A 57,671-nucleotide genomic window follows, 5' to 3' on the forward strand; every position below is an offset into this window, starting at 1 on the left:
GGTTCTGGGGAATCGCTGTCTTGAGATTGGGGAGTTTCTAAATGACCCTGAATCTCAGCAGGTACTCCAGTGAGTTCCAGCAGGGTTTTTAACCACTGCTGACCTCGCTGCATCGAAATATTGCTCATGATCCCCCTGTAGCCTTTTTCTTAGAACTTTTCGGTTCAAATGGCAATGCTTTTTGTTCGATGACTGTTGCTTCTTTCTCTTGGGTTTCTACAATTTTTTGCAGTTCTTCTGGTAGAGGTTCGCGGGAGAGAAGATAAGTTTGTGCAGTTTGGAAAATGTTACCAATCACCATATACATCAACACCCCGGCTGGTAGGGGGAAGAACAAAAACATCCCAGAAAATATAACTGGAGTAATTTTGTTAACTGTATCTTGCTGCGGATTACCACCACTGGAATTTTGCCCAGAAAGCATTTGGCTAACATAAAGGCTGATTCCAAAGAAGACGATCATAGCGACAATATCCCAGTGGATTGTTCCATCTGGATCTTGTGCGCCAACCCTTCCTAAAGCATCAATGAATAAAAAACCTTTTTCTGCTGCTAGTCCAGGAATTGTTCCTTGAATACTAACTTCTCCAGGTTGCAAGGCTTCTACATTGCCATCAGCATCAATTTTTATCCGATCTTCGCCTTTGGTTATTTTCCAATCAGGAGTTAGCTTATTTTCTGGGTGTTCTGCTAAAAGTACCTGAAATGGTTTGCCCTCAACAGTCTGATATTGGATCTTAGTTTGTTCTCCCACAGCTAGTTTGTTACCACTGGGAAGGATTGCAGCTACTTTAACGTGTTCCCCATCTGCAATATAAATATTTTGAGGAGCAGTAGCAAAGGCTTGCGGTTGAATCTGCTCGATTTGTTCTGCGGGAACGATTTGCAGGTTAACGCTGTAGTTTGCACTTGCAAAAGGCGAACCCCGCAAAGTGGCAAACAGCGCTAATAAAACCGGCATTTGCACTAATAACGGAAAACAGCCTGCTAAGGGATTGCCAAATTCTTTTTGAACATTGACCATTTCCTCTTGCTGTTTTTGCGGTTCATCCTTATAGCGCTCTTTAATTTCTGCCATCCGCTTCTGCATCAGAGGTTGTACAATTCGCATCTTCCGCATGTTGCGAATTGAGCCAGCACTCAGGGGATAGAGCGCGAAGCGGACTATCAATGTCAAAGCAACGATCGCCAATCCGTAGCTCGGAAATATACCATAGAAGAAATCTATGATTGGCAACATCACGTTGTTCGAGAGAAAGCCGATACCAAAATCCATTATTCTGAATTCAACCTGAGGTACTGTAAACTGACTGAATCTAATTTATCTAAATCATAAATTATGTGCGACTACCCTTCGCTACGGATAGCCGCACAATTAAATGGGAAATGGGAAATGGGAAATAGGAATTGGGAATTAACCAATCGTTTTTCTTCCCCTGCTCCCTGCCCTCTGCTTCCCCTGCTCATCACTTATTAGCAGTAACGCTATATTCGGGATTTTTCGCAGCAATTCTTTCGTTAATGTAGTCATAGACTTCCCGAAATTTGGGAATTGCACGCAATTCGAGACGACTGCCGTTTTTTAAGGTTAGTACCATATCTCCCCACAAGCCAATGCCACGGGGGATTGTGACAACTTTGACAATTTCTGAGTAAATTATGTCAGTGCGATCGCGCCCCTGCCAACCTCCGCTTACTGTAACTCGGCGATCGGTGATGCGGAAACGCAGCCACAATGCCCTGACAATTGCCCCAACTGTTAACGGTATCCCGACAATGGTTAACCCAATCAGCACGTTGACAATTAAATCCCCAATATGGGGGCCACCTTCATAATAAACATCTTCACGAATTCCCATCGAACACCTCAGCTTGTGCCAACAACTGCTCTAATTCTTGCAGAAATTGTGGGCTTACGCACTTAGATTCTGCCACTGTGGGTTTGACAATGAACACTAATCGCCATCCTGGTGATAATTTGGGCAGCAAACTATATAAAACAGAAGTAATTTGCCGTTTGATTCGGTTGCGAACCACTGCCCTTTTGCTAACTTTTGTGCTTATAGAAATACCAATGCGTATGCTGGAAATATGCAGTGAGTCAATTGGTTGTGTAGTCTGAGTGGCAGTGTCCAAAGAAGGTTTTCTTGAAGACAACGGCTTTAAGGCTCTCAATGTTAAATAAGAGCCATTACGCCGAATTCCTTCCCGGAAAACTGCCTGAAAATCCTTGCGGGATTTTAGCCGATTTGCTTTAGGCAAAGCCACAGATACTCTTTTAGCTTAAATATGCCCTAAACGCTCAAACGGTGACGGCCCTTTTTTCTCCTAGCTCTAATTACGTTTCTACCATCTGGTGTCCGCATTCTGGCGCGAAAACCAGAGGTTCTTTTTCTCTTACGGCTAGTACCGCCTAGTGTTCTTTTCATACTGCTCTCCTCTTAGGTGATTTTTATAAAAACTCACAATCTCTAATTGTATCACTTTTTTAGTGAATTGGGAATTGCTGTGGTTACACCCAATCAGCACTTTTAATTGATGCTCAAAATCCATGTTCCCATGTAGCGCAATAGTGGCACATCACCAGGGGAAAGCACTTGACAGTTGAAGTAGTAAACACCGCCGAAGGATGGATTTTTCACGTTAGATAAGACTACCTCAACTGCGCTACCTGCTGGTACAGGCTCTTGAGGAAAAATATTAATCAGCTTACCTTCTTTGTCCCACTTCACCTCAGAAAGCGGAACTGCTTTGCCTTTGACTCGAACTTCAATTTTGTTCTGGTCAAAAGTTCCTTTGTAATATTCAGGGTAGGTAATGGCAAATTGACCAACAGCCAATTTCATTCTTTGGGCTGGAATCCTTAATATATATCGATCCCAACCATTGGCTTGTCCACCAAAATCTAATCGGAAAGGCAGTTGATTTTCGGATTTAATGCCACTAAACAGCGTAAATCCAGGTAAACTTTGTGCCCAAGTCAGGGCTGGAAATCCAGTCACTAAACAGCTAGTCACGGCTAAAGCGGAAAGTAAACGTCGCATAATTGAGCTTCCTCTACCAAAAAATAAATCTGTTATCTAAAATAACCGTGTGTTAGTATTCGTTACTAAAGTTTACTACTCACTTCCTGACAATTGACGTTCAGTAACAACAAAAAGTGCCATCTTCCCTGATGTTTAGACGGCAGTAAAATTACTTAGCAACAAATTTTACATGCAAATAATTTACTTTATTACCCTTATAGAGTACTGATTTGATGACTAGGTTGGTCAAATTTTGAACTCAATAGAAACACCGTTGGGATTGGATTGTGTTTCTAAATATGTATAAGTGTATCTAAATTTGAGAATTTTGTTATAAAAATTGAGGCGTGCCATCAGCGATCGCCAGTTAAGTTGGGCTAAATTGATTAAAATAAGTTGGATTGGAATCAAAGTCGTAATCATTAAAATTTGATTTGGAAATTATAAAGCCTTCAAAATTGGGTCAATATTACTCTATAAGACAGGAATACCAAAATTTCTCAATCCCGAAAATAAGCTGAAGATAAAGATGCAAAATTTGGGAATCAATTTAGGATGTGCAATACGTAACCCTGTTTGCAACTATCTGAAAATATGACATCTGCGAGCGGCAAAGTCAGGCATTGCCTGGACAGCTAAGAGTGGGAGAGGAAAGTTTCAAGGTTCAATCTACAAGTAAAAATCATAGCTGATGTTCCTGCCTAAGTACTATGAATACGGGATATCCCTCATCTAGACAATCACTTACTAGGCAGAGATTAGGTATTTATCTTCAGGAGATTTCATGAGAATAGCAGTTGCTAAAGAAATTGAAGTTTGTGAACGTCGTGTGGCATTAATTCCTGACACCGTTGCTCGATTGGTAAAACAAGGTTTGGAAGTCTGGGTAGAAACAGGTGCAGGAGAGCGATCTTTCTTCAGCGATACTGACTATGAAGCCGCAGGAGCCACAATAATTGGCGATACTGCCAAATTATGGGGCGAAACAGATATTCTTTTGAAAGTCAGCCCACCACAAGAACGAGAAGATGGACGTTCAGAAGTTGATTTGTTAAAGGAAGGGGCTGTATTAGTCAGTTTCCTCAATCCTTTAGGAAATCCTGTTGTAGCAGAGCAACTGGCAAATCGGAAAATCACAGCCTTGAGTATGGAAATGATCCCCCGTACTACCAGGGCGCAAAGTATGGATGCTTTGTCCTCGCAAGCTTCATTAGCAGGTTACAAGGCAGTATTAATTGCGGCAGCTGCGTTACCAAAATATTTCCCAATGTTAACCACAGCCGCAGGAACGATCGCTCCAGCGAAAGTATTTATTATGGGCGCTGGTGTAGCGGGATTGCAAGCGATCGCCACCGCCAGACGTTTGGGAGCAGTTGTAGAAGCCTTTGATATCCGTCCCGCCGTCAAAGAAGAAGTGCAAAGCTTAGGGGCAAAATTCGTTGAAGTCAAATTAGACGAAGAAACCGTCGCTGCTGGTGGTTACGCCAAGGAAATCTCTGAAGCTAGCAAACAACGTACCCAAGAAGTTGTCGCCGAACACATTAAGAATTCTGATGTGGTGATTACCACCGCCCAAGTTCCTGGGAGACAAGCACCACGGCTAGTTACAGAAGAAATGGTGGCACAAATGAAACCAGGTTCAGTAATTGTGGATTTAGCCGCCGAACAGGGTGGTAACTGCGCCTGCACAGAACCAGGTAAAGATATTGTGTGGAACGGTGTGACAATTATCGGCCCCATCAATCTCCCATCATCGATGCCAATTCACGCCAGCCAACTGTATGCCAAGAACGTCACATCGTTGATGCAATTGCTAATTAAAGACAAAGCTTTGCAGGTAGACTTTAGCGACGACATCGTTGATGCAGCTTGCGTTACCCACGCAGGTGAAATTCGCAATCAACGAGTGCGGGATGCGCTACAAGCTTTGAGCGGCGTTGGAGCAGGTTAATAGCCAAATATATCATAAGGAGTTTTTCAAGCATGACAGAGGCATTACTTGCTGCTTTGTTTGTATTTGTATTGGCATCTTTTATCGGCTTTGAAGTCATCAACAAAATCCCACCGACTCTACACACACCGTTAATGTCAGGCTCAAACGCGATTTCTGGAATTGCGGTACTGGGAGCAATAGTTGCTGCTGGTGCAAAAGACACAAGTGTATCTGTAATTCTCGGCTTGATTGCTGTGGTACTGGCAACAATCAACGTTGTGGGTGGTTTTTTAGTGACAGACAGAATGTTGCAAATGTTCAAGAAGAAGGAGATTAAGGCGTGAGCGACTTTTTACCAACTGGCATTCAGCTGACGTACTTAGTCGCTGCATCGTTATTCATTCTGGGCTTGAAAAAGCTGGGATCACCTGCTACAGCGAGAAACGGTAATATTGTAGCGGCTGTGGGGATGCTGCTGGCGATCGCAGCGACAATGCTCGATCAACATGTGTTGAACTACGAGATGATATTGTTGGGCTTGGCGATTGGATCGGGAATTGGTGCGATCGTAGCTTACAAAGTCCAAATGACCGAAATGCCCCAAATGGTGGGTTTACTCAACGGTTTGGGTGGTGCGGCTTCGGCACTAGTAGCCGTTGCAGAATTCTGGCGGTTATTAGATAGTTCTCAGCCGATACCGCTAGATGTCAACATTTCCATGCTATTGGACGTGTTAATCGGTGGTGTTACCTTCACAGGTAGTTTTTTAGCCTTTGCCAAATTGCAAGGTTTAATTAGCGGTTCCCCGATTACATTTCCATTCCAGCAACCATTTAACCTCTTACTTCTGGGTGCTTATATAGTAGGTAGTGCTTACTTAATCATCACACCAGATAGCTTACCCATATTCTTGGGGGTGGTTGGCGTTTCCTTAGTGCTGGGCGTGATGTTCGTCATCCCCATTGGTGGCGGCGATATGCCAGTAGTAATCTCGCTGTTGAACTCGTTGTCAGGTGTGGCGGCGGCGGCGGCTGGGTTCGTGGTGATGAACAATATGTTAATCATCGCGGGTGCTTTGGTAGGGGCATCTGGCTTAATCCTCACCGAGATTATGTGTAAGGCGATGAACCGCTCCTTATTTAGTGTGCTGTTCAGCGCTTTTGGTACTGGTTCTAGTTCTGGTGGTGGTGGTGCTAGTGGTGGTGCAACTGATCAAAGCGTCCGCAGCATCGATCCTGAAGAAGGGGCGATGATGTTGGGTTATGCCCGTTCTGTGGTAATTGTGCCTGGTTATGGTATGGCGGTTGCTCAAGCGCAACATAGCGTCCGGGAATTGTCAGATCAGTTAGAAAAAATGGGCGTTGATGTCAAGTATGCCATTCACCCCGTTGCTGGGAGAATGCCGGGGCACATGAATGTGTTGCTGGCGGAGGCAAATGTGCCTTATACGCAGTTGTATGACATGGATGATATTAATCCCCAGTTCGATCAAGCGGATGTGGCTTTAGTAATTGGGGCAAATGATGTGGTAAATCCGGCGGCGCGGAGTGATACAAATAGCCCAATTTATGGTATGCCGATTTTGGAGGTAGATCGGGCGAAGCAGACGATTGTAATTAAGCGCGGGATGAGTACGGGTTTTGCCGGTGTAGATAATGAGTTGTTCTACAAGGATAAAACTACGATGCTTTTTGGTAGTGCTAAGGATATGGTGGCGAAGTTGGTTTCGGAAGTGAAGCAACTTTAAGAGAAACGAACCGCGAAGGGCGCAAAGGGCGCGAAGTAAAGAAAGAATGTAGAGAGTTGGCTTGCTTTGGGGGTGTGATGCTTCTGAGGCAAGTTTTTTTAAGATTGTCTCACACAAAGGCGGCGCAAAGAAGAGAAAGAATTTAAGAGAGTTGACTTATTTTTATTTTGGAATTTAAAAATTTTAAGGTAAGCTTTTTAATTAAACTTTCAATTTTAATTATCTTCGTTAAGACGGTTTAAAAATTGCTTCCATCTAGATTCAAGTGCTGACTGGCTTGGTTTATATTTAGAGCATTTAAGTTTTCTGCCTTCTAATTTTTGATAACCAGTTCCCATAACTTTTGGATGAAATCTCACTTCTAGAGATTCTGGGTTTATCCCCAACAAATTAAGATCAAATAAAGTATGAAAATCTGCACGTAACAAAAGTCCATTATCTGGATGATTATCATCAATACCACGATAGGGTGAGATATGAGCGCCTTCTAAAACATCAAGTAATTTAAGCCCACTAATCATACATTGATCGCCATAGCGTTGACGCAACAAGTTTCTAAATGTGGACTGTCCACGACGTTCTTTGATTTGCCGAAATACAGTTTCGCGGCTATCTTCTTCTGTAATAAAATATTCATTTGTATTTTCATTATCATCAGCATCATCAGCTTTTATATACTTAAAACTATTATTTTTATTAATTAATTTAGTAACTGTAGGTGCATTTTTAAATAACATTGATTCGATTTGCTGCAAATTAATTAACTGCATTGAAAACTGTCCGTTATATTTTGGGCAAGCTTGTCTTAGCTCCTTAATTTTAATAGTTCCCTCTGCTTTGACAAACGTATTACCAAAATCAGCAATAAATTTTTCGCAAGGCTTATACTCAATAATAGGTGTATCGAATTCATTATGACACAAGGTGCAACGGAAAACAGGCTTCTTTTTTAATCGTCCTTTGATTTTTGTAGTATTGCATGAAGCACAACGCGATAAAGGTTTTGGTTCTTGATAGCTGCTAATTACTTCTATCCTGGCAACACCAAGGAGTTGATCTTTATCCTGCAATAAAACTAAATCACCTTCAGCTAATTGACGACAATTTGGTACAAAGCTGTCATAGTAATATACCTTAGAAATTTCGTCAGCATAACCAAGATTACCAGCATGTTGTCGGTTATCACCATAACTTAGTAGTAACCATGCTCTAGGTGTTATAGGCTCAAAAATTAATTTTACCATTGAAAAAATTGTTATTATTAGCAACCCTTATTATTAGAGTTCCCAAAATAAAACTAAAGTTATCATTAGCTGCATACTAATGCGATAATTAAAGATCGCCTATTAAATTGTTGCAAAATCTCCCAGAATGGAATCGCCCTCTTCTGTTCCTCTGTTTTTTCTGCGCCTCTGTGGTTCGTTAAAAAGTGCGATCGCCTGCAAAATCTCTATTGTGCGATCGCACAATTCCACAAAATAACTAATTTGACTTACTTAGGAAAATATCGATAAATATCTTTACGATGTAACACACGCTGAAAGATTAGTGTTTCACCGTCAAATATAATCCCGATCCGATAATCACCTATACGAATACGATAAATATCTTCATATCATTGAAGCTTTTTGATATTAGTAATTTCTTCAAAGTTAGCTATTTTTGGTATTTCTTCAAAAGCAAGTACTTTAATCGCCTCATAGTAAGGTGTACTTTTGATCGCTTTTAAATCTTTAATAAAACTGGATATATACTGGGTATTCACTCTCTTTCTAATTCGGCTAATGCTTCATTAATATTTAATGGGGTTTCTTGCTGTACTTCATTGATTGCTAATATCAATCCTTCATCTTCAATCGCTTCTAATAAGCGTAGATAGTCTTGAAAATCTATAATTACTTTACGAATATTACCTTGAGTATCTGTGATTAATTCTTGAGCAAATCGGTATTGATTGGTTTTCATTTGGGTATTAGTGTTTGTAATCATAGAGAATTTGATTACCTTTACATAGTACAAGTATAGAAGATTTGGAGTAGGCGATCGCTTCGCCGCGATTTTGGGCGAAGGAAAAAAGCGATATATAAAACTCCCAAAGATCGCTATCTTCTTCCCTCTGTATCCTCTGCATCTCTGCGGTTTGTTAAAAAGAGCGATCGATCGCCTGCAAAAATCTCTACAGTGCGATCGCCTTTTTTCTCCTTCCTGTGTGTCTTCTGACGTAGCCTCTCATAAAGAATACATCGCCTATTTTTTCCTTAACTAACTATCCCTTTAATCGGAATTTCTATCCAGAACTCACAGCCATTACCAGGTTCAGAAACACATTTGATATTACCGCCGTGTTTTTCTACAATAATTTGGTAGCTAATAGATAATCCCAAACCGATCCCTTGTCCAGGTTGTTTGGTGGTAAAGAAAGGTTCAAAAATGCGCGATCGCATCATCTCTGGAATCCCACAACCATTGTCGGCAATCCAAATCAGAATACTATTCCCTTCGATTATTTCTGTACGAATCCAAATTTTAAGATTGTCAATTTTTTTTCCACAAGTTGCTGAGTTTTCTAGTGCATCGATCGCATTGTTGAGAATATTCATAAACACCTGATTCATCTGCGCTGCATAACAGACTACTGGGGGCAATTCACCATATTCCTTAACTACCTCAATAGCAAAAGAATTATTCTGTGGTTGCAGTCGATGTTGTAAAATTAGCAAAGTACTGTCGATACCTTCATGAAGGTTAACGGGCTTGATTCCTGCTTCGTCAAGCCGAGAAAAAATTCGTAATGACAAGACGAGTTGAGAGATTCGCTCTGCCCCCATCTTCATGGAAGTCAATATTTTGGGCAAGTCATCACTAATAAAATTTAAATCTATTGCTGCTGCTTGCTTTTGAATTTCTCCTGTTCCCTTTGGATACTGTTTCTGATAAAGACGGAGTAATTTAAATAAATTTTCGGCATGTTCCGTAACATAGATGATATTGCCGTAAATGAAACTAATCGGGTTGTTAATTTCATGTGCTACACCAGCAACTAACTGCCCTAAACCTGCCATTTTTTCACTTTGAATCAATTGGCTCTGAGTGTTTTGTAATTCTTTAAGAGTCTGGGTAAGTTCTTCTTTTTGACGTTGAGTTTGTTCAAGTAATTCCGCTTGCTGAAGTCCTACCCCTAATTGAGTACCAATTTGCATCAGCAAATCTACCTCATCTTCTTGCCAATCACGCTGTTTGAGATTTTGATAAGCTGCTAGTAATCCCCAAAGTTTCTCGCCCTGGAAAATCGGCACAATTATATATGCCCTAGCCTCCATTAGCTCAAGCAGAGTAATATGACAGATAGAATAGTTGGCGCTGTAAATATCTTTAATAGCAATACTTTCACCATTAGCAAAATTTCCACCTTGGGTTTGTTGTAAGTAATCATCTGCAACTACAGGTAAAATTTCCTTTACTGGTTTCCAACCTTGGGCTAAAGACTCAGCAACAAATTCGCCACTCCAATCAGTCTTGAATTGATAGATTGTCACTCGATCAACTTCCAATAGTCGTCGGACTTCTTCTGCACTGGTGGCAAAGATGGTATCAATATCAAGAGACTGGCGAATTTTCTCCACTGTCGCAGCTAGCGCCTTCTCCCTTTCGGCTGCTTTCCGTTCTCGTTCGGCGGCTTTAGCCAGTTTTTGGGCTTGCACCTGCATCTGTTTCAAAGACTCAGCTTGCTGTAATGCTACCCCCAATTGAGCGCCAACTTGTGCCAATAAGTTGATTTCCTCATCTTGCCAATAACGGGGCTGGGAGTTTTGATAAGCTACTAACAATCCCCACAGCTTCTCACCCTGAGAAATTGGGACAAAAACTTCATTGCGTGCATACTTACCTGCTTGCTTTCCTTGCACAAGAACGCCTTCTGTCACAGGCTGTGGCTTAACCATTGGTGTCCAGCCATCAACAATAGAATCAGCGACAAACTCGCCACTCCAGTCAGGATAGAAGCGGTAAATTGCGACTCGTTCCACTTCTAATAAGCGACGAACTTCTTGAGTTGTGGTTTTAAAGATGGCTTCAATATCAAGAGACTGACGAATTTTTTCTACCGTGTTTGCTAATGCCCTTTGCCTTTCAGCAGCTTTGCTGATATCTGCTGCTTGAATCTGCATTTGTTGGATAAATTCCGCTTGCTGCAAAGCTACACCTAGTTGAGTGCCAACTTGAGTAAGCAAGTAAACCTCATCTTTTTGCCAATCACGAGTTCTGGCATTTTGGTATGCTGCTAGCAAGCCCCAGAGCTTCTGACCGTGGTAAATCGCAATAATCACATAAGCTCTTGCTTGATAGATTTCTAAGATTTTAATGTAGCAGTCACTAAAGCCTGAATTGTAAATATCATTACAAATCCGGTATACTTCACAACTGCTAAAGCTACCACCTTCACTATCTTGTAAGTAGGTGTCAGCGACTGGAGGTTTAGCTAAATCTTTGGCGCTACATTCACTGACATTTTCACTCAATTCCGGCCTCTGTAATTGTTCATCAATGAGGGAAATCCAACCCTCTGCCACTGATTCAAACACGAATTCACCACTCCAATCGGGATTGAAGCGATAAATAGCTACGCGATCAGCATTTAGCAGCTGCCTAAGTTCTGCGGTGGTTGTGTGGAAAATACTTTTTAAGTCTAGAGACTGACGAATTTTCTCAATGGTTATGGCGATGGTTCTTTGCCATTGGGCTGCTTTTTCTCTGGCTTTTGCTTGTGCTAGTTCTGCTGATTGTAGTTTTACTTGTTCTAGGTAATCTGCTTGCTGTAAAGCAACTCCCAGATGTTCGGCGATTAATTGCACAAACTCAATTTCTGATGCTTCCCATTGCCGAGGATTACTACACTGATGAATACACAGCAATCCCCATAAATCTTTACCTTTGATCAAGGGGGCAATTATATTAGCACGAACTTGGAATCTTTCTAAAATCTGGATGTAGCAATCACTAGCATTAACTTGATAAATATCAGCTATTGCTCTAATCCGACCTTGCTGATATAAACCTGCAAACTCCTCACTAAAGCAGTGGTCACGCACTTTGGCTGTTAGTGCCGAATCCCATTCTGCTCCCACATCTTCATAGATAAATTCTCCTTCCCATCCCAATTCGGGATAAAAACGAAACACGCCAACTCGATCGCTTTTCAGAAGTTGGCGAACTTCAGTGACTGTAATTTTGAAGATAGTTTCTATGTCTAGAGACTCCCGAATACGGGCAATAACCCCAGATAAGGCTTTTTGTTGCTCATTCTGACGCAAGGAGGATGTCACATCTGAATGAGATTCTTGCCGTTCTGAATTTGGTTCTATGGGTTGAGTAGTAGAGGAGTTTTCCATTCCCAGTGGGACTTTAAATATTGAAAGTCTTCTATCTCATGATTCCCGTTGCGATCGCAAAGGTAACAGTTCTTTTCTGAGAATGCCAAAAAACAATATAGGGACACGATAGTATCGTGTCCCTACAAGAACATTTTTCAACCACGAGAAAATTATCGCCGCTTGGGAGTGGCGCTGCGGCTGGTGCGTTTCTCTTCATCTCGGCGACGGCGATCGCGCCAATCTGCCACGGTTAAATAACCAATACCACCAGTAACTCCTACGAGTAGCACTGCGGCTACTATTGTTAAAATACTCAAAAATGGACTTTCCACAATGCCTCTACAGCCCGTTACGTCCCCAAACTACCATTGCAATTGACCAAGTGAACACAACTAACAGCGATACCCAACCTAGTGTCAAAATCTCCATAGTCCTGCTTTTCAAATAATTACAAAAGGTTTCTAATATTTATCATACAGGGATTGGGCAGGCTGAGATTTTTTTATAAATGGCATTGTAACTTTGGCTGGCGATGTCTACGATGGGCTACGCCTACGCAAAATATACACCATTTTTATTGGTAAGCTAGCACTTCAAGCATTAATAAAGACGAATGTGAAAAAATAGCGATCGCGCTTTCCTACTTCATGGTTTGGGAATACTAGGTTTACGGGTATATATTTCAAATCCAACAACCCTAGTATTATGCCGACATTTTTCAACTATCCTTTCCAATCCAACGGTTTTATTCCCCACGGACATTGTTATCTCTGGCAAAGTGGGTTAGTTTGGCTCCACATTATTTCTGATGCCACGATCGCTCTGGCTTATTATTCTATTCCCTTTCTACTGATTTACTTCATTTCCAAACGCAAAGACGTTCCTTTTAATGGAGTTTTTTTGTTATTTGGTGCTTTTATCATTGCCTGCGGTACTGGACACTTAATGGATATTTGGACGCTTTGGTATCCAGACTATTGGATTGCAGGTGGTTTAAAAGCTTTAACTGCCATTATTTCTATATACACGGCATTTGCGTTATTTTACCTCATGCCTCAAGCTCTGGCACTACCCAGTCCAGCCCAGTTAGAGGCTATTAATCAAGTCCTTTCAACAGAAATTATTGAGCGCAAGCGCATCGAGAAAGAACTACGTCAAGCAGAAGAAGTTGCTCAAAACTCCAGCCAAGCTAAGAGTGAATTTCTGGCTAACATGAGTCATGAACTACGCACACCTCTTAACGGCATCCTGGGCTATACACAAATTCTCCAACGCACAGAATCTTTAAGTGAAAAAGGACGTAAAGGACTCAGCATTATTTATCAATGCGGTTCTCATCTTCTAACCTTAATTAATGATGTCCTGGATCTCTCCAAGATCGAAGCCCGGAAGTTGGAATTGTATCCTGTTGATTTCTACTTGCCTGCCTTTATAGATAGCGTGACTGAAATTTGCCGCATCAGGGCAGAACAAAAAGTCATCGCATTTCACATTGAAATCGATCCTGATTTACCAACGGGTATTCATGCTGATGAAAAACGCTTGCGGCAAGTGTTGATTAACTTGCTTAGTAATGCCATGAAGTTTACTCATCAAGGCAGTGTCACTTTCAAAACTCAGGTCATTAATCAAGAATCAAATACTAATGGAAAAACTAACTATAAAATTCGCTTTGAGGTAGTAGATACTGGCACTGGCATAACTCCTGAACAATCTGAAAAAATCTTCCAGCCCTTTGAGCAAGTGGGGAGTCAGAAACGACAATCTGAAGGTACAGGCTTAGGATTAGCAATCAGCCAAAAAATTGTTTTGTTGATGGGTGGTCAAATTAAAGTGCAAAGTGAATTTGGCAAAGGTAGCACTTTCTGGTTTGAGGCAAATTTGTCAGAATCTAAAGACTGGGCAAAGGTTTCTAGAGTAGTTGAGCAGGGAACTATTATTGGTTATCAAGGACAAAGGCGCACCATTTTGATTGCGGATGATAAATGGGAAAATCGATCGGTAATTGTAAATTTACTAGAGCCAGTTGGGTTTACTGTTGTAGAAGCTACTAATGGTCAGGAAGCATGGGTACAGTCTCTAGCCCACAAACCAGACATGATTATCACTGATTTAGTGATGCCGATATTGAATGGATTTGAGTTAATTAGTCGTTTGCGTCAGTCTGGGGCATTCAAAGAGATTCCGATCATTGCTTCGTCAGCAAGTGTGTTTGCAGTCGACCAGCACAAAAGTATTGATGTAGGTGCAGATGCCTTTTTACCAAAGCCTGTAGAAGCTGAAAATATGCTGGAAATGCTACGACAGTTTTTACAACTGGAATGGATTTTTGACGCTAAGGTAGAGGCTATTAAGAAAATCTCTAAAGATGGTTCTAATCAACAAAATGAGATGATTTGCCCTAGCAAAGATGTTTTGCAAGAGTTACTCGAACTATCACAAGACGGCGACATTCAACATATTTTAGAACTAGCTGAACAACTTTCTGCATCTGATGAAAAGCTAAACATCTTTTCCCAGCAACTCATGCAGCTTGCTAGTAATTTCCAACTCAAACGTTTGGAAACTTTTATTGAAAAACACATCAATTAAGTAAGTTGGCGCAATTAAAGCTAATTGGCAAGGGCTGTCATTTGTCATTGGTCATTAGTAAGAACTTTAAGACTATTTACGTTTCGTAATATAATTTGTTTTTTTTCTACCAACTTACTTAATTTCAGTTAAATTCCAATTTCCAATTCATCATGATCAAACTTCTAAATAACGGATTTATTTTAATTGTGGATGATAATCCCACAAATTTATCTGTCCTGTGTGCAGCGCTAAATAGTGAGGGTTTTCGTTTCCGTGTTGCAGTGGATGGAGAAACTGCGATCGCTCAGGCTGAACGCAATCAGCCAGAGTTGATTTTGCTGGATGTACAAATGCCGGGTATTGATGGATTTGAAACTTGTCGTCGTCTCAAAGCCAATCCTGCCACCCAAAACATTCCAATTATTTTCACCACTGCCTTAGCGGATACAGAAAGCAAAACAAAGGGATTTTCCCTTGGCGCAGTAGATTATATCCCTAAACCGTTTGCCCAAGAGGAAGTCATTGCTAGAGTGCGCGTACATTTGCAACTCAAAAAATTGACTGAATCTTTAGAACAACAAGTTAGCGATCGCACCAAGGCTTTGCAACAAGCTCAAGTCCAACTCGTACAGCAAGAAAAACTATCAACACTCGGAGAGTTAATCGCTGGTATTGGCCATGAAATCAACAACCCTATCAATTTTATTTCCAGCAATATTCCACCCTTGGAAGAATACATTGCAGGAGTAACCGAGTTGCTCCTACTGTATGAACAAGAGTATCCCAACCCAACAGCTAAAATTACCACTGCGATTGAAAAATTGGATCTGAACTTCGTTCTCGAAGATATGGTAAAAATTGTGAACTCACTTCAGCTAGGAAGTGAACGAATTCAAAACCTTTCCAATTCACTCCGCAACTTCTCTCGCTCGGATAGTGATACAAAAATACTTGCTGATTTGCACCAAGGACTAGATAGTACACTAATGATTTTGCAACACCGCCTCAAACCCAACGGCGAGCGTCCGGGTATTGAAGTTATTAAAAGTTATGGAGTATTACCAGAGGTAAACTGCTATTTAGGGCAGATGAATCAAGTATTTATGAACATTCTGGCAAATGCAATTGATGCCCTTGATGAAGCTATAATGCAAGGCAAATTGAGTAATCTAATTCCTGAGATTAAAATTGTAACAGAAATAGATTCTGAACAATTGGTTATAATTCGGGTCGCTGACAATGGGATTGGTATTCCTGAACGGCTTAAACAACGCTTGTTTGAGCCGTTGTTTACCACAAAAACTGTTGGTAAAGGCACTGGACTTGGCTTGTCGATCGCTTATGAAATAGTTGTAGAAAAACACAAAGGTGTATTAGATGTCAATTCTCAACCAGGTAAGGGAACCGAATTTATCATCAAAATTCCCATAAAATAAAAGCATTTAATTAATTACAAAGCTGCTTTAGCATTTATCATACTGGAGACAAGGAAAAATTTTTCCAATACATAATCACTAATTCATATATAGAGTGAATCCAATTTTAGATCCTCAATTAATGGCAGAACGCATAGAATCCCTAAAAGCTGGAATAGTTGGAGGTTTCTCTGTGGGTTTTGCTTTTGTACTTTTCAGTCTTTTAAATACTTTTGTACTAGCAAAGTATTTTCAGAACCTTGCAAGTCTGCACAGTGATATTAACTGGCACTTGTGGGTGAGTGGTGCGTTCGCAAAGCTTGCCGCCAGTTGCGGCATCGCAATTTTTAGTGGCTTACTATTTGGTGTCACTTACCGCTATATCATCCGCTCAGATAAAAATCCCCAACTCAAAGCTGGTGGGGTTCTGTCCTTTGGTTTGGTGCGGGGATTGGCTCAGATAGAGCTTGGGTTGAATTCAAGTATCACAATTTGGTCTTTTTTGGTAATAGCGGCAGAAAGTTTATTGTGGTTTGCGTTTGCTGCGATCGCTCTTGATCTTGCGATTAAACTCCGTTGGGTTAAACCTTTTTCATCCATCTAAATTTCCTTTCTCTAAGTATAGTAGCCCCATATAGATGTGAAATCCTACCAGGGGTTGTGGCGCAAATAGATAAAAAGCTGGAAGCATTGCGACTTTGTAGTATGCTTAATACAATAAACTTACAAGTATGGCTTGTGTAATATATTGTGTTAATTCCAGATGCAAGTATAAATTTTTGCTATTATTGGTTCTCCGTATTTGTTACTTAATATGCAAACTAAAATATCCCACTATTATCTGATAGTCGATTTGGAGGCTACGTGCTGTGACAAGAAGACTATTCCTCGTCACGAAATGGAAATCATTGAAATCGGTGCGGTGATGCTCAATCGAGCAACATGGGAAATTGATTCTGAGTTTCAGCAATTCATCCAACCTGTGAGACATCCACAATTGACAGACTTTTGTATCGAACTGACTAGTATTCGGCAGCAAAATATTGATGAAGCACCAAAATTCATTGAGGCAATTTCTCGATTTAAAGAATGGATTTATTCATTTCCCAATCATATTTTTTGTTCTTGGGGTAATTACGATAAAAAGCAATTTATTCAAGATTGCGCGTTTCATAATTTCCCTTATCCTTTTACTTCAGAACACATAAATATCAAAGAGGAATTTTCAGAATATCTTGCCGTATCTAAAAAATTTGGTATGGCACAAGCTCTCAATGAGCTAGGGATAGAATTGAAAGGTACACATCATCGTGGCATTGATGATGCTCACAATATTGCATCTATCTACAGACAGATTAAAAGCATCAAAATAAACTAAATAATGGAAAATTCGTAATATACCATTTTAAAGTTTTGCGGTAAATTACGAAGATTGTTGCTAGAAAATTATTTCTAGTCAAAAAGATTTTTAGAGGAACCTTTTTTGCTATTGGGTGAGTATTCAGAACAATTCATAGCTTCTCCGGTAAGAACAACAGAAGGATTGACTGCACATTTTAGATAATGATTATTTGAATAAAATCGACAGTTTTTACAGGGAAGTTTGTGTAAACCGTTAATAGAAATAACCATTTTATCATCTAAAAATGCCCGGATTTTTTGCAATATTAGAAAAAAAACTACCCAGCCAATTAGAAAGCCAACAGGAGATAAGGATACCGCTAGATCGGGTATGCTTAATTCATGCGTTTGTGCTTGTTCATTTCTTGCTTCACTCAAGTTTCCTTGATGTAAATTACTATTGGCTAATACAGTTTTTTGCAAAATTAGATCGTGATACATATTATTTACCTTTTCCTATATGTATTTACTAACTTGATTTTTGATAGTCGCCTAACTAGAAATTTAGAACCATAACAAACTTAAAAACTATCCATATTTGTTCATACTAGATATGTAGATATCAAAAGGCTTTGAACAATAAGGGTATTTATGGATTAGATTGTTTCATGTGTATTTTAATTAACTAACAATCACTACACAACTGTCAGTAGCACATATTTTAATGTTTACAATGGTTTAATTATAGGTTTAGCAAAATAAGACTTCGCCTATATCTGCCAAGAGTTTTGCTTGTTATTTTAAGTTATATACCCAAGGGAATAAATTAGAGAATAGATTTATAACTGGATATTTCTATGTTAAGATAAATCTAAAAATATTCTTAAAATTTTCTAGACATTAAAGCTGTGTCACTTCCCAGTTATTTTTTTATAAAAATCTTGAATCCAATGATGGTCGTATTAGAAATTTATTTATTAGATAATTTTCGCTGGCAATGGAAATTTTAGGGTGTGTTAAATAGCCACATACACTTGTAGTTATTAATTCTATCTATTATTTTGATAATTTTTTGCTCTATTTACCTGATAAAGTAATATATATATCTGGGTTAAGTGGGCTATCAAAGAATAGCCTCTCATCAGATTGCAAGCCAATAATATTGATTTTGAGGCTACAATTTATGATAAGATTTTTGCGAAAAAAAATAGTTTTTTTCTTTACAACAATTGTGCTGGCAATTCTGCTAATTTCTCATCAACCAGTACTAATAGCTGAGGCACAATCTTCTAAACCAACACCAACGTCTGCTAGGTCATTTCCCCCTGTAGCTTATCCTAATCGGGCACTAAGCGCTTTCCCTGCACAGCTGCCACCATTGCCTTATGGTTATGGGGCATTAGGAAAAGCTATTGATGCTGAAACGATGAAATTGCATCACGATGCACACCACGCTAGCTACGTCAAGAACTTAAATGATGCATTAAAGCAGTACCCAGATTTGCAAAAAAGAAGTGTTGAAGCTTTATTAGTGGATTTGAACAGCGTACCTGAAGATATTCGGACAAAAGTACGTAATAACGGTGGTGGTCATCTCAACCACACGATTTTTTGGCAACTGATGAGTCCCGACAGTGGTGGACAACCAACGGGAGCGATCGCTCAAGAAATTAACCAAACTTTTGGCAGTTTTGATGCCTTTAAAAAACAGTTTAATGCAGCAGGTGCCGCTCGCTTTGGTAGTGGTTGGGTTTGGCTAGTACGCAATCCTCAAAATCAACTCCAGATTGTTACTACAGCAAATCAGGATAACCCAATTATGGATGGTTTCTATCCGATTATGGGTAACGATCTATGGGAACACGCTTATTACCTTAAATATCGCAACCGTCGGGCTGAGTATTTGAATAATTGGTGGAATGTTGTGAATTGGCCGCAGATTAACAGGCGATCGCAACTTTCATCACAACAACCTCGTTAGCAATACCATCAAGGATATCAAGCCGCTTATAGAAATCTTATAAAGCTACCTCTAGAGGTAGCTTTATTCATAGCACTGCTACCCCTATACATTCTTTTTTACAGATGTCTAATTATGAATTACGGATTTTTAAAGACCGATGTTTAGAACGAACTATGTATAGTAGAACAATTAGCAATACAAGCGCTTTGATCATTGATGGCTCCACTACCTTCTTCACTTCCGTAGGGGGTTTAGGAGTAACATTACACGGAATCTCAATTATCTGTGTGTGATCGGAGCCACCACCACTAGGAGTCAGATCGCATTCGCCTTTGCTGTCGAAAGACAAAGGTGTAGGTGGAGGTGTAGGTATAGGTGTATTTTCTGGAGGAACAGATGATTGACCTGAAGAACTATCGCTATCCATCAATAGAATCATCGCTATAACAAGAGCTCCAATTCCTAGTGGCCAGAGTGGAAAGGAATCAGGACTATCTGCTACGAAGACTTCTCCCTCGGAGCCAGGGATATCAAAGGCTATTGTTTCTCCATCCAACGGTACTGGACTGTCACTAATCAACATATCTCCTGGGATACCTTCTCCCAAAAGCTGATTAAATTCTTCTGGAATCGCGTTGTTGGGTCGTCCGAGTTCCCCACCATCTTCGGAGTATGGGTAGGATAGTAGCTCAAAAACCCTCTTTTCGAGTCGGTTTGAATCTCCAGAATTCAAGGCATCTAAGCCTGTAGAGATTTTATTTATATAAAAATTCGTCATCTCTGGCGACAGACCTAAAGATTGAATTTGCTCCTTAATGTTAGAAATTTTTGAGGCTTCCTCAAACAGCAGTCGTCCGTATGAGAATTTCAAGTCTAGTAGTCCATCACGGAGGCTGACCGAGTTATTGCCTCCTGAATATGGAGACCAGTAGAACTGGTTTGTTACTAGTCCGAGTCCTTCTACGGGATTGCGACCAAAATGTTGTCCAAGAAGGTATTGAGAGCTATCCATGATTGCGGGGGATTCGTTTCTCCAAAAAGAGGCGAAAGGCACCGCAGGGAGATTGGGATTATTACCGTAAAACCTAGCGAAATTCTGGAAATTTTTCTCCCCACCGGCTGCTCGAATCAGGAGGTTTTGATAAGTACTCCCACCGTTTAATTCCACTAATCGTTGGATTACCGATCCAGTTTTATTGCAGGTCAGACCAAATCCCACCTCACATCCAGGAATGACTCGCATCTGCTTCAAATTCTGGTTATTGATTTGGTACTGGAGATACTCAGGCTCCAATCCTTGTTGGATACCATAGCGTCCAATATTGAGTTGTCCAAAAGCAGACTGACACGTAGTGATTCCTACTGCAAGAGATGAGAATGCGATCGTTGCAAAACGAACCGCTTTCGATATTGCAATTTTTTGAAAAATTGATTTAGGCAAGATGCACCTCCAGTAAACGACAGCAATTTGATTGGGCTGGGAATTCGGTATTGGTTTTTCTCCCCAATCTCCAGTCCCCAACCCTCAGTCATCAATCCCCACTCCCGAATTCAACTCTTAGGTAAATAAATGTTGATCGTGATTCCGGTACCTTTGAGATTTCCTGATGAGAGTGTGTGATATAAGACCATTCCCCGATTTGGTTGATCGAAAAGAAACGCACGACGTGTAGGTTTGATCTTCCCTTGCTTTACTAAGGAAACGAAGGCTTCTAAATATCTACGTATACCTTTGCGGTTCTCTTGAGTCGTATTCAGATGATGCTCGATCAGCATCATAAAGAAGTTCAAGCTACGATTTTCTTGCCCCTGAATCAGACTACCTTCATCTAGAAAGGAACTTGCTATGAGCCTGTTATCAACTCGTTTAACCTTAAACAGAGTAAAGTAACGCCCTTCTTTTTTCGGATCGTTCGCATAACAGACCCAAGAACCCTCTTTATTTTGGGTAAAACCTTGTTCAGCAAGGTAAGAAAGCAAAGAATTATTGGTTTTAGTCTGTGGTGGAGGTAATAAATCTTCAATGGGATCTAAAGAGCAAATCCTCTGTGTTGTTTTCCGTTGAGACACAGCAGCAGCCTCTTGGATACGGAGGCGTAGGGGCTTGTCAGCAGACATTGCCATGCTAGACATTGCAGCCAATACAGACGCTTGGAGAGCGATCGCTCCAATCAAACGAACAATGATATTCATGTTTTACCTGTTACTTTTACTTACGTTGTCAATAATCAAGTCGTTACTAAATCAGGATTGATTTAGCAGTCCTAAACCATTTGTTAAATTTAAGTGTTTGCCTCATTTGATCGAGGTCGCTTAAGTTTTCACTAGTCAAATAGGAATTGTATATATAGGTAACTAAGCATAAAGATAATCAGTATCTAAAGAAAAGACACAATCTTAATGTTTTATTGGCAACAAAAAACTTGCTTTCTGTTACTTTTACGTATACAAAAAACCTTTGACATTGCGTCAACACTTTTATATTTACTGTTGTCTAAATTTTTGCCGATGCTAAGAGGTTTTTATGCCTTCTTCGCTGGCTATCACGATTCCTAAAAAAGGGCTTTTTTAGCTCTTTAGTATGTTATATAAGCAGAGTTTCAAAAGCTCTGTGCCTTGCACATTGATGCTTTTGGTGATTTCCTTGCTGGGTTGAATAACTTTTTGTTTTTTGGAGGTAGCACGCCTGACTAGCTGTTTCAGCATGGTCGTAAATTGATGTATAAATAATATCTCCTGACAGTAAAATAATATTACCATGAGCTTGAGACATGCAACTGTATTGTGGACAGTTATCAAAGTTGTACACAGGGAATCGTAACTACCTCTCTATAAAATTTCATGGCAAATAGCTGAGAATCAAAGTTCATTTACTTATATATCGTTAGTATTTTTAAAATATAGTACTCTTGTTCTTAGACTATTCATTTTTTTTGTCTTAAATGTAACTTGCATTTAAAAGACATACGTATATAAAGATATTCTTATTGCTGGAGCAGCTTGATTATCTGAACTTTAAGCTAGAAGCGATGCCTGCGGCTGTAAACTACGCATCATATCAAGTCTGGGTAATTAATTCTGACTCCCACAGCAATTGCACCCCTCACCAGTACATCAAGAGGATAGAAAAAACGTATCTTTGGCTACAATTAAGGTATTAACTTGGTATTTTTACAAGCCTTGACAGTATGAATGTGGAATTTTTTAACAGGATTCCTTTTATACCTTTAGTATTACTATGGCTAGCTTACACTCTCCTGGGATGGTATCTTGCTGCTAATCATATTGTTTGGTTAGTAGGAGCTTTTGTGGCTGCTATGGTTATAGTTATTGTGCGAAAGAGTACTTCTTGGTTAGAGCGTTTAGTTGAATTTGGATCTCAAACTTTAGCTGTCATATTATTTTTAAGTATATCAATTGCTTTTGTAGCAACTTGGTCGCTATTATTAAGGCTTTTTCTCATACCTTTAGCAACTACGATTTTAGCTGATTTGGAAATGCGCTTTTCTGGCTTTAATAAACTAGATTCATTCTGGATTTTAACAGTTATAGCAGTATTAGGTTTGGTTGTGGGTGAATTAATCGATATTCTACTTTTTCCCAGTAGTAGATACTAAAAAATTAAGAGTAAAAAGAAATTTTTATGATTTATTACTCGCTAACCCCTACTAATCTCAAATTTTAGGTGATTGCTAGATCATCTAGCTGCTTATCCAAGCGATGCACGATTACCCTCTATTAGTCAATCATTCTCTAGATTAATTTGACATTCTCCCCACCTTGCTCTGAAAAGCATAATTGAAGCGATCGCTGAATGTGGCGAGATGGATATTACCGCTTGAAGAAATCTCACTGATGATTGTCATTTTTGAGTCACATTTGTTTTTAACCATAGAAACATAGGTAAAACAGTGCAAAAAAAGATGAAACAAAGCGGAAAGTCCCCACTCAACACTAGTAAGGAAGTGACGTGAGTAGACGTAAAGACTACAGTTTGCTTCAGCAGACAGCAACAACTGAAGTAGCAACACCCAAGCCATCACTGACATTACCAGATGCAGTGGCTCTGATTGTCGGTATTGTCATCGGGGCAGGGATTTTTGAAACCCCGGCTCTAGTGGCAAATCAAGCAGGTAGTAATATTGCTGTACTGCTTTTTTGGCTGATTGGCGGTGTAGTATCTCTGGTAGGAGCGCTGTGCTATGCAGAGTTGGCAACTGTCTATCCCGATGTTGGTGGTACTTACTATTATTTGAAACGTGCATTCGGGCGGGGAGTCGCCTTTTTATTTGCCTGGGCGCGGATGACAGTAATTCAAACTGGTTCCATTGCTCTGTTGGCATTTGTTTTTGGCGATTATGTTTCTCAGATATGGCGGCTAGGAGCGTTTTCGTCTTCTATTTATGCAGCGATCGCGATCGCACTTTTAACTGCTTTGAACATCATTGGTTTGCAGCAGGGGAAGTGGACGCAAAACTTGCTAAGTGCAGCGAAAGTTCTGGGTTTGTTGCTAGTAGTGATTCTTGGGCTTACCGCCATTCCTAATTCTGCCCCCCCTGTAGAATCTGCATCATCAGGAACCTGGGGATTAGCGATGGTGTTTGTGTTGTTGTCTTACGGCGGTTGGAATGAAGCGGCTTATATCTCCGCAGAAATTCAAGATGGACGACGCAATATAGTGCGATCGCTAATGTGGAGTATTGGGATCATCACAGCCATTTATTTGCTAATCAATCTGGCTTACCTACGGGGACTAGGATTAGCAAACATGGCCCAGTCGGAAGCAGTAGCCGCAGATTTAATGCGCTCTCTTTGGGGCGCACCGGGAGCCTTGTTTATTAGTGTATTGATTGCGATCGCTACTTTAGGAGCAACCAACGCCACAATCTTTACCGGAGCGCGTACCAACTACGCACTGGGACAGGATTTTTCGCTATTTGGTTTTATGGGACACTGGAAACAACGTCCAAGTAGTCCCACCTATGCCTTATTCTTGCAAGCAGCGATCGCTTTAGCACTGGTTTTTTTAGGCACGCTCACCCGCAAAGGCTTTCAAACAATGGTGGATTATACCGCCCCAATATTTTGGTTCTTCTTCTTGCTTTCTGGCATATCCCTGCTGGTATTGCGAATCCGTGAACCCCACATAGCACGACCATTCCGTGTGCCATTTTATCCTTTAACACCATTGCTCTTTTGTGCAGTCTGCGGTTACTTGCTTTATTCCAGTTTGGTTTATACAGGCGTGGGAGCAATTGCAGGTGTTTTAGTTGTCGCAGCAGGTATCCCCCTGTTGTTCTGGAATAACTATCGCCAAGGTAGAACTTAATACAATTTTGGATTTTGGGTCACACTTTGGTGTGCTTCTAGCGCAACTTGGATTTTCGATTGTGCAACCTAAACCTCATACGAGTTGTTTTACTAACTACAACTACTGAATCAAGGAAAAAACTTATGAACTTCAAAAAAATTCTGGTTTTACTGGTTACAGGCGTTAGTATCAGCAGTTTGGGAATTGCTGGGTGTACGCCAACACAGCAAGATTTGGAAGCTGGGGTACAACCTTCTACTTTAACGGGTCAGACCGAAACCGAAACACCATCTGCAACAACTCCTACAACTCAACCACAAGAACGTCCCGGCGATGTTCCTTATGTACCTACACCACAACCAGTAGTAGATGCAATGTTGCAAGTGGCAAAAGTGGGTAAGAATGATGTGCTTTATGACCTTGGTAGTGGTGACGGAAGAATTGTCAATACTGCTGCACAAAAGTTTGGTACGCGTGGTGTTGGTATAGATATCAATCCTGAACGCATTAAAGAAGCTAATGATAATGCTCAGAAAGCGGGAGTAACCGATCGCGTCAAGTTTGTCCAACAAGACTTGTTCACCACTGATTTTAGTGAAGCAACAGTAGTTACACTTTACCTACTGCCAGAGGTTAATGCTAAACTCCGTCCGAAGCTGTTGAAAGAACTCAAACCTGGGACTCGCATTGTCTCCCACGCCTTCGATATGGGCGATTGGAAACCACAGCAGACTCTAAATGTAGAGGGAAAAACTATTTATTACTGGGTAGTTCCGGAAGAAGTACCAGCCAATTTGCGATAGGAATTAACGAATTCGTAATTAAGAGGCATCAGATTCAAGTTGAGTTTTCATCTCTTGGATCTGTAGCCTGATTTTTGAGAATTGATTTTAGAAATTCACATTTTTTAAATTTAAATTACCTCTGTTGGGGGTTGACAAAATAACTTTATATATTTGAAAGAATAATTTAAAATTCAAAATTGTTTGACTAAGTTCAAATTCAAGCAAGGTCAGGAAATATGATAGGGTTAAAGGGAAAGAATGCTTTAATTACAGGTGCAACTTCAGGGATTGGTCAGGCGATCGCTATCAGACTCGCTCAAGAAGGGTGCAACATCGCCATAAATTACCGCAAAAGCCCAGAAGCGGCGGTAGACACAGAAGAAATGGCATTGCAAAAAGCCTGCGGAAATATCGAAAATTGTGGTGTGAAGTCGCTACTGCTTCAGGGTGATGTCTCCCAAGAATCAGACATTATCGAGATGGTCAACACCGTAGTAAAGGAATTTGGCAGTTTAGATATTCTAATTAACAATGCTGGCATTCAGATAGAAAGTCCATCCCACGAAGTTACGACAGCAGACTTTGACCGAGTAATTGCAGTTAATCTCCGGGGTGCTTATCTCTGCGCTCGTGAAACTATTAAACACCTCCTATCTCTAAATCGTTCGGGGGTGATTATTAATATTTCCAGCGTTCACGAAATTATTCCGCGACCGATGTATATCAGTTATTCCATTAGCAAAGGCGGTATGGAAAACCTGACCAAAACTTTAGCATTGGAATATGCAAGCCAAGGTATTCGTGTCAACGCCATTGCCCCCGGAGCAACAATTACACCAATAAATCAAGACTGGATAGATAACCCCGAAAAAAAAGCGATTGTGGAAAGTCACATCCCAATGGGACGTGCTGGCTCTTCAGAGGAGATGGCAGCCGCAGCAGCTTTTTTAGCTTCGGATGAAGCCGCCTACATTACTGGACAAACGCTATTTGTAGATGGCGGATTGACTCTGTATGCTGACTTCCGAGAATCTTGGTCAGCTTGAGGTTAGGCTGGCGCGCTTTCCACAATTAAGCCGATACATACCATTAGTGGAATTAAACGCCCATGACTAGTACGATCGATAAGAACAGTCAGATGGAAGCAGAAGCCTGGGAATTATTGGAAGAGTCGATAATTTATTACCAGGGAAAACCCATTGGTACTGTAGCCGCCCACGATCCAGAGGCAGATGCACTCAATTATGACCAGTGCTTTCTCCGTGATTTTGTCCCTTCTGCCTTAGTGTTTCTCATGTATGGGAAACCAGAGATTGTACGTAACTTCTTAGTAGAAACACTGAAATTACAAAGTCATGAAAAGCAGATAGACTGCTTTGAACCGGGAGCGGGATTAATGCCTGCAAGTTTCAAAGTACATTCTAATGGGAATGAGGAATTTTTGGTCGCTGATTTTGGTGAACTGGCGATCGCTCGTGTTCCCCCAATTGATTCTTGTATGTGGTGGATTCTCTTGCTACGAGCTTATGAAAAAGCTACAGGCGATTTGTCACTAGCGCGTCAGCCAGATTTTCAAGCCGGAATCAAACTAATTTTGGATCTTTGCTTGGTACATCGGTTTTCCATGTACCCAACAATGTTAGTTCCCGATGGCGCGTTTATGATTGACCGTCGTATGGGAGTCTACGAACATCCTCTAGAAATTCAGGTGTTATTTTATGCGTCCTTGAGGGCTGCTACTGAATTGCTTTTACCAGATGGGGATGGCGATAGCTACCTCGGCAAAGTCAATAGGCGACTGGGATCTTTGAAATATCATATCCGCAACTATTACTGGCTAGACCTGAAGCGATTGGGGGAAATCTATCGTTACAAAGATAACGAATTTGGTAAAGAAATTGTTAATAAATTCAACATAAACTCAGAATCAATCCCCAATTGGTTGACCGAGTGGTTGCCAGAAACGGGAGGATATTTAGCGGGAAATCTGGGGCCGGGACGGATTGATTTTCGCTTTTTTGCTCTGGGAAATCTGATGGCAATTTTAACTTCCTTAGCAAGCGAAAAAGAATCTCAAAGCATCATGAATTTATTCGCCCAACGTTGGCAAGACTTGATCGGCTATATGCCTGTTAAAATTTGCTTTCCCGCAATGGATGGTTTGGAGTGGAGAATTGTTACAGGATGTGACTCTAAAAACAGGGCTTGGTCTTATCACAACGGCGGTAACTGGCCCGTTTTGCTGTGGTTATTTACTGGTGCAGCACTAAAAGCAGGTCGAACAGAACTTGCTCAAGCAGCGATCGCTATTGCCGAAAGGCGTTTATTGAAGGATAAATTTCCTGAATACTACGATGGCAACAATGGCCGTTTAATTGGCAAAGAAGCCAGAATTTATCAAACTTGGAGCATTGCTGGATTGCTGGCTGCTAAAAAGTTTGTCGAAAATCCAGAGTATTTGGAATTAATCAGTTTTGCAGAGGGTCTTGAAGTCCCAGGCTGTAGCCTGTAGGCGTTTAGCGGTGTCATTATCAGGGTGTCTCTACTAACTATTTTCCCAGTCCCCTCTAGTCCCTAGACCTCTGATTTAATTATGAGAACGGAAAAGTAACCTCAAATTCCCAAATACTCGATAACTGATACACTATATTGTAAGAGGTATCTGAAGTGTCATACTTAGTAATATCATCAGATAGTCTTTGCATCCTTAACACGTTTTAACGTGTATAACACATGAAAACTACTTCAGATTTAATTTCAGAATTTGAACAACTATTCAGACAAAAATTACAACTAAATAATTGTAAACTCAGAAAAAAAAGACAAGAGAATAATTATGAAATTATTACTCCAGCTAAAGACATTTTTTTGATGTATTGGTCTGAATTCCCAGAAGTAAGCTTAATATACCAGGCTGTAGGTGTACGCACTCAGCAAACTAGTGTTTATGAACGTGCTATCCGCTTGCATATTAGTTCTTGTTTGAGTAGTATTCAGGAAAATCCTACCTCTGAAACACCATTATTGGTGAAATAACTAATACTTAGATAACCCACATAATATTTACTAAACTCTCGCCAGTTTTTGTAATATAACTGACGAGGGTTTTTCACCTAAAATCTGTTGATCGAGAAATAAAAATGCAATCTGAAAAAAATCAAGATCAGCTAGATTATAAAACCTTGTTAGCTAATGCAAAGCAAGCCTTAAAACTTGAATATCATAAATCAGCCGCTTTAGCGTCCCAACTGCAAACCATAAAAACTCAGTTAGAGCAAGTTCAGGCTGAAAACAAAACTCTCAGGGAAAGTGCTTACGAAGATGTAGTTAAGCACTTTGAGGCGCGGACTCAAGCAGCAGAAGCACTTGCATTAAAAACAGAAGTACGCCAAAGATTCCTTGAAGCTAATGGTTGCAAGGATGATGAGAGCTTTGATACTCTATGGAATAGCATTAAAAATAAGATTCAGATCCAAGACGGCGAAGTGAGAATCGTTGCTCCAAATGGTACTCCCAAATTCACCTTAACGGGCAGCATAATGACTTTGAGGGATTTTATTCAATCCCTCAAGAAAGATCCAATCTCGGAAAAATTTTTCTTGAGCTAGAGAGCCAAATTAATCAAAGGCGATCGCTACAAGTAGACTAAAAATTGTAGCATAAAGCTATTCATCTTCGTCTCCTGGCGGTCTTTCGCTCTCGCTTTGTTGGGCGTTCCACTCCAAAATAATGCGTTCCAACATCTCAGACTGCGTACACTCATTAACATCGGCATACATTTTAATCAACTGCCTCACTTCGGGACTAATGTGACGGATCTCTAGTTGGTTATTTTGTAGCATGTCCATTAACTTTTAGTGTCTATTACATTATGTTGAACCATTAAACTATGTCTGTTGCAATAAATTTTGTTAATGGCGATCTCTCTTTGCCGCCTACTATGTATTTTAGAATCCTTTAACCAGGAGGGACTGCTTCTTCAAAGGGACGGATAATTGCAGGGGGTGGCGTAACTTCTGGTTTAAAAATTCCCTGTAAGGCTTGTTCTAAGGTTTGGGCCATGACAATCCGGTTTTCATAGGCCACAACCACCCGCACCAGAGTTGGTAGACTATTCTGTGTGGCTTCTAAATAGATTGGCTCAACATACAGCAACGATTCTTCAATGGGAATTACTAGTAGATTGCCCTGAATAGCTCTCGAACCTTGACGATTCCACAGAGATATTTGCTGAGAAATTACTGGGTCTTGGTTAATCCGCGCCTCAATTTGCTCTGTGCCGTAGATCAGCCTTTCTTTAGGAAAAGTATATAACAATAACTTACCGTAGTTTTCGCCATCCGATCGCGCCGCTAACCAAGCGATTAAATTAGTCCGTTGTCTGGGAGTGTAGGGTAGAAGCAGGATAAACTCTTCAAACTCTACAGTGGGTAGACTAGTAATCAAATAATACGGCTCTACCGGACGAGTTTCACTGCCATAAATTTCATTAGGAATCTGCCACTGGTCTTCCCGATTGTAAAATACCTGGGGATCGGTCATGTGGTAGGTCATCAACCGCTCAGATTGAATTTTGAAAAAGTCCACCGGATACCGAATATGACTGCGGAGATTAACTGGCATAGCACTGAGCGGTTTGAAGGTGTTGGGAAATATCCTCGACCAAGTGGCGATGATTGGATCGCTCTTATCTGCAATATAAAAATTGACACTGCCGTTGTAGGCATCAATCACGACCTTAACCGAGTTACGCATGTAGTTGATACCGTCGCTACCAGTGTCTGAATAAGGATAGCGATCGCTCGTTGTGTAGGCATCAATAATCCAGTAAAGATAACTGGGATTACTAGGGAAATCTTGATTAGCAGCAGCAGCTACTAAATAGGGATCGCTGTCAAATTTCAAAAAAGGTGCGATCGCTTGAATTCTTTGCTTGACATTTCGCCGAAATAGCACCCTTGTCTCTGGCAAAAAGTCCCGCGTCAGTACCATCTGCCAATCTTTCAAATATATGGCAAATAACCACCGTCGCCAGGCTGAACCGATTTCAATGCCACCAAGACCCTCGTAAGAGTTGTAAACATTATCACTACCACTAGGGTAATCTAACTCTCTAACTCTTGTGCCAGTCATTACGTAAGTATTGGCTATTTCACCGTAATAAATTCGGGGTTGACCAATGGGAATACTTTCCCGAATGGCTGGACTGGAAGTTGTGAGGGCGCTACTATTACCGCTAATATCTTTGACAAAATATTCTGGGAGACCACCCGCCCCAACTGTATTAACTGGGCTAACAGTAAACCCGAAACCGTGGGTATAAATTAAATGACGGTTAACCCATGTTTGAGCTTCTTGTGGTACGCCAGTGTAGTCTAATTCTCGTGCGGCAATCAGTACCTGTCGCCGTTCTGTTGCTTCATCCGCTTCCTGCTTAGGTTCTGGTGGGTTTTGGGGCGCTGATGGTCGGCGTGAAGTTACATCTGTTTTTAGAGTATACCGATCAATATCGGCATCGGGAAACCGATAATATGGCCGAATTTGTTGCAGCTGACGGTTAGTTTGTAACAGAGGTCGCTGATCCCAAAGGCGGATATTCCGAATTGTCAAGTCATTCTTTTGAATATCAGCTTCAGTCAGTGTTCCTTGAGGGTTGAAGCCTCTAGAATCGATCACTTCTAAATCGAATGCTTGGCGAGTCAAGGCGATAGTACGTTGAATGTAGGGTTGCTCTCGCTGCAACTCATTAGGTTGGACAATTAAATATTGCACTACCGTTGGTAAAACAATGTCAGCCGCTACAACTAATATTAAATAAATCCCTAATGCGTAAAATACCAAGGAACGATACTGAGATTTGGGTTTCCAGAAAAACGTTCGCCAAAGTAGGTAAAAGGCGATCGCTACTGCCACAACACATAAAAAGGTATAAGCTGGCAACTGGGCTGCCACATCTGTATAACTAGCCCCATAACTTACACCACGGCTAGAATACACAAGTTCATAGCGACTTTGCCAATAACTCAGAGCCACTACCAGCATTAATAAACCACCCATACCGGATAAATGACGCTGCTGCTGGGGCGAAAAACCAGGAAAAATACCCTGACTTAAACTATCAGCCGACAAAAGATAAGTAAGGGTAACGGCGACGAAACCATACAAACATAATCCCATCAGCCACAGTTCTAGCAGTTCCCAAAGTGGTAAAGAAAATATGTAAAAGCTGATATCTCGACCAAATAAAGGGTCAGTGCTGCTGAAAGAGGTGGGGTGGAAGTATTGCAGCACCTTTGGCCAGTGTTGGAATAGGATGAATGCAAAAATGGGGCTGAATATAACCGCGATCGCAGTTAGTAAAAATTGGGGATAGATTAAGATTGCGATCGCTACTCCCCCAATTAAACCGAGATACCAGACTTGAGAGGAAATCTGCTTCAAGAGTTGCCAGATTGTCTCTGGTCGAAATAGGGCAGGAATGGGTAGACTAGCCTGATTAACTGGAGAATGCCAGTAAGAAAGAGCAATTTGACCATAGTGAAGCAACATCACCCCGATCAATAAGCTCAATATCAGGGTTAGGGGTAATAACCCGCGCAATCTCAATTTTTTAAAGCGTTGCGGTGTAAGTATCCGGCTTTCATCGCGTCTTGAATCATGAGGGCTGAGGAAATTTGTTAATTCACTCGTGAGTTTTGCTTCTTCACGCCTAACTTCCTCAATCTTCAAAGACTGGGAATATTTTAGCCGTTGTGCTAAACCCAAATTTAGCAGTAGATAGACAGCAGTTATCCCAGCTACTGCTACCCACAAAACACCACGAGTCATCACCCTCAACAAAAATACTTGGAGGTAGCCGACTTCCTGAAACCAAAAAATCTCTGCTCCGACGCGGGAACCGAGATCCAACAGTAACCCCAGCCCCAAGAATAAAATTAATAGTCTAAAGCCCCATTTCCAGATCATTCCTTGGTAGCCAAACTATTTGCATCAACAAAGGTTTTTGATGCTTTTCCAAAAATTATTACTACTTTCCACGATAGCTGAATTCAGCGACACCTTAAAATTTATATCCGAAAGTCAAAGTTTAATTCACGCACTTTACAAAAGGATTGTGTTGTGTTTTAGGAAACGGGCGTAAATAATTGTCGTTGGGATAAGGCAATAAGCTAGGGGTAATTCATGTAGATGTAAAGGGATGAGCCATTCTGGTGAACGGAACGGGTTCTTCGGCATCAAGGAACTGGCATTAGCGTACCTCTGTGCATAGCGCTTACCGATTGCCCTAACGACAAATGTGATTTTAAAAATCATCCATATTTGGTATTTCCTATCAATGCGTAAGTATTATATTATTGTTAATTTTATGCAAATAAATTCTTTAAAAAGTATCGCCTAAGCACAACTTTTTTCAAATTATTTAAATTCTTCAATACCTGATGAGGTAAGGAAATTGGGGATATGTATAGGTTCTCAATGAGATTAACTAAGAACAGAGATAATACTGCATGACTTAAGATGAATATATACTCCCATTCAAATGGATTCCCAGTATGCTCTGTTGTGTGAATCCCGATTGCCAAAAACCCCTAAATCCTGATAAAAATAACTATTGCCATAGTTGTAGAGCAGAATTAATACCCCTCCTGGGAGGTCGCTATCGTCCCACTCAGGTGTTATCAGATGAGGGCGGATTTGGTAGAACTTATTTGGCAGAAGATGTACACAAGCTGAATGAATGCTGTGTTGTTAAGCAATTTGCCCCAAAACTTCAGGGAACTGGGCCGCTAACAAAGGCAATTGAACTATTTAAACAAGAAGCTAGCCGGCTACAAGAACTCGCCGAACATCCACAAATTCCAACTTTATTGGCTTATTTTGAGCAGAATGGCTATCTGTTTTTAGTACAGCAATTTATCGATGGGCAAAACTTGCTTAAGGAATGGGAAAGGCGTGGAAACTATAGTGAAACACAAATTCGCGAACTTTTGCTAGATTTACTGCCCGTACTGAAGTTTATCCATCTTCGGGGAGTGATTCATCGGGATATCAAACCACAAAATATTATTCGTCGTCAAAGTGACGGGCGATTAGTGCTAATTGATTTTGGAGCCTCTAAGCAGCTGACAGCAACAGTGCAGACTAAAATGGGTACTGTTATTGGCTCACACGGTTACACTGCACTTGAACAGATGCAAGATGGTAAAGCTTACCCAGCCAGCGATTTATTCAGTTTAGGGGCGACTTGTTTCCATCTATTGACTGGGGTTCGTCCATCTCAACTGTGGATACAACAAGGCTATAGTTGGGTTGGGTCTTGGCGACAATATGTAATCAGTCCAGGTAGGGATGGGGTTTCTGTGTCTATAGAGTTGGGTGAAGTTTTGGATAAGCTGTTGCAACTAGATATCCAAAAGCGTTACCAATCGGCTGATGAAGTCATCGCTGACTTGACACCTGGGCTATCATCATTTTCATCACTGCCCGTAACTCTACTTACACCAACATTTGCATCTACTCCAGCAAACAAAAGGCCAGTTTCACCAAAACTAAATAAGACATTAAAAAGTCAACTGCTCTTAATTTCTAGCATTTTGGTATTGGGATTAGGGGGAGTGTGGTATTTCCAGACTCGCCCCCATACAATGAGCGAATATTCTCCGTCTAATTCTCCGCCTAGTTCTTTGCCTATTTCTGCGCCCTCAAAAAGCGATTTTCTACCCAAAGCCTTCAAGGGGCATTCCAGCGATGTAAATTCTGTAGCTTTTAGTCCTGATGGCATAACCCTTGGTAGTGCCAGTGATGATAAGACAATCAAGCTATGGAATCTGACTAGTGGAGAGGAAATCCAAACTTTAGAAGGACATTCCAATTGGATTTGGACTGTAGCCTTCAGTCCTGATAGTAAAACCCTCGCCAGTGGTAGTGCAGACAAGACAATTAAACTTTGGAATGTGGAGACAGGAAAGTTAGTCCGTACCCTAGAGGGAAATACCGACGGAGTTACTTCTGTAGCTTTCAGTCCTGATGGCAAAACTCTTGCCAGTGGTACTGCTAGTAAGGATATAAAAATCAAACTGTGGAATCTGGAGACAGGAAAGTTAATCCGCACTTTAGAGGGACATACTGATGGTGTTCCATCTGTGGCTTTTAGTCCTGATGGCAAAACCCTGGCTAGTGGTAGCTGGGATAAGACAATTAAATTGTGGAATCTAAATACAGGAAAGGAAATCCGCACTTTAAAAGGAAATGCAGAGTCGATTCTTTCAGTCGCTTTTGCACCTGATGGTGTCACCCTTGCCAGTGGCAGTAAAGACAAAACAATTAAATTGTGGAATCTAAATACAGGAAAGGAAATCCGCACTTTAAAGGGACATAAAGATAAGGTTAATTCTGTTGCCTTTTTGCCCAGTGGAACTAAAAATGGACTTACCCTTGTCAGTGGTAGTAGTGACAAGACAATTAAACTGTGGAATCCTTTAACAGGTAAGGAAATTCGCACTTTAGATACAGGTTCTGGATATATTTATGCGATCGCCATCAGCCCCGATGGAGAAACTATTGCCGGTGGTGGGAGTGGTGAAAATCTCCTCAAGATTTGGCAGCCGATTCACTGAAAAATGCAATGATTTTTACAGCAATTGATAGATAGTGTAATACAAGTTTTAGTATAAATTTTAATTGTGGGTATACACATTTGCAGCATCAAATTACCACACACAAAAATGCAAAGTAAAATCTATAAAATCAACCCGCATTTATTTAGCCCACCACTGACCACAATTACTGTATTTTCTGCCTTCAATTATCAACATTTGTCCTAGCTGAAGAGGTAATTTATATTCTGTAATCAAGCTGGTTTTAATGCGATCGCTGGCTTCATTATTGCCTAATTTAATAGGCTCGGTAATATAATCTATACCAAAATGCTTATTTAATCGATTGCAAATACAACTTTAAGCTGATTTATATTTGCAGCTAAAGATTGATGCTGGCGTTGTCAAAACTTAATATGCTTTAACTATTAGTTGTAGCAATTCAATTGAGGAATGTGATCGTGAAACGCTTTAATGTCTCCAAAATTCTAGGAAGTACTGTTCTAGCTCTAAGTTTGGCTACCTTACCCACAGTTATGCCTGCTTCTGCCCAGACAACAACAGCCCCTGATGGTACTGTTACAAACACTACTACAGATACAAACACTACTACAGACCGCGCTGCTACCGATGGGAATTATCAAGATGGGGATTGGGGTTTGTTGGGCTTACTCGGTTTATTTGGTTTATTGGGTCGCAAGAACCGCAAAGCTGATGATAATGTAGCTTATCGTGATCCTAATGTGGTAGGTTCCCCTAGCTCCCGTTCTAACTATTAATAATAAGTTGCATTCTAATTTTGCGTAAGTCTTAAAAATTATTACGGGTAAAGCCTGCTGATGCAGGCTTTATTTGTATGTTTACATAACTCCAACCCTTGAGGAGCAAGGACGTATCAAGTTTCCTTGGTTCAATTGTTAATTAGGGATTTTTCAAACTATAAAATTGGCGAACAAAACAGCACCATGACACTTCTAATTTTAGCCATTTTCGTGCAAACTTAGTAAAGTTAGTTAGTAGTCATTAGTTGTAATTTAAATAAAAATGGAAGATTCAGTATTTATTATATTTCTTTCCTTTGGGTTTATTTGGGTTTTGATGGGAGTTGTAGGTTGGATTGCATTTCTCAAATCTGAGGGTGAAGAAATTAAGTTTGGTAAATGGGGGCTGATAGTTGCTATTCCAATCTTAATTCCAATAATTTTTACTTTGATTATTGGTGTTCTTTATCATAGGTAAAACAGTAATCATATCGTAATATTTAGGTCAACCGCAGGTAAGCCTAAGTAGTTCACTTGTGAATTGCACCCCTGACCAAAATCACTGTACTGTCTACACCAGAGGCGATCGCTTCGGGAATATTACCTTGAATTGCCTGCTGCAATAATCCCTCGCGGGAAGCTCCCAAAACTACAACATCGTAACCTTCGGTTTTCACTAGGTTAATCACACCTTCAGCTACTGAATCAGCTTGCACTGGGAGCGCAACTACACTACTAGATAATTTTCGCCGTCGCATCAACTGACGGATGGCTTGTTCTGAAATTGACATATCCGGCTTGAGTTCAGATGGATTAAACACCTGTGTCAAACGAATTTGCGGATTGTTTCCCAATGTAATTAAAGCAGGTAACAACTTAATCGCTAGGGGGGAATTGGGGCCACCAGCCATTGGAACTAGCCAACGGTTGAAGAGGGGACTGGGGACTGGGGACTGGGGAGTTGTGCCTAATTTTACTAATACTACTTCGCAGGTGGCTTGGCGAATTATGTTGTCTACAACGCTGCCAAAAATCCGACCAGGGGTAGATGTGTTACCTTTCCATCCCATTAAAATTAGGTCGATGTGTTGTTCGTTGATTGTCTCTAAAATTGCTTGGGCTACATCGTGGGTAACTCGAATCTGCGTGTGCAAGGGGATTTTCCACTTTTTTGCTAAGACTTCCGCCTGTCTTAGCAAGCGGCGACTCTTTGCCGTTCTTACTTGTGTTTCTGATGGGGAACTGTGGCGGGGTATGAGCATAACTTGCACACAATCTATTTCATAATGGCGATCACGGGCAATAGCTGCTGCCATAAGTAATAAAATACCTGCGGTTTCGGGATTAGCTACTGGTACTAATAATCTACCGCTACCAGTGCTAGGCGATCGCGTTTGGTAAACTATATATGAAGGTTCTGGTTGCAGTTTAGGAGTTCCATTTCCACAATTGAGATGATCTGCTTCCGCCCGAATAATATCTGCACGGGTAATAATCCCGATCAGTTTCCGTCCATTCACCACTGGTAAGCGACTGATTTGATAGCGATCGAGTAAATACAACACATTGCCCAGAGTGTGAGTCGGTGTCACCGTCATCGGGACAGGTGTCATAATTTCTTTTAAGAAAATATCGGCTAGATTGCGATCGCGAAGTGCATGATTTGCACTCTCACGAATTTTCAGCAAATCTGATTGCGTCACAATCCCTACTAACTTGCTATCTTCTACCACAGGAAAACCGCGATGATGGGAACGAGCAAAGGACTGCATTGCTTCTTCTAAGCTCATCTCTGCATCCAGAGTTTCCACTCGTTCTTGCATCACATCTTTTGCAGTTAACTTGGTTAATGCTCCCTCCATCGGAACTTGTTTGGTGAGAGCAATTCCTTTTAACTCCAAAAGTTTCTCATAAAGCGAACCAGGGACTACCTTATCCGCAACCAGATAAGCTGCTACAGAAACAATCATTAAAGGTAGTACCAGATTGAAATCTGTAGTCATTTCAAACACAATCACAATTGCTGTGATTGGCACTTTGGAAACGGCGCTAAAAAATCCCCCCATCCCCGCTAGGGCGTAAGTAGTTGGAGAACCAACTCCAGTGAGATATAACTCAGTTACACCGATAATATGTCCTAAACAAGAACCCATAATCAGACTGGGAGCGAATAATCCCCCCGGCGCTCCCGAACCAAATGCTATGAGTGTAAGGATGAATTGGGCGGTAAAGGCGATCGCTGCTACTGTAGGATGGGCCCCTCCAGTAATTAAAGACTCCCGTAATCCTGTATTATCACGGAAGGATGGGGGGAGCATAGCCACAACAACACCAGAGATAAATCCAGCTAAAGCTACGCGTAGTGGTAAGCTGATGTGTAATTTTCTATAAAATTTAATACTAAATATTAAGCCGCTATTAAACAATGCACCCAGTAAACCTGCCAAGATTCCTAACAGTACGAAAAAGGGGATTTCTGGGATAGAGAATTGGCTAGAAGATTGTGTTAATTGCAGGTTAAGGTCAAGAGAGCCACCACCTAAAAGTCGGGATATCACCCCACCAATAAAGGAGGCGATAATGGCAGTTCCCAGAGTCAATCCTGATAAATCTTGGAGTAACTCTTCAACGATAAATAATACACCTGCGATCGGGGCATTGAAAGCAGCAGCCAAACCCGCACCCGCTCCAGCTGCAATCATTTGCCGTCGATGATCGGGGGAAGTGGGAACCCAACGACTCATCCCTGCTGCCAAACCTGCCCCCACTTGGACAGTAGGGCCTTGCCGTCCGAGAGTCATGCCCGAACCGATGGCGATGATAGCGCTTAGTAACTTTACACCAGCTACCCGCCAGGATAAATTCACAGGCACATTTGCCAGAGAAGCTTTGACTTGCGGAATACCGCTACCAGCAGCCTCTGGTGCCAATCTATCCACCATCCATCCAGCGAGAAATCCCAGAACAAGACCAATTACAGGTAATACCAGCCATGCCGGAAAAAGGTGGGTTGTATGCACTCGCCATGTCCCCAGCCATCCCGATCCTACTTTCAGGAACACCGCAGATAGGGCAGCAACCAAACCGATAACACAAGCTTCGGCGATCGCTAAACCTCTCCTAGGCTGCCACCAGGTGCGAAAACGCTGATTCATACCAATTTTGGATTTTAGATTTTTGATTTTGAATTACTAAATCTTTCCTAAAAAGCTGTTCGGTGGAATCTCAGAGGATATTTTAAAATCATCGGCAAATACGCTACTACACAAGCACTGTCCTCAATTACGAATTACGAATTACGAATTACGAATTAATTACTTCTCCCCGTGGTGGATAGCCCTTCTACTATCAGAGATGGAGTATAACAAGAACCATTCCAGTCACCATCGTTGCCCAGTGCAACCAATTGCTTCAGGGCTGTGTAAACATTACCTGCAACCATAGTATCCTTAACGCGCCCAATTACTTGACCATTTTGGACGCGGTAGCCTAAATCGACATTGATCGAAAAATCTCCAGAAATACTGCCACCATCACCCAGCATTTGATCCACAATCAAGCCATCATCTAGTTGTTGAATCAAATCTGGTAACGATGCCGAACCTGGCTGGATTAGAAAATTAAATAAACCAGGGGTGGGATAGCTGCCCAAACCAGGGCGAAAACCATTTCCAGTAGTGTCAGTACCCAGTTGGCGGCCGGTGGTGCGATCGCCATAGAAATGCTGTAAAATCCCATTTTCGATAAATACTAAAGATTGAGTCGGAGTACCTTCATCATCAAAAGGGCAACTGTAAGGGCCAGCTTCTGGATCTTGGTAGAGAGTGAGACTGGGGGCAACAACTAGGTTCCCTAAACGTTCTGCCCAAGGTGAAGATACTTCTAAGACTTGCTTGCCATTTAAAGCGGCTTGCACAGTACCCCAAAGCATATCAGCAGCTTTAGAAGTGAACAAAATCGGGACACGACCAGTAGGGGGCGAGACATTTTCTCTGGCCCAAATTAACCGTTGTAAAATTTGGTTAGCTAATCTCTCAGGGTGAAGTTCCCCCCGCTTGGTTTGACCATCAGCAACACTTAAAAAATCATCGCCACGTACCCATTCTGCTGATACATAGCAGTTAAGGGTAGTATCAGTGTAGTAACAATCTAAACCTTTGGTGTTGACTATTCTGGTAGTTTCAATATCACATTCCCAGTCACCATTGCACACAACATCGGGATAGACATCGCGGATGAGTGCGATCGCTTCTTTGCCCCAGTCTACCAAAATCTCTATCGGTACACTTTCTCCTAAATCTGGGTAGGAGGGCTGAAAATTAGAGCCTAATTCTACAGTTTCCGGTTCATTTAAATGGCTTAATGCCAGAGCTTTTTCCACCATCACTTCGGCTAAGACAGAACCGTAAGCCACCGTCAGCCCCGGACGACCGTTTCGCCAAAGCCGTAGTGCTGTACCTTCAGATTGGTTGGTTTCTAGCTGTTTGAGCCGGTTTGCCTCAAAAAACACTGGACGAGAAAGCGATCGCGACTGATACACCTCAGCAGCTTCTGCTCCAGATTTTATAGCTAGTTCCAGCAACTGTTCGGCTAGTGTATCTTGTGACAAATTTTCAGAACCCATGACCCTTAGTGAATTGTGGATTTTGAACCGGATATCAACGCACCTTGGAGAAAGTGCGATCGCTAAAAAGCAACGATCGGGCTTTCTGCCGATGGACGCAGATAACTATCCAAAAATCATCAGCGTTTCCTTACAGTTACGATTTGGAACCGCAGATCAAAACTGATGGACGCAGTTAATTATCCCAAATCATTGTCATGTCTCAACGGATCTAGTCATTTGTCATTGGTCATTTGTCATTTGTCATTCTCCTTTTCCCCCTTGTCTTTCCAGTCCCCATTCCCCATTCCCCATTCCCAATTCCCCATTCCCAATCCCCATCTTCAAAGATTAACCTCTTGCAATAGCCAAAAACCAGCAAAAGATTCTGCTTTGGGATCAGACTGTATACCAATAAAATGCACTCCGTTAGCTTTTTGCTTGGCTTCTTCAAAACCTTTAGCCTCTGCCAAGACTTGAGGTTTTTTTATATTTGCCACAATCCAGCTTTCAGTTACACCCGTTTCTAAAAGCAATCTCGCCTCTTCGCTAGTATCAAATCTTAAGAAAGCCAACTCCAAACCAGACATCCAGCCAGCCAAAGGCAAGGCTCTCGGTGAGAAAATCAAAATACCAGGAATACGGGCTTCGGGTGAAACTTTCGCCAATTCTAAAGGGAAAGCTTCACTAAAACCAATTTCCCACTCTGGCATTTCAGCCAAATCCGCAGCATCTAAGGTAACAAATACCCACTGTTGCCCTTCCAAAGCATCTGGTAAACGTTGCGGCAAAGGTTTTTCCAAGCGGACTGAGGGATTCGTCCCCCCTTGATACCCCGGTTCTTGAGGATACACTTCCTCCATACGCTCTTCTAGCCATTGGTTAAGAACCAAAGTACGGCGACTAGGCTGGGCGGGAATGCCTATATCTTGGCAGGCTTTAGTAATCATGTTGTTCATTTGGCGGCGGAAAAAGCGGATTTTAATTGGTGCTTTTCCAGCTTGGGTAATAGCCTCTTGCAATGCTGTCCGCAACCAGCCCGAGTTTACCTGGGTACTGGGACAATATTGAGCATAGCGAAACAAAGAATCTGGTTTTGTGCTGATATCCAAGGGGCTTTCGCAGACTAAGACTTCCCAAATTTTTTTCTGATTATCGTCCAAAATCGGACGGGAGTAAAAATCGATTTCCCAAATACTGCCCATGTTTTGCGGTAAAAATCTGGCTGCTATGTTTTCCTGATATGTTGATCATACGAGTGTTGGGGCAGCATTGGGCATTGGGAATTGGGAATTGAGAATTGAGAATTTGGAAGAGGACTTGCGGACAAGGAGAATTGGGGATAAGGGGAAAGACTTGTTTCAAGTTCTCACCTCTTGTCCCCATTCCCTTTCCAAAAATGAATGTAGAGACGTTGCAATGCAACGTCTCTACAAGGGTTTCAGGTAACGCATAATTAATTTCTGGAGATGTCTAGTATTCTCATCTGTTGGGTATATGCTGTGTTGTGTTTAGATTTGAGAAAAATAGCGATCGCTAAAGTATCTCCTTATTAACCACGATTGATCCAAACACCTCTGAGTCCTGCTGCTTTAGCGGCGTAATAGTCTTCTACAACGCTATCGCCAATATGCCATGCTGCTGAAGGGGAACATTTATGTTTATCTAAGGCAATAGCAAAAATTTGAGGATCGGGTTTAGCTGCGCGTACCTGGGTAGCAATGGTGACGGAGGTAAAAAACTCTCTCAATCCTAAACTTTGCAATACTGAATAAATCCGGGAATCAAAATTGGATAGCACCCCCAAAGTAACCCCCAACCGCCGCCAGTTGATTAAAGCTGGTAAAACATCGGGATAGACAAACCACGGTTCGCCAGTGCCAAAGTGAATATAAAGTTCGCTAAAAAAAGCCGAAAAGTCAGAAAATTCCTTGAGGACACCTGCACTTTCAAAAGTGTTCAGGGCAATTATCCGCCACCAATCAAACTCGCGCTGGGGAATATCTTGGAGTTCTGCATCTGGAAATATCGGCGGCGGGGCTGCTTTAAAGCTTTTGATGAAGGCTGTATTTAATGTTTCGGCTGGAACCGTCACACCAAATTCTTCGGCTATCTGACTATAAACTTGACCCACACTGCCTTTAACATCGAAGAGTGTACCCACAGCATCTAAAAAAATAACTTTCGGTTGTTCCATCAAAGTTTGAAGATTTTGAATGTTAGATTTTGGCTCGTTAGAGAGGTTCTGTGGGTAGAGTCTAGCATCTGCTAAGTAGCTTGACGAAAATAAAGCAAATCATTGTCATTGGTCATTAGTCATTAGTTCCAATTCCCAATTCCCAATTCCCAATTCCCAATAAAGTTACTTAGAAAGTGTCTCAATGATTGGACGCACTAGCCAATTAAAACCAACTTTGAGTTGATGGTCTAAAGTTGGCAACCTATATAAATAGGCAATCCGACGGGCGACGGATGCCAAGGGGCCATCTAATTTAATTCCCAAACCAGTAAGGGTGGCGTTGTTTTTACCCAATGTCATCATTTCTCCTAACTGTTGGTAATGGAAGGGAAGGAGAGGACGATTAGTAAGACTTGCCCAAATATTCCAAGCAGTATAATCAGCTTGCTGAAAAGCCGCTTGTGCTGTGGCGGGGACTTGCTGTCCTTCAACATCATGACAGTCTGCTAAATCTCCCAAGGCGAAGATTTCTGGATGATCGATGACTTGTAGATTGGATGTAGTGTTAATTTGACCGCGCTGATTTTGCTTGAGGGGAAGAGATTTCACTACAGGCGCAACCCTATTTCCCACAGTCCAAATTACCAAATCTACGGGAATCGTGTCTAACTGGCTTTTGTACTCTAGGGTGATGCTATTTTGCTCTATTGATTCAACTTTCGTTTCTAAGTCCAGAAATACGCCACGGGCTTCTAGAGCTTTTTTTGCTGCTTCCCGGTTAAACTCTGGAGAAGTTCGCAAAATTTGATCGGCGATTTCAACGATCCGAAAGCGTCCTCTTTCACCGAGTCTGTCGGCTAACTTACAGGCTAACTCTACACCACTGTAGCCAGCCCCAATAATTGCCACCCGAATTTTATCAGCATCCGATTCTTCTAAAAATCGCAGGCGTTCTTCCAAACGATAAGCATCAGAGATGGTGCGGAATGGGTAGCCATAGGTTGCCGCACCGGGGACTAAATCTAGCGGTGTCTCACCTCCTAGTGCCAGCACTAAGCGATCGTAAGGGATTTCTGGCCCTTCATGTATATTTACCCGTTGCTGGTCGATGTCAATTCCAGACACAACCCCTTGATAAAAACGCACCCCTGTACCTTGTAAAAGTTCTTCAAAGGGTGGGGCAATTTCCCAGGTTTGCAGTTCGCCAGTGAGTAATTCGTAAAGTAAAGGGGAGAATAGGAAGCGATCGCTTTGATCTACCAAAACAATTTCGGGTTTTTGCGTAGATTCCCAAGGTAACTGGCTTAAGCGCAAGGCTGTGTAAAGACCACCAAAGCCTCCACCAAGGATACAAATTCTAGAAGTTTGTTGAGTCATCGATTTTATCTATAAAAGGATCAATACTAGCTAGGCAACTAACTTCAGGGTAACTGAAACTTTATCAAGTTGAAATCCCATCAAGTTTTTGAGAAATTAGTCATTAGTCATTTGTCACATTTATCTAACGGTCGATTCGCTATAGTTAACAGTTACAGGCAACTGCAAAAAGGAGTTAAAGAGATGGAAATTAAGCCAACTGACCCATCGCTAGCACTCATGGATATTCCCCCTGGCTATCTCAACATTATGGGTTATGTTGATCAGTCAGAAGTTAATGGCCCTGGTTGTCGCGCAGTCGTCTGGGTACAAGGTTGTCTCCGTGAGTGTCCTGGCTGCTTTAATACTAACTCCTGGTCTTTTGAGGCTAACCAATTGATTGCTGTTGATACCCTTGCTGAAAATATTCTCAGCAATCCCCGCAACACAGGTGTAACTTTTTCTGGTGGAGAACCCTTTTGGCAAGCAACTGCATTGGCATCTTTAGCGCGTAAGGTAAAAGCTGCTGGGTTAAATGTAATGTCTTTTTCTGGGTTCACTCTCAAGCAACTACAGTCTCAATCTGCGCCGCCAGGTTCTCAAGAATTGTTAGAACAACTTGATATCTTGATTGACGGGCCTTTTGTCCAATCTCTGGCAATTAATTCTCCTAACTCTCCAGTTTCTTCTAGTAATCAACGGGTTCGTGTGTTAAATCCGGCTTTCCAAGACCAGATTACTTGGGCTAGCGATCAGATAGAAGTCCACATTCTCAAAGATGGTGGGCGCATTGTCACTGGCTATCAAGGTGGGCTGGAATTAAGTTAGGGAATGGGGAATGGGGAATGAAAAGTTAAATAGATTCCAATACTTCTCGGTTAGCGCAATTAGTCGTTGCAGATCCCCCAACCCCCCTTAAAAAGGGGGGCTTATAACCCTCTTTTACCCCCTTTTTAAGGGGGTCGCCGTAGGCGGGGGGATCTGAATTTAGGACGGCTCAACCCAAATCCTAGAAGTATTGAAATAGATTCTACCTTCTGAGGGTCAACGTTCACCTTTTGAGGGTCAAAGTTCACCTTCTGAGGCTCAACGTCCACCTTCTGTTCTCTTATCGAAGAGAAACTATATATAAATGCAGCTTTGTTTGAGACGGATTTATAGTTAATGAAAATACTAGACCGGAATTTGGCTAAACCATTTAAGACAATTTTTACTGAACACCGCATCCTTTGGGCTGTTTTACTCCTGAGTGCAGCACTGGTGGTAACGCTAGCGCTATCACTTTCTCAAGGAGCAGTACCTTTAAGTATGTCGGAATTTTGGCAAGCCATACTCCACAAAGGCGATCCGATTAAACAGACAATTCTTTGGGATTTACGTCTCCCGCGCATTACGGCTGCTCTCATTGTTGGCGCGGCTTTGGGAATGTCAGGAGCATTACTGCAAGGGATGTTACGCAATAGTCTTGCTGATCCATTTATTTTGGGCATTTCTGCGGGTGCTGGATTAGTAGTGATTGTGATGATTGTGTGGCAAATATTCCCGATCGCAATTCCTTTAGCTGCGTGGATGGGGGCAATTTTGACTTCTGCGATCGTTATTTTACTCGGTCGCGCGGGGTCGGGAATTTCGGTTGAAAGGTTAATTTTAGGCGGTGTGGCGGTGAGTTCTTTATTTGGTGCTGTACAAAGTACATTGCTGCTTTTAGCTGAAGATGGTCAAATTCAAATTGCGCTCAGTTGGCTGGTTGGTAGTCTCAATGGACGGGGTTGGCAAGAAATCTCGACGGCTGGCCCGTATATCATCGTTGCATTGATTGGTGGATGCTTACTGGCGCGATCGGTAAATGTGCTGGCTTTGGGAGATGATTTGGCTGTGGGTTTGGGGGTTTCGTTGACGCGATCGCGCTTGTTAATTGGTGGTGTCGCCACTCTCTTAGCCGCAGGTGCAGTCAGCATCAGTGGTTTGATTGGATTTGTTGGTCTTGTTGTCCCCCACGGTGTCCGCCTCATTGTTGGTACAGATCATCGCTTTGTTTTACCACTTTCCGCCCTTGCAGGTGCATGGTTACTGACTTTTGCAGATTTACTCTCTAGATTAGGAGCAGTAGAACTACCAGTAGGTTCTGTCACTGCGTTGCTGGGTTCACCCCTATTTATCTGGTTACTTTATCGTCGTTCTGCCGGGTTTAATAAATTTTGAGCTAATCTACTTATGATTAAAGCCAAAATTGTTTTTTACCTTCAGTTGAGACTATAAAATAATATCCTTTACGCCTCAGTGTATAAAAAACCTGCCAAATTGGCTGTATGAGTTTGGTTGTGTCTGGTAAAGTATTAAAAGTAAATTACTTGTGGGCTATATTTACCGAGCTTTACTATACTTTTAAAAGCATTTAACTAAGTCTGCTCATTTTGCTTTGCTAACGGAATAATAAAAGTTGCTGGTGTATTCACTACAACAGCAACAAGCAGAATAAGCAGTTTTGGTTTATTTACCTGGTCTATTTCAAAATAGACCAGGTATTTTTATTTACTCACTTGCATTTATACCAATTACCCCCATAATTATTAGGGCGATCGACAAAAGTTTGATAAATGTAGCAGATTCACGAAACCAAATAATACCAATGATTGCAATTAGGACAGTTCCCAACCCAGCCCAGACAGAATAAGCCACGCTTACTTCAAGTCTCTTGAGAGCAAGAGTTAAAAAACTAAAACAAAGTCCATAAAAAACAAATATTAATACTGAAGGGACTAATTTAGTAAATCCTTCTGATAACTTCATGCAAGTTGTGCCTGAAACCTCAAAAAGTATTGCTGCGATGAGATAAATCCAACTTGTTGACATATCTTTTGTGGGCGGTTTGTTATCAGTCTTTTATTATCTCTATGAAAACAATAAAATACAACACTTTTAATTGATATTATTGATTAAGTAAATCTTCTAATACCAACTATTTGTTAAATTGCACAGAATAATCTGGTTCAAACTTGCGGCAAAATAACCTGATTCAGGAACAATTCAAAATGTATCGGGTATATTATTGTTCCTAATAAATATGTCTACTAATTCCGATGCCTGGCTTTTCAAATAAATGAAGTATTTATCTACCTAATATTAGCTTACAAGCACATTTTATCAATTATAAATTAGAGAATTATTAAATTCAAGTCTCTCTTGTCGAGTTTACCGAACCTCGTTAGTTCAGATTACCCTACATTTATTGTGGTTCGGTAATCATCATAAATCATGTGATAAAAACCGAATTTACACCACTTTTATTTTTAAATACTATGAAAAGCAAGGAAACAAATCCTCAATTAGTCGAACAGCAAACATACTGATTATACGAGGTAGAAAGATGGCATTAGTACGTTTGAACCCCTGGCAAGAATTGAACACAATACAACGTCAAATCAATCGTTTATTTGATGAAGAAACTTTACCATCTGCATTTTTAGATAGAGGCTACGCTAGAGTTCCTGCTGCTGAGTTAAAAGAAACTGAAGATGCAATTCATCTAAAAGTAGAACTTCCGGGAATTGAAGCTAAAGACCTGGATTTGCAAGTTACAGAAAATGCTGTATACCTCAGTGGTGAGCGGAAGTCTGAAGCTAAATCTGAAGAGAAAGGTGTAATCAAAAGCGAATTCCACTACGGTAAATTCCAACGTGTAATTCCTTTACCTACTCGGATTCAAAATACTAACGTCAAGGCAGATTATAAAGATGGTATCTTGAACCTGACGCTACCCAAAGCTGAAGAAGAAAAGAACAAAGTCGTCAAAGTTAATCTAGCATCATCTGGCTAATTTCTGCTTTATATCTGCTAGCTATTTATTAAACTAAATAAAAAGCGCTCTCCAAAAAGGGAGCGCTTTTTAATGTGACTAACTGAGGCTATATAGATTTATTAGGAAAGTGCAAAATTCTAAATCTTGTAGAGTGTGTTATCGCCAAGAGTACGACATTACATCAGATTTTAGGTGCGCTAGGACGAATGTTCTAACGCACCCTACAATATTTGCTCTTGATTAAATCTACATTTCTTAGTTAACCGTTAAGCTCATCTTCTTGATGAGTTTGGATTACACAGTCAGAAGTTGGTCTGGCAACGCAGGTGAGAACAAATCCTGCATCCATTTGATCATCGTCTAAGAAGTTCTGATCCGATTGGTCAATTGTACCTGAAATCAGCTTACCAGCGCAGGTTGAGCAAGAACCAGCATTACAAGAGTAAGGCAAGTCCATATCATTTTCTTCGTTAGCGATCTCTAAGATGTACTCATCATCAGGAACTTCAATAGTTTTTTCTCCATCTGGAGTCTTTAATGTGACTTTATAAGTTGCCATGTAACAATCCCTAGCTAAATGTGAACTACATTGTTGATCCTACGGGTTTATGTGCTGCTAGTCTAGAGTTAAATGTGGTTGATTACTCTACATCCTGAAGCGCTTAGTGTGAATTGGAAGTGAGAGTAAAAAATTCTGCGATCGCTTCAGCAAATCCCTCAAATGAACTATAATCCCTAGACACGATGGAGACATTCACACCCAACTTTCGCGCATTGGCAGTTGTATAAGGGCCAAAACATGCAACAATGCAACCTTCATAGTCACTTTGCGAGTTGACCATTGTCAAAAAGCTTTCTACTTCTGCCGTGCTACTAAAGGCAATGACATCAATCATTCCTTGATGTATCAGGTTTAATTCAATACTATAGATACTTGTGTCTAAGCCCTGTGTAATATATGTGGGTACACGAGTGACTTCTATGCCCAATTGCTGCAAATCCGTAATTAAATTGGGTACAACATCAGGCTCAGGCAAACCAACAACTTCTGGAGCAGGTATCAGCACTTTTTTGTCATAAATTTGCGGAATTTTCGCTAATTCCGCCACAATCCCGGCTGGACTAGATTCTGTTGGAATTAAATCTACCTTGCCACAAAAAGACAATAGGCTTTCTGCATCTTTTCCCAAAGCACATAATTGACATTTTTCTACCACAGATACAGGAATATTTAAATCATTCATCCGGTGAAAAAATGCAGTGATGCCATTTCTACTTGTGAAGACAATCCAATCAAATTCAGCTATGTGGTTAAGAGCAGCATCTAACTTAGTATAGTTTGATAAATAGCAGGTTTCGATAGTAGGCATGAGAACAGGTAAACCACCTTGTTTGATAATTTGTTCACATAACCTATAAGCATAATTTCTCGGTGCTGTTACTAAAATTCTCTTGCCATATAGAGGTAACTCTCTAGATGGAGTGAGTTTGTTGAGTTGTTTTGATTGGGTGTGCATATTTGTTTATCAATAAATGATATAAGCTCAACCTTATCCAAAATAAGCATTGGGATTTAGATGGGGTTGACAGCAACAGATAAATTTCTGACTTCTCACCGACATCCTCGACTGAGTAGCAACTTTCCATTAGTAAGTCGATAAAGCCCTTCTGCTTCGATAATAGGGTCGCCTTTTTTCCAAGCAGGTGATGTTGGTTCAATATTACGCACTTCACCAGTAGAATATACTGAAATTAATCCATTCCCTGGACTATTGCGTAAAGCGCCAGAACCAGTAATGAAGAATGTACCACCTTGCTTGGAACTGCGTGAAATGCAACTATTGGCGATGAGTGCATTGGTGTCGATGACGTTTGGAGATGCTCCAGTGAAGTTGTTTTGAATAGAATTGGTATCAGGTGCGTTAATATTTGTTATGCCTGAAACGCCTAATTCGGAACTTGCAGTAATATCACTTTTTTCGGTTGGCTGTGGACGCGACTCGATACCAAAGATACCTTGCGAGTTGATTTGAACTTTTCCACCCGAACCAGTGTATGCATTAGCTTTAATATCGCTGTTTTCTTTGGGGATGGCGACGATGAATTTAGAATTGATATTGATGTTACCGCCATCGCCACCAGCTTGGCTTCTCCCTGCGGTAGTTGAAATGAAAGCGCCATCGCGCAACAGCAATAAATCAGCGATATTGAGGTTTATGTCACCACCATTACCTGCGTTCGTTGAAGAAGCGATCGCACTGAGTTTACCAATAATTTTCAGAACATTAGCATTAATTTTGATATTTCCAGCGTCACCCGTACCGAGGCTGCCAGAGATAATTTGAGCATCATCACGTATATCAAGATTATTGGTAGCGATATCTATATCACCACCTTTACCATTAGCCCCTTCGTAAACTGATGATGTTATACCAGTGAATAACCCACCGTTTGAACCAATCAGGCTAATGTTATCAGCTTTTACTGTTAAATTACCCGCATTTCCATTTCCGAAAGTTGCTGATGATATCCCCGATTCTTCTTGTATATTTAATAGTTGAGTTTGGATGCTGATATTGCCTGCATTGCCTTTAGCTTCGTCGTCAACCTGAGTGATGATAGCACTACTTCCGCGTAAATTAATTTGCTCGGCATTAATCCCAATATTTCCCGCATTACCTTGATTGAATGTGCTGGCAGAAATTTGCCCGTTATTGCTGAGGTTTAAGCGTTCTGTTGTCACATCAATACTGCCCCCAGAACCAATTCCCCCCGTTTGCACTTCGGCAAATAAACCTGATGGTGCAAATGAACCATCTAGTCGTTCTCCACCAACCCCAGTAATATCAATAGAATCAGTAGCATGAACCACCAAATTACCCCCTTGTCCTCGTCCTGCTAACACTGAGGTTGATATGTTTCCCCCATTACTCAACCGCAACCGCTCTGTATCAATAGTTATTGTGCCGCCTCGGACATCGGCATTACTTCCAGTAACATCCGAAGATAAGTCACTCATATCAGAAATACCCCCGAGCCGAGACAGAAATTCTTGTCTTAGAGGATCAGACAAAAATTCTTCCGCAGCAGCTTGATCTAGTCCGGCCAAAAACTGTTCTTTAGGTACGAAAACAAATCCATCCAATTCTACATCTTTGGCGCGGATGGTAATATTCCCGGCATTACCACTGCTCCTAGTAGATGAGGTGTTTATATGTCCTCCTTGAGTTAGGGAGAGTTGAGGCGTTTCTATCGTTATATTGCCACCATTTCCTGAGCCAGTATAAGTATTGCTTGATACATTGCTTTTGCCGCTAATTCTTACATATTCACTTGCTTTAATCAAAATGTTAGCCGCATTTGCGCTGCTATAAGTATTCGTTCTGATATCACTCCCATCTTTGAGATTGAGTCGCTGGGTTTCAATGGTGATATCCCCTGCTGTTGCTTGAGTTGTACTTCCGAGTGGAAGAAAAATAAGTGTATATATATTACTTTGAGTCACCTCAACCGCATTTCGAGCCTGAATAGAAATAGAACCGACACTTCCACCATTAGATGCAAGTGCTGTTACTCCCCCCCCTAAGAAATTATTTTGAACTCGCAAAGTGCCCGTTTCAATTTGTATATTTCCTGTTGAACCAGAGCCACGGCTGAATAGCCCTAAAGAGCCGTTATCAGTGATATTGACTGCATCTGTAGTTCGCACAGTCAAGTTTCCGCCATTACCTGCACCGTTATTGTAAACCTGGATAAAGCCGCCATTGACGTTAACCGACTCCGTAGCATTTAAGGTGAGATTCCCTCCATTGCCTTTCCCATTGCTAGATGTAGAGATTCCAACAATATTTTCCGGTGTTCCATCTCCGGTAATTGTGATTTTTCCAGCATTGATGGTGACATCACCACCCGCACCGATATCATCGCTGTCGGAAAAAATGGAACTGCTGCTAGCAAGATTTACTGCATCGCTGGCTTGAACTTGAATATCACCACCCCTTGCTGCACCAAAAGTAGCGCTCACAATGCTAGAGTCATTGTCTAAATTCAATTGAGTCGCATCAACAACAATTGAGCCGCCATTGTTACCGTAAATAAACACATCGTTTAACCCAATCTCCCCCCCAAATAGTTCAATTGCACTATTTCCACTCGCAACGATGAAGCTTCCATTCGTTAAGTTGATGGGTGCGCGTCCGACATTTTCTGGTAGATTAAAACCCAATGAGGAGCCATTAACATTCAACCCAACGGTTGTATCTCCACTGACTGCTGCCAATTTCACTTGTCCATTTCGAGTAAACAAAAAACTACCATCTAAGGCAACCTCACCGCCCAGAAGTGCTAGGGTGCTACCAGAGCCAACATTCAACGCATTAACTGCTTGGTTAGTAATACTTCCGGGTTGGGAACCAAATTGCAAGCCAACTGGTACATTGATAGCCAATAACGGCGGTACTTGGGGATTTGTGGCGCTAAACTCTACGCCATTGGGAAAGATTAAGCTATTTGCTGTTGTTCCCAAAAAAGAACCTTGTATATCTAAACTGGCATTTTTACCAAACACAATGCCATTAGGATTTAGCAAAAACAAATTTGCATCACCTAATACACCTAATCTCCCGAAAATATTCGATGAGTTACTACCAGTAACGCGAGAAAATATATTTATTATCCCTTCTGGATTGGCGAAATAAACGCCTCGACTAACACCGACGTTAAAATCTTGAAAGCTGTGAAATAGATTAGTGCCACGAGCCGCACCGCCATCGATAATGTCATTATTTTGATTAAAAGGAATGACTTGCGATCGCTCTTTCCCCAGGCTATTATCGGGAGTTAACTGAGCAAAAGTAGGATGAATAGAAACTGCGATCGCTCCCATCCACCCCAGCCATCCTGCGATGCTAAACCGCAAAATTTTCATAATTTTTATTATTTCTGTAGGACTCCCCAGATCCCCGACTTCTTTAAGAAATCGGGGATCTAATCTAAATGAGCGGATCTAAATCATCATTTTCTATTTAGCGATCGCATGGTTTAAACTGGGTAAATATTTCTTCCCTTCACCGACATCCTCGACTGAGTAGCAACTGTCCATTAGTCAGTCGATAAACCCCTTCTGCTTCGATAATAGGGTCGCCTTTTTTCCAAGCACGTGATGTTGGTTCAATATTACGCACTTCGCCAGTGGAATATACTGAAATTAATCCACTCCCTGGACTATTACGTAAAGCCCCAGAACCAGTGATGAAAAATGTACCATCTTGTTTGGAACTGCGTGAAATGCAACTATTGGCGATGAGTGCATTGGTGTCGATGACGTTTGGAGATGCTTGAGTAAAGCTATTTTGAATGGAACTGGTATCGGGTGCGTTAATATTTGTTATGCCTGAAACGCCTAATTGCGAACTGGCAGTAATATCGCTTTTGTCGGTTGGTTGTGGACGCGACTCGATACCGAATATACCTTGGGAGTTGATTTGAACTTTTCCACCCGAACCAGTGTATGCATTCGCGCTGATGTCGCTGTTTTCTTCGGGGTTAGCGACGATGAATTTAGAGTTAATATTGATGTTACCGCCATCACCCCCACCTTGTGCCCTACCTGCGGTAGTTGAAATTAAACCGCCACCACTCAACAGCAATAAATCAGCGATATCAAGGGTGATGTCACCACCATTACCTGCATTTGTGAAAGAAGCGATCGCACTGCCTCTTCCCAGAATTTCGATAAAATTAGCCTTAATTCTAATATTTCCAGCTTCACCATTACCTGTGCTGCCGGAGACAATTTCAGCATCATCGCGTACAGTCAGGCGATCGCTAGTAATATCTATATCACCACCTTGACCATTAGCCTTTTCGTCAACTGATGATAGCAAACCAGTTGCAGTCTCACTGTCTGAACCGCTCAAGATAATGTTATCAGCCTGTACTGTTAAATTCCCCGCATTTCCATTTCCCTGAGTTGCCGATGATATCTGCGATTCTTCTTGTACATTTAATAGTTGAGCTTTGATGCTGATATTGCCTGCGTTACCATTAGCTTCATCGTCAACCTGAGTTATAACCTTGCTATTTCCACGCAAATCAATTTGATTAGCATTAATCCCAATATTTCCGGCATTACCTTGATTGAATGTACTGGCAGAAATTTCTCCGTTATTACTGAGGTTTAAGCGTCCTGTTGTCACGTCAATGCTGCCCCCAGAACCAATTCCCCCCGTTTGCAGGTCGGCAAATAAACCTGATGGTGCAAGTGAACCATCTAATCTTTCTCCACCAACCCCAGTAATATCAATAGAATCAGTGGCACGAACCACCAAATTTCCCCCTTGTCCCCGTCCCACTATCACTGAGGTATCGATGTTTCCACCATTACTCAAGCGCAACCGTTCTGTGTCAATAGTTATTGTGCCACCCCGCACATCTGCATTACTTCTCAACACATCCGAGGATAAGTTACTCGTATAAAAAACACCCCCTAATCGGGACAGAACTTCTTGCGTTAGAGGGTCAGACAAAACTTCTTCCACACCAGCTTGATCTAGTGCAGCCAAAAACTGTTCTTTGGGTACGAAAACAAACCCGTCTAATTCTACATCTTTGGCGCGGATGGTAATATTCCCGGCATTACCACTGCTTTGAGTGGATGTAGTGTCTATATGTCCTCCTTGACTGACAGTGACTCGCGGCGTTTCAATTGTTAAATTACCTCCATTTCCCGAGCCAGAAAATGTACTGCTTGATACATAGCTAGAGTAACCACTAATATCTACGTATTCACTAGCTGTAATAAAAATGTTAGCTGCATTTGCACTGCTAAAAGTATCCGTTCTAATCTGACCGCTATCTTTGAGATTAAGTCGCTGGGTTTCAATGGTGATATCCCCTGCTGTTGCTTGAGTTGTACTTCCTCGTGGTGTAGCAATACCCGTAGATATATTACTCTGAGTCACCTCAACCGCATTCCGAGCCTGAATAGAAATAGAGCCGACACTTCCACCACCAAATGAAAGTGCTGTCACTCCCCCGCCTAAGAAATTGTTTTGAACTCGCAAAGTACCCGTTTCAATCCGCAGATTACCTGTTGAACCTGAACCAAGGCTTCCGAGTCGTAAAGAACCTTGGTTAGTGATATTGACATCATCTGTAGCTCGTACTGTCAAGTTTCCTGCATTACCTGCACTTCCAGATACAACAGAGACAAAGCCACCATTGATGTTAACCGACTCCGTAGCATTTAAAGTGAGGTTCCCTCCATTGCCTTTACCACGAGTAGATGTAGAGATAATACCGCTATTCTCTGCTATTCCATCTCCGGTAATTGTGATTTTCCTGGCATTGATACTAATATCCCCGCCCGAACCCGTAGCCGAAGCGCTACTAACAGATAAAATCTGATTGCTGTTAGCAAGAGTTACTGCATCGCTGGCTTGAATTTGAATATCACCACCCTTTGCTGCACCAGAAGTAGCACTCTGAATTCCAGCGCCGTTATCTAAATTAAGTTGAGTTGCATCAACAAAAATTGAGCCGCCATTGCTACCAGAAATAAACGAACCGTTTAGTCCAATCTCGCCCCCAAATAGTTCAATTGCACTATTGCCACTTGCAATGATGAAGCTACTATTCGTTAAGTTGATGGGTGCGCGTCCGAAATTTCCTGGTAACTTAAAATCCAATGAGGAACCATTGACATTTAACCCAACAGTTGTATCCCCACTGATTGCTCCCAATTTCACTTGTCCATTTTGAGTAAACAAAACACTACCATCCAAGGTGATTTCACCGCCGATCAATGCTAAGGTGCTACCATTGCCAACACCCAAACCATCAACAATATTTCCCTGAGAATCCCGAATCACTGCTTGACTAGTAATACTTCCAGGTTGCGAACCAAACTGTAAACCAACTGGTACATTGATAGCCAATAACGGGGGTACTTGGGGATTTGTGGCGCTAAATTCTACCCCATTGGGAAAGACTAAACTATTTGCTGTTGTCCCCAAAAAAGAACCTTGTATATCCAAACTGGCATTTTTTCCAAACACAATGCCATTAGGATTTAGCAAAAACAAATTTGCATCACCTAATACACCTAATCTCCCGAAAATATTCGATGAGTTACTACCAGTAACGCGAGAAAATATATTTATTATCCCTTCTGGATTGGCGAAATAAACGCCTCGACTAACACCGACGTTAAAATCTTGAAAGCTGTGAAATAGATTAGTGCCACGAGCCGCACCGCCATCGATAATGTCATTATTTTGATTAAAAGGAATGACTTGCGATCGCTCTTTCCCCAGGCTATTATCGGGAGTTAACTGAGCAAAAGTAGGATGAATAGAGACTGCTAATGCTCCCACGCATCCCAGCCATCCTGCGACGCTAAACCGCAAAATTTTCATAATTTATATTTCCCCATTTCTTCTGTAGGACTAGATCCTAGATACCCGACAACTTTTACGAAGTCGGGGATCTAAATCATCAATTTAGCGATCGCTAGCAATCTTTTGAAGGTATTCGATGCGTTGCTGAGTATTTTTTTGTTCTACGTCGTTACCTATCAATATTTCCGACTCTGCAAGTTCTTTAACTAAATTTGCCCCAGTCTGCCCTAGTTTACCATTATCAGTTGCTTTTAATGCTTCTTTGAGTGCTTCATACCACAGATCGTTTTCAGCATAATAACTCACGCTTTCGGGAATGCTAGTAAATTGTTTATTAGCAAGTGACTCAGGATTGATGACGGTAAATTCTGCACGCCTAACAATCGGGCTATTTCCACAGTCAATTGAAATTTGCCATGAATATGTTTTACCCACTGTGAGTTCGGGGTAATCGGGGGGAAGTTCTAGCTTGTTAATCCCGACGATTGCGGGTATTTCTTTAATTTTGCCAATTTGTTTAGGGTTATTGCTTGAATCAAATTCAGCCAATCGGAATCGCACATTTTGGGAACTTGACATATACCAAGCTAACATTGGACGGGTGGAAGTGGTTTTACCGATATATGTTTGAGGCGCAAGCTGTGTCAGAGGGATACTGCCGTTACTTGGACATCCACGGGAACCACCCGCACGGGAATGTCCGCTAGCTGGTTTGCGATCGCGTGGTTTAAACTGGGCAAATGCTGGGAATGCTGTCATTAGAAAAACCATGCCCACAACTAAGCTTGTAAGTCTGCGGTTATTTCGCCAAAATCCAATATGTTGATGACTCATGGTAGATGTTGTTGATTGTAAGGTTATCTGAAACTTTTGAAATTCTTAATTTTTTCCCATTTCTATAAGAGATTGTTTTAAAAGTTGCTACTTATGTATCAAATATTTTTAGATCCTCCTAAATCCTCCTTAAAAAGGAGGACTTTGAATGAGGGATATAGGAGAGATAGTGATAGAATCTGGTGCTTTTCAAACATTCTCTAAGCCGAATCATGAATATAAAGTTTTAAAACTCAAATTCTCTCTTAAGTTTCCAACTAAGTTCACAGATAGTCCCGCGAGGAGAAAGTGATTCGCGTAGAAACTCCCCTCTTAATTGTTGAGCAAGTATTTTAGAATGCTTTGTGCCTTTATTTTCTAATTTTGATGTGATTCCCGAACCATTATCTTTGACGGACAATTTATAGTTATTTAAACTACAAACACCTGATGCTTCTACACGCTTGACTCCTTGGGCATGTTTGCCAACATTACACAAAGCTTCTTCCAAAAAAAGACAAACTCCCCGTTTGTCTTCCATACTTAAATATTTATCATCAATTGGGTCAAAATTGCGAATTTTAACTTTTAATGTTTTAAAATTTTCAAAATCCTTCCGTTCTAAGGTACTAGAATAAACTTCATATAACAAATCGTGAAGTGGTCGGTTCAATTCAAGAATTAATCCGCTACCTAAACGC

The 57,671-nt window shown here is 41.3% G+C and carries 54 protein-coding genes (2 of these 54 cut by a window edge); 22 read left to right on the forward strand and 32 right to left on the reverse strand.

The window, feature by feature from the left end:
* The 7 genes from GNF10_RS00830 to GNF10_RS00860 all read right to left on the reverse strand — a co-directional run.
* Window positions 1-128, reverse strand: partial view of a R3H domain-containing nucleic acid-binding protein gene (locus GNF10_RS00830; RefSeq protein ID WP_114081017.1) — the 5' end (the start) only. 400 nt of this gene lie to the left of the window's left edge; the window shows 128 of its 528 coding nt (coding positions 1-128); it begins with the start codon at window positions 126-128; its stop codon lies beyond the left edge, outside the window.
* The gene (gene yidC / locus GNF10_RS00835) at window positions 125-1,276 is read right to left on the reverse strand and encodes a membrane protein insertase YidC (protein ID WP_185585954.1); all 1,152 of its coding nucleotides are present in this window, start codon (window positions 1,274-1,276) and stop codon (window positions 125-127) included. Before yidC ends, GNF10_RS00830 begins: the two co-directional genes overlap by 4 nt.
* 190 nt (window positions 1,277-1,466) lie before the next feature.
* Window positions 1,467-1,859, reverse strand: a complete 393-nt coding sequence (locus tag GNF10_RS00840; RefSeq protein ID WP_185585953.1) for a PH domain-containing protein — start codon at window positions 1,857-1,859, stop codon at window positions 1,467-1,469.
* The gene (rnpA, locus tag GNF10_RS00845; protein ID WP_185585952.1) at window positions 1,846-2,268 is read right to left on the reverse strand and encodes a ribonuclease P protein component; all 423 of its coding nucleotides are present in this window, start codon (window positions 2,266-2,268) and stop codon (window positions 1,846-1,848) included. The genes GNF10_RS00840 and rnpA overlap by 14 nt, the downstream gene beginning before the upstream one ends.
* Window positions 2,269-2,294: 26 nt before the next feature.
* The gene (gene rpmH / locus GNF10_RS00850; RefSeq protein WP_012408291.1) at window positions 2,295-2,429 is read right to left on the reverse strand and encodes a 50S ribosomal protein L34; all 135 of its coding nucleotides are present in this window, start codon (window positions 2,427-2,429) and stop codon (window positions 2,295-2,297) included.
* A gap of 102 nt (window positions 2,430-2,531) precedes the next feature.
* A complete protein-coding gene (locus GNF10_RS00855; protein ID WP_185585951.1) occupies window positions 2,532-3,044 on the reverse strand; it encodes a DUF2808 domain-containing protein in 513 nt (170 codons plus the stop codon).
* Window positions 3,045-3,272: 228 nt separating this feature from the next.
* Window positions 3,273-3,449, reverse strand: a complete 177-nt coding sequence (locus GNF10_RS00860; protein ID WP_185592661.1) for a hypothetical protein — start codon at window positions 3,447-3,449, stop codon at window positions 3,273-3,275.
* A gap of 361 nt (window positions 3,450-3,810) precedes the next feature.
* Between GNF10_RS00860 and GNF10_RS00865 the strand changes: the two genes are divergently transcribed.
* From GNF10_RS00865 to GNF10_RS00875, 3 genes are read left to right on the forward strand one after another with little or no spacing between them, the layout of a single operon-like run.
* Window positions 3,811-4,977, forward strand: coding sequence for a Re/Si-specific NAD(P)(+) transhydrogenase subunit alpha (locus tag GNF10_RS00865; protein WP_185581483.1), 1,167 nt, complete (start codon window positions 3,811-3,813; stop codon window positions 4,975-4,977).
* Between the two features lie 32 nt (window positions 4,978-5,009).
* Complete coding sequence (locus tag GNF10_RS00870; protein WP_185581484.1) at window positions 5,010-5,303, forward strand: NAD(P) transhydrogenase subunit alpha; 294 nt, start codon at window positions 5,010-5,012, stop codon at window positions 5,301-5,303.
* On the forward strand, window positions 5,300-6,706 hold the full coding sequence (locus GNF10_RS00875) for an NAD(P)(+) transhydrogenase (Re/Si-specific) subunit beta (protein ID WP_185581485.1): 1,407 nt from the start codon (window positions 5,300-5,302) through the stop codon (window positions 6,704-6,706). Before GNF10_RS00870 ends, GNF10_RS00875 begins: the two co-directional genes overlap by 4 nt.
* Before the next feature lie 215 nt (window positions 6,707-6,921).
* Here the strand turns inward: GNF10_RS00875 and GNF10_RS00880 are convergent, their stop codons facing one another.
* From GNF10_RS00880 to petN, 7 genes are all read right to left on the reverse strand, one after another.
* A complete protein-coding gene (locus tag GNF10_RS00880; protein WP_185607101.1) occupies window positions 6,922-7,950 on the reverse strand; it encodes an HNH endonuclease in 1,029 nt (342 codons plus the stop codon).
* Window positions 7,951-8,321: 371 nt separating this feature from the next.
* Window positions 8,322-8,471, reverse strand: a complete 150-nt coding sequence (locus GNF10_RS37780; RefSeq protein ID WP_221643576.1) for a hypothetical protein — start codon at window positions 8,469-8,471, stop codon at window positions 8,322-8,324.
* On the reverse strand, window positions 8,468-8,695 hold the full coding sequence (locus GNF10_RS00890; RefSeq protein WP_260446045.1) for a hypothetical protein: 228 nt from the start codon (window positions 8,693-8,695) through the stop codon (window positions 8,468-8,470). Before GNF10_RS00890 ends, GNF10_RS37780 begins: the two co-directional genes overlap by 4 nt.
* Complete coding sequence (locus GNF10_RS00895) at window positions 8,679-8,837, reverse strand: hypothetical protein (protein WP_185587182.1); 159 nt, start codon at window positions 8,835-8,837, stop codon at window positions 8,679-8,681. The genes GNF10_RS00890 and GNF10_RS00895 overlap by 17 nt, the downstream gene beginning before the upstream one ends.
* Window positions 8,838-8,964: 127 nt before the next feature.
* Complete coding sequence (locus GNF10_RS00900) at window positions 8,965-12,093, reverse strand: GAF domain-containing protein (RefSeq protein ID WP_185587183.1); 3,129 nt, start codon at window positions 12,091-12,093, stop codon at window positions 8,965-8,967.
* Between the two features lie 152 nt (window positions 12,094-12,245).
* On the reverse strand, window positions 12,246-12,392 hold the full coding sequence (locus GNF10_RS00905) for a hypothetical protein (protein WP_185587196.1): 147 nt from the start codon (window positions 12,390-12,392) through the stop codon (window positions 12,246-12,248).
* Window positions 12,393-12,414: 22 nt separating this feature from the next.
* A complete protein-coding gene (gene petN / locus GNF10_RS00910) occupies window positions 12,415-12,504 on the reverse strand; it encodes a cytochrome b6-f complex subunit PetN (protein ID WP_012408302.1) in 90 nt (29 codons plus the stop codon).
* 276 nt (window positions 12,505-12,780) lie between these two features.
* Here petN and GNF10_RS00915 point away from each other — a divergent pair, with 276 nt between their 5' ends.
* The 4 genes from GNF10_RS00915 (at window position 12,781) to GNF10_RS00930 (ending at window position 17,442) form a co-directional block, all read left to right on the forward strand.
* The gene (locus GNF10_RS00915; protein WP_185587185.1) at window positions 12,781-14,667 is read left to right on the forward strand and encodes an ATP-binding protein; all 1,887 of its coding nucleotides are present in this window, start codon (window positions 12,781-12,783) and stop codon (window positions 14,665-14,667) included.
* Window positions 14,668-14,819: 152 nt separating this feature from the next.
* The gene (locus tag GNF10_RS00920; RefSeq protein ID WP_185587186.1) at window positions 14,820-16,085 is read left to right on the forward strand and encodes a response regulator; all 1,266 of its coding nucleotides are present in this window, start codon (window positions 14,820-14,822) and stop codon (window positions 16,083-16,085) included.
* 121 nt (window positions 16,086-16,206) lie between these two features.
* Window positions 16,207-16,668: a hypothetical protein gene (locus GNF10_RS00925; RefSeq protein ID WP_185587194.1), complete on the forward strand. Its 462-nt coding sequence runs from the start codon at window positions 16,207-16,209 to the stop codon at window positions 16,666-16,668.
* Between the two features lie 210 nt (window positions 16,669-16,878).
* Window positions 16,879-17,442 carry a 3'-5' exonuclease gene (locus GNF10_RS00930; protein WP_185587188.1) on the forward strand — a complete coding sequence of 188 codons (564 nt, stop codon included), beginning with the start codon at window positions 16,879-16,881 and terminating at the stop codon, window positions 17,440-17,442.
* Between the two features lie 74 nt (window positions 17,443-17,516).
* On the opposite strand, the gene GNF10_RS00935 is transcribed toward GNF10_RS00930, so the two are convergent.
* Window positions 17,517-17,906, reverse strand: coding sequence for a hypothetical protein (locus GNF10_RS00935; RefSeq protein WP_185587190.1), 390 nt, complete (start codon window positions 17,904-17,906; stop codon window positions 17,517-17,519).
* Window positions 17,907-18,588: 682 nt separating this feature from the next.
* On the opposite strand from GNF10_RS00935, the gene GNF10_RS00940 reads away from it, so the two are divergent.
* Window positions 18,589-19,386: a superoxide dismutase gene (locus GNF10_RS00940; protein ID WP_311774093.1), complete on the forward strand. Its 798-nt coding sequence runs from the start codon at window positions 18,589-18,591 to the stop codon at window positions 19,384-19,386.
* 112 nt (window positions 19,387-19,498) lie between these two features.
* Here GNF10_RS00940 and GNF10_RS00945 read toward each other — a convergent pair whose 3' ends face one another.
* The gene (locus GNF10_RS00945; RefSeq protein ID WP_185581923.1) at window positions 19,499-20,809 is read right to left on the reverse strand and encodes a hypothetical protein; all 1,311 of its coding nucleotides are present in this window, start codon (window positions 20,807-20,809) and stop codon (window positions 19,499-19,501) included.
* A gap of 110 nt (window positions 20,810-20,919) precedes the next feature.
* Window positions 20,920-21,561, reverse strand: a complete 642-nt coding sequence (locus GNF10_RS00950; RefSeq protein WP_185581922.1) for a hypothetical protein — start codon at window positions 21,559-21,561, stop codon at window positions 20,920-20,922.
* Window positions 21,562-22,556: 995 nt separating this feature from the next.
* On the opposite strand from GNF10_RS00950, the gene GNF10_RS00955 reads away from it, so the two are divergent.
* From GNF10_RS00955 to GNF10_RS00985, 7 genes are all read left to right on the forward strand, one after another.
* Window positions 22,557-22,985 carry a hypothetical protein gene (locus GNF10_RS00955; protein WP_185586045.1) on the forward strand — a complete coding sequence of 143 codons (429 nt, stop codon included), beginning with the start codon at window positions 22,557-22,559 and terminating at the stop codon, window positions 22,983-22,985.
* Between the two features lie 353 nt (window positions 22,986-23,338).
* Window positions 23,339-24,697: an amino acid permease gene (locus GNF10_RS00960; protein WP_185586046.1), complete on the forward strand. Its 1,359-nt coding sequence runs from the start codon at window positions 23,339-23,341 to the stop codon at window positions 24,695-24,697.
* Window positions 24,698-24,822: 125 nt separating this feature from the next.
* Window positions 24,823-25,482, forward strand: coding sequence for a class I SAM-dependent methyltransferase (locus GNF10_RS00965; RefSeq protein WP_185586047.1), 660 nt, complete (start codon window positions 24,823-24,825; stop codon window positions 25,480-25,482).
* Between the two features lie 218 nt (window positions 25,483-25,700).
* Window positions 25,701-26,510: a glucose 1-dehydrogenase gene (locus GNF10_RS00970; RefSeq protein ID WP_185592468.1), complete on the forward strand. Its 810-nt coding sequence runs from the start codon at window positions 25,701-25,703 to the stop codon at window positions 26,508-26,510.
* Between the two features lie 62 nt (window positions 26,511-26,572).
* The gene (locus GNF10_RS00975; RefSeq protein ID WP_260446054.1) at window positions 26,573-27,976 is read left to right on the forward strand and encodes a glycoside hydrolase 100 family protein; all 1,404 of its coding nucleotides are present in this window, start codon (window positions 26,573-26,575) and stop codon (window positions 27,974-27,976) included.
* Between the two features lie 221 nt (window positions 27,977-28,197).
* The gene (locus GNF10_RS00980; RefSeq protein WP_012408314.1) at window positions 28,198-28,500 is read left to right on the forward strand and encodes a hypothetical protein; all 303 of its coding nucleotides are present in this window, start codon (window positions 28,198-28,200) and stop codon (window positions 28,498-28,500) included.
* A gap of 104 nt (window positions 28,501-28,604) precedes the next feature.
* Window positions 28,605-29,072, forward strand: coding sequence for a hypothetical protein (locus GNF10_RS00985; RefSeq protein WP_185581466.1), 468 nt, complete (start codon window positions 28,605-28,607; stop codon window positions 29,070-29,072).
* A 57-nt stretch (window positions 29,073-29,129) separates the two neighbouring features.
* On the opposite strand, the gene GNF10_RS00990 is transcribed toward GNF10_RS00985, so the two are convergent.
* The 3 genes from GNF10_RS00990 to GNF10_RS01000 all read right to left on the reverse strand — a co-directional run bounded on the left by GNF10_RS00990 (window position 29,130) and on the right by GNF10_RS01000 (window position 32,778).
* Window positions 29,130-29,312: a hypothetical protein gene (locus GNF10_RS00990; RefSeq protein WP_185581465.1), complete on the reverse strand. Its 183-nt coding sequence runs from the start codon at window positions 29,310-29,312 to the stop codon at window positions 29,130-29,132.
* A 109-nt stretch (window positions 29,313-29,421) separates the two neighbouring features.
* Window positions 29,422-32,430 carry a UPF0182 family protein gene (locus GNF10_RS00995; RefSeq protein WP_185581464.1) on the reverse strand — a complete coding sequence of 1,003 codons (3,009 nt, stop codon included), beginning with the start codon at window positions 32,428-32,430 and terminating at the stop codon, window positions 29,422-29,424.
* Between the two features lie 135 nt (window positions 32,431-32,565).
* Window positions 32,566-32,778, reverse strand: coding sequence for a hypothetical protein (locus GNF10_RS01000; RefSeq protein ID WP_185581463.1), 213 nt, complete (start codon window positions 32,776-32,778; stop codon window positions 32,566-32,568).
* A gap of 239 nt (window positions 32,779-33,017) precedes the next feature.
* On the opposite strand from GNF10_RS01000, the gene GNF10_RS01005 reads away from it, so the two are divergent.
* The 3 genes from GNF10_RS01005 to GNF10_RS01015 all read left to right on the forward strand — a co-directional run bounded on the left by GNF10_RS01005 (window position 33,018) and on the right by GNF10_RS01015 (window position 36,299).
* A complete protein-coding gene (locus tag GNF10_RS01005; RefSeq protein WP_185581518.1) occupies window positions 33,018-35,081 on the forward strand; it encodes a serine/threonine-protein kinase in 2,064 nt (687 codons plus the stop codon).
* A 440-nt stretch (window positions 35,082-35,521) separates the two neighbouring features.
* Window positions 35,522-35,839: a WGxxGxxG family protein gene (locus GNF10_RS01010; protein ID WP_185581519.1), complete on the forward strand. Its 318-nt coding sequence runs from the start codon at window positions 35,522-35,524 to the stop codon at window positions 35,837-35,839.
* Between the two features lie 265 nt (window positions 35,840-36,104).
* Window positions 36,105-36,299, forward strand: a complete 195-nt coding sequence (locus GNF10_RS01015) for a hypothetical protein (protein ID WP_163931519.1) — start codon at window positions 36,105-36,107, stop codon at window positions 36,297-36,299.
* A 52-nt stretch (window positions 36,300-36,351) separates the two neighbouring features.
* Here the strand turns inward: GNF10_RS01015 and GNF10_RS01020 are convergent, their stop codons facing one another.
* Window positions 36,352-38,976 carry a chloride channel protein gene (locus tag GNF10_RS01020; RefSeq protein WP_185583355.1) on the reverse strand — a complete coding sequence of 875 codons (2,625 nt, stop codon included), beginning with the start codon at window positions 38,974-38,976 and terminating at the stop codon, window positions 36,352-36,354.
* A gap of 155 nt (window positions 38,977-39,131) precedes the next feature.
* Window positions 39,132-40,445 (reverse strand): TldD/PmbA family protein, encoded by a 1,314-nt coding sequence (locus tag GNF10_RS01025; RefSeq protein WP_185583353.1) that lies wholly within the window; start codon window positions 40,443-40,445, stop codon window positions 39,132-39,134.
* Between GNF10_RS01025 and GNF10_RS01030 the strand changes: the two genes are divergently transcribed.
* Window positions 40,444-40,611: a hypothetical protein gene (locus GNF10_RS01030; protein WP_185583351.1), complete on the forward strand. Its 168-nt coding sequence runs from the start codon at window positions 40,444-40,446 to the stop codon at window positions 40,609-40,611. The genes GNF10_RS01025 and GNF10_RS01030 overlap by 2 nt on opposite strands.
* A gap of 157 nt (window positions 40,612-40,768) precedes the next feature.
* Here GNF10_RS01030 and GNF10_RS01035 read toward each other — a convergent pair whose 3' ends face one another.
* The 3 genes from GNF10_RS01035 to GNF10_RS01045 all read right to left on the reverse strand — a co-directional run bounded on the left by GNF10_RS01035 (window position 40,769) and on the right by GNF10_RS01045 (window position 43,980).
* On the reverse strand, window positions 40,769-41,629 hold the full coding sequence (locus GNF10_RS01035; protein ID WP_185583348.1) for a Tab2/Atab2 family RNA-binding protein: 861 nt from the start codon (window positions 41,627-41,629) through the stop codon (window positions 40,769-40,771).
* Between the two features lie 347 nt (window positions 41,630-41,976).
* Window positions 41,977-42,621 carry an HAD family hydrolase gene (locus GNF10_RS01040; RefSeq protein WP_185583346.1) on the reverse strand — a complete coding sequence of 215 codons (645 nt, stop codon included), beginning with the start codon at window positions 42,619-42,621 and terminating at the stop codon, window positions 41,977-41,979.
* Window positions 42,622-42,786: 165 nt separating this feature from the next.
* Window positions 42,787-43,980: an NAD(P)/FAD-dependent oxidoreductase gene (locus GNF10_RS01045; RefSeq protein WP_185583344.1), complete on the reverse strand. Its 1,194-nt coding sequence runs from the start codon at window positions 43,978-43,980 to the stop codon at window positions 42,787-42,789.
* A 183-nt stretch (window positions 43,981-44,163) separates the two neighbouring features.
* On the opposite strand from GNF10_RS01045, the gene GNF10_RS01050 reads away from it, so the two are divergent.
* Both GNF10_RS01050 and GNF10_RS01055 read left to right on the forward strand, forming a co-directional pair.
* Complete coding sequence (locus GNF10_RS01050; RefSeq protein ID WP_185583342.1) at window positions 44,164-44,787, forward strand: 4Fe-4S single cluster domain-containing protein; 624 nt, start codon at window positions 44,164-44,166, stop codon at window positions 44,785-44,787.
* A 336-nt stretch (window positions 44,788-45,123) separates the two neighbouring features.
* Complete coding sequence (locus GNF10_RS01055) at window positions 45,124-46,161, forward strand: iron ABC transporter permease (protein WP_185583340.1); 1,038 nt, start codon at window positions 45,124-45,126, stop codon at window positions 46,159-46,161.
* Window positions 46,162-46,491: 330 nt separating this feature from the next.
* Here GNF10_RS01055 and GNF10_RS01060 read toward each other — a convergent pair whose 3' ends face one another.
* Window positions 46,492-46,812 carry a multidrug efflux SMR transporter gene (locus tag GNF10_RS01060; protein WP_114080550.1) on the reverse strand — a complete coding sequence of 107 codons (321 nt, stop codon included), beginning with the start codon at window positions 46,810-46,812 and terminating at the stop codon, window positions 46,492-46,494.
* 514 nt (window positions 46,813-47,326) lie between these two features.
* Here GNF10_RS01060 and GNF10_RS01065 point away from each other — a divergent pair.
* Complete coding sequence (locus GNF10_RS01065; RefSeq protein ID WP_185583338.1) at window positions 47,327-47,776, forward strand: Hsp20/alpha crystallin family protein; 450 nt, start codon at window positions 47,327-47,329, stop codon at window positions 47,774-47,776.
* Between the two features lie 241 nt (window positions 47,777-48,017).
* Here the strand turns inward: GNF10_RS01065 and GNF10_RS01070 are convergent, their stop codons facing one another.
* The 6 genes from GNF10_RS01070 to GNF10_RS01095 form a co-directional block, all read right to left on the reverse strand.
* Window positions 48,018-48,317, reverse strand: coding sequence for a ferredoxin (locus GNF10_RS01070; RefSeq protein WP_185583336.1), 300 nt, complete (start codon window positions 48,315-48,317; stop codon window positions 48,018-48,020).
* A gap of 103 nt (window positions 48,318-48,420) precedes the next feature.
* Window positions 48,421-49,275 carry a uroporphyrinogen-III synthase gene (locus GNF10_RS01075; RefSeq protein ID WP_185583334.1) on the reverse strand — a complete coding sequence of 285 codons (855 nt, stop codon included), beginning with the start codon at window positions 49,273-49,275 and terminating at the stop codon, window positions 48,421-48,423.
* Between the two features lie 95 nt (window positions 49,276-49,370).
* On the reverse strand, window positions 49,371-52,685 hold the full coding sequence (locus GNF10_RS01080) for a filamentous hemagglutinin N-terminal domain-containing protein (protein WP_185583332.1): 3,315 nt from the start codon (window positions 52,683-52,685) through the stop codon (window positions 49,371-49,373).
* A gap of 139 nt (window positions 52,686-52,824) precedes the next feature.
* Entirely contained in the window at window positions 52,825-56,175 is a 3,351-nt protein-coding gene (locus GNF10_RS01085) for a filamentous hemagglutinin N-terminal domain-containing protein (protein ID WP_185607102.1), read from the reverse strand.
* A gap of 84 nt (window positions 56,176-56,259) precedes the next feature.
* A complete protein-coding gene (locus tag GNF10_RS01090; RefSeq protein WP_185580566.1) occupies window positions 56,260-56,991 on the reverse strand; it encodes a DUF928 domain-containing protein in 732 nt (243 codons plus the stop codon).
* Window positions 56,992-57,217: 226 nt separating this feature from the next.
* A protein-coding gene (locus GNF10_RS01095; RefSeq protein ID WP_185580565.1) for a CHASE2 domain-containing protein crosses the window boundary here: on the reverse strand, window positions 57,218-57,671 show its 3' portion. Its footprint extends 1,439 nt past the window's final position; only the last 454 of its 1,893 coding nucleotides appear in the window; its start codon lies beyond the right edge, outside the window; its stop codon occupies window positions 57,218-57,220.

Origin of the sequence: Nostoc sp. UCD121 (assembly GCF_014222285.1) — a bacterium.
Taxonomy (GTDB): domain Bacteria; phylum Cyanobacteriota; class Cyanobacteriia; order Cyanobacteriales; family Nostocaceae; genus Nostoc.

Bases quoted from the DNA above. Each gene is read 5' to 3' on its own strand.
- GNF10_RS00980 (WP_012408314.1), top strand. From the start codon at position 28,198: ATGAAAACTACTTCAGATTTAATTTCAGAATTTGAACAACTATTCAGA.
- GNF10_RS01030 (WP_185583351.1), top strand. From the start codon at position 40,444: ATGACCCTTAGTGAATTGTGGATTTTGAACCGGATATCAACGCACCTT.
- GNF10_RS00840 (WP_185585953.1), bottom strand. From the start codon at position 1,859: ATGGGAATTCGTGAAGATGTTTATTATGAAGGTGGCCCCCATATTGGG.
- GNF10_RS01050 (WP_185583342.1), top strand. From the start codon at position 44,164: ATGGAAATTAAGCCAACTGACCCATCGCTAGCACTCATGGATATTCCC.
- GNF10_RS00995 (WP_185581464.1), bottom strand. From the start codon at position 32,430: ATGATCTGGAAATGGGGCTTTAGACTATTAATTTTATTCTTGGGGCTG.
- GNF10_RS00855 (WP_185585951.1), bottom strand. From the start codon at position 3,044: ATGCGACGTTTACTTTCCGCTTTAGCCGTGACTAGCTGTTTAGTGACT.
- GNF10_RS00900 (WP_185587183.1), bottom strand. From the start codon at position 12,093: ATGGAAAACTCCTCTACTACTCAACCCATAGAACCAAATTCAGAACGG.
- petN (WP_012408302.1), bottom strand. From the start codon at position 12,504: ATGGAGATTTTGACACTAGGTTGGGTATCGCTGTTAGTTGTGTTCACT.
- GNF10_RS00895 (WP_185587182.1), bottom strand. From the start codon at position 8,837: ATGCAGAGGATACAGAGGGAAGAAGATAGCGATCTTTGGGAGTTTTAT.
- GNF10_RS01080 (WP_185583332.1), bottom strand. From the start codon at position 52,685: ATGAAAATTTTGCGGTTTAGCATCGCAGGATGGCTGGGGTGGATGGGA.
- GNF10_RS01005 (WP_185581518.1), top strand. From the start codon at position 33,018: ATGCTCTGTTGTGTGAATCCCGATTGCCAAAAACCCCTAAATCCTGAT.
- GNF10_RS01025 (WP_185583353.1), bottom strand. From the start codon at position 40,445: ATGGGTTCTGAAAATTTGTCACAAGATACACTAGCCGAACAGTTGCTG.
- GNF10_RS01085 (WP_185607102.1), bottom strand. From the start codon at position 56,175: ATGAAAATTTTGCGGTTTAGCGTCGCAGGATGGCTGGGATGCGTGGGA.
- GNF10_RS00920 (WP_185587186.1), top strand. From the start codon at position 14,820: ATGATCAAACTTCTAAATAACGGATTTATTTTAATTGTGGATGATAAT.
- GNF10_RS01075 (WP_185583334.1), bottom strand. From the start codon at position 49,275: ATGCACACCCAATCAAAACAACTCAACAAACTCACTCCATCTAGAGAG.
- GNF10_RS00865 (WP_185581483.1), top strand. From the start codon at position 3,811: ATGAGAATAGCAGTTGCTAAAGAAATTGAAGTTTGTGAACGTCGTGTG.
- GNF10_RS00965 (WP_185586047.1), top strand. From the start codon at position 24,823: ATGAACTTCAAAAAAATTCTGGTTTTACTGGTTACAGGCGTTAGTATC.
- GNF10_RS00870 (WP_185581484.1), top strand. From the start codon at position 5,010: ATGACAGAGGCATTACTTGCTGCTTTGTTTGTATTTGTATTGGCATCT.
- GNF10_RS00935 (WP_185587190.1), bottom strand. From the start codon at position 17,906: ATGTATCACGATCTAATTTTGCAAAAAACTGTATTAGCCAATAGTAAT.
- rpmH (WP_012408291.1), bottom strand. From the start codon at position 2,429: ATGAAAAGAACACTAGGCGGTACTAGCCGTAAGAGAAAAAGAACCTCT.
- GNF10_RS01065 (WP_185583338.1), top strand. From the start codon at position 47,327: ATGGCATTAGTACGTTTGAACCCCTGGCAAGAATTGAACACAATACAA.
- GNF10_RS00955 (WP_185586045.1), top strand. From the start codon at position 22,557: ATGAATGTGGAATTTTTTAACAGGATTCCTTTTATACCTTTAGTATTA.
- GNF10_RS01040 (WP_185583346.1), bottom strand. From the start codon at position 42,621: ATGGAACAACCGAAAGTTATTTTTTTAGATGCTGTGGGTACACTCTTC.
- GNF10_RS00925 (WP_185587194.1), top strand. From the start codon at position 16,207: ATGGCAGAACGCATAGAATCCCTAAAAGCTGGAATAGTTGGAGGTTTC.
- GNF10_RS01090 (WP_185580566.1), bottom strand. From the start codon at position 56,991: ATGAGTCATCAACATATTGGATTTTGGCGAAATAACCGCAGACTTACA.
- GNF10_RS00930 (WP_185587188.1), top strand. From the start codon at position 16,879: ATGCAAACTAAAATATCCCACTATTATCTGATAGTCGATTTGGAGGCT.
- GNF10_RS00915 (WP_185587185.1), top strand. From the start codon at position 12,781: ATGCCGACATTTTTCAACTATCCTTTCCAATCCAACGGTTTTATTCCC.
- GNF10_RS00890 (WP_260446045.1), bottom strand. From the start codon at position 8,695: ATGATTACAAACACTAATACCCAAATGAAAACCAATCAATACCGATTT.
- GNF10_RS00990 (WP_185581465.1), bottom strand. From the start codon at position 29,312: ATGGACATGCTACAAAATAACCAACTAGAGATCCGTCACATTAGTCCC.
- GNF10_RS01020 (WP_185583355.1), bottom strand. From the start codon at position 38,976: ATGAATCAGCGTTTTCGCACCTGGTGGCAGCCTAGGAGAGGTTTAGCG.
- GNF10_RS00950 (WP_185581922.1), bottom strand. From the start codon at position 21,561: ATGAATATCATTGTTCGTTTGATTGGAGCGATCGCTCTCCAAGCGTCT.
- yidC (WP_185585954.1), bottom strand. From the start codon at position 1,276: ATGGATTTTGGTATCGGCTTTCTCTCGAACAACGTGATGTTGCCAATC.
- GNF10_RS01035 (WP_185583348.1), bottom strand. From the start codon at position 41,629: ATGGGCAGTATTTGGGAAATCGATTTTTACTCCCGTCCGATTTTGGAC.
- GNF10_RS01045 (WP_185583344.1), bottom strand. From the start codon at position 43,980: ATGACTCAACAAACTTCTAGAATTTGTATCCTTGGTGGAGGCTTTGGT.
- GNF10_RS00970 (WP_185592468.1), top strand. From the start codon at position 25,701: ATGATAGGGTTAAAGGGAAAGAATGCTTTAATTACAGGTGCAACTTCA.
- GNF10_RS00975 (WP_260446054.1), top strand. From the start codon at position 26,573: ATGACTAGTACGATCGATAAGAACAGTCAGATGGAAGCAGAAGCCTGG.
- GNF10_RS01015 (WP_163931519.1), top strand. From the start codon at position 36,105: ATGGAAGATTCAGTATTTATTATATTTCTTTCCTTTGGGTTTATTTGG.
- GNF10_RS01000 (WP_185581463.1), bottom strand. From the start codon at position 32,778: ATGATTTTTAAAATCACATTTGTCGTTAGGGCAATCGGTAAGCGCTAT.
- GNF10_RS01060 (WP_114080550.1), bottom strand. From the start codon at position 46,812: ATGTCAACAAGTTGGATTTATCTCATCGCAGCAATACTTTTTGAGGTT.
- GNF10_RS00940 (WP_311774093.1), top strand. From the start codon at position 18,589: ATGATAAGATTTTTGCGAAAAAAAATAGTTTTTTTCTTTACAACAATT.
- GNF10_RS00985 (WP_185581466.1), top strand. From the start codon at position 28,605: ATGCAATCTGAAAAAAATCAAGATCAGCTAGATTATAAAACCTTGTTA.
- GNF10_RS01070 (WP_185583336.1), bottom strand. From the start codon at position 48,317: ATGGCAACTTATAAAGTCACATTAAAGACTCCAGATGGAGAAAAAACT.
- GNF10_RS00880 (WP_185607101.1), bottom strand. From the start codon at position 7,950: ATGGTAAAATTAATTTTTGAGCCTATAACACCTAGAGCATGGTTACTA.
- GNF10_RS00860 (WP_185592661.1), bottom strand. From the start codon at position 3,449: ATGATTACGACTTTGATTCCAATCCAACTTATTTTAATCAATTTAGCC.
- GNF10_RS01055 (WP_185583340.1), top strand. From the start codon at position 45,124: ATGAAAATACTAGACCGGAATTTGGCTAAACCATTTAAGACAATTTTT.